This is a genomic window from Pandoraea anapnoica (assembly GCF_902459765.1).
In the GTDB taxonomy this organism is placed as follows: Bacteria; Pseudomonadota; Gammaproteobacteria; order Burkholderiales; family Burkholderiaceae; genus Pandoraea; species Pandoraea anapnoica.
Genome location: NZ_CABPSP010000017.1, coordinates 113479 through 154044, shown reverse-complemented (window position 1 = coordinate 154044; position 40566 = coordinate 113479). Strand labels below are relative to the sequence as shown.

The 40566-nt window shown below is 62.2% G+C and carries 38 protein-coding genes (1 of these 38 only partly in view); 10 read left to right on the top strand and 28 right to left on the bottom strand.

The window, feature by feature from the left end:
• Positions 1–167: 167 nt before the first annotated feature.
• The 9 genes from ftsB to PAN31117_RS23815 all read right to left on the bottom strand — a co-directional run bounded on the left by ftsB (position 168) and on the right by PAN31117_RS23815 (position 12352).
• Positions 168–593 (bottom strand): cell division protein FtsB, encoded by a 426-nt coding sequence (ftsB, locus tag PAN31117_RS23855; RefSeq protein ID WP_150664814.1) that lies wholly within the window; start codon positions 591–593, stop codon positions 168–170.
• Positions 594–666: 73 nt separating this feature from the next.
• The gene (gene eno / locus PAN31117_RS23850) at positions 667–1950 is read right to left on the bottom strand and encodes a phosphopyruvate hydratase (protein ID WP_039399287.1); all 1284 of its coding nucleotides are present in this window, start codon (positions 1948–1950) and stop codon (positions 667–669) included.
• Between the two features lie 411 nt (positions 1951–2361).
• A complete protein-coding gene (gene kdsA, locus PAN31117_RS23845; RefSeq protein WP_039399289.1) occupies positions 2362–3216 on the bottom strand; it encodes a 3-deoxy-8-phosphooctulonate synthase in 855 nt (284 codons plus the stop codon).
• Positions 3217–3248: 32 nt separating this feature from the next.
• Complete coding sequence (gene pyrG / locus PAN31117_RS23840; protein WP_039399291.1) at positions 3249–4907, bottom strand: CTP synthase; 1659 nt, start codon at positions 4905–4907, stop codon at positions 3249–3251.
• Between the two features lie 289 nt (positions 4908–5196).
• On the bottom strand, positions 5197–6027 hold the full coding sequence (locus tag PAN31117_RS23835; protein WP_150740390.1) for an alpha/beta fold hydrolase: 831 nt from the start codon (positions 6025–6027) through the stop codon (positions 5197–5199).
• A gap of 215 nt (positions 6028–6242) precedes the next feature.
• Positions 6243–9272, bottom strand: coding sequence for a DNA internalization-related competence protein ComEC/Rec2 (locus PAN31117_RS23830; RefSeq protein WP_150740389.1), 3030 nt, complete (start codon positions 9270–9272; stop codon positions 6243–6245).
• Positions 9273–9316: 44 nt separating this feature from the next.
• Positions 9317–10174, bottom strand: a complete 858-nt coding sequence (locus PAN31117_RS23825) for a TatD family hydrolase (RefSeq protein ID WP_150740388.1) — start codon at positions 10172–10174, stop codon at positions 9317–9319.
• A gap of 206 nt (positions 10175–10380) precedes the next feature.
• Complete coding sequence (gene lolD / locus PAN31117_RS23820; protein WP_150740387.1) at positions 10381–11106, bottom strand: lipoprotein-releasing ABC transporter ATP-binding protein LolD; 726 nt, start codon at positions 11104–11106, stop codon at positions 10381–10383.
• Complete coding sequence (locus tag PAN31117_RS23815; RefSeq protein ID WP_150740386.1) at positions 11099–12352, bottom strand: lipoprotein-releasing ABC transporter permease subunit; 1254 nt, start codon at positions 12350–12352, stop codon at positions 11099–11101. The genes lolD and PAN31117_RS23815 overlap by 8 nt, the downstream gene beginning before the upstream one ends.
• 182 nt (positions 12353–12534) lie before the next feature.
• On the opposite strand from PAN31117_RS23815, the gene PAN31117_RS23810 reads away from it, so the two are divergent.
• On the top strand, positions 12535–13614 hold the full coding sequence (locus PAN31117_RS23810) for a regulator (protein ID WP_150740385.1): 1080 nt from the start codon (positions 12535–12537) through the stop codon (positions 13612–13614).
• Complete coding sequence (gene recJ, locus PAN31117_RS23805; protein ID WP_150740384.1) at positions 13611–15308, top strand: single-stranded-DNA-specific exonuclease RecJ; 1698 nt, start codon at positions 13611–13613, stop codon at positions 15306–15308. The genes PAN31117_RS23810 and recJ overlap by 4 nt, the downstream gene beginning before the upstream one ends.
• Here the strand turns inward: recJ and PAN31117_RS27255 are convergent.
• From PAN31117_RS27255 to PAN31117_RS23795, 3 genes are all read right to left on the bottom strand, one after another.
• Entirely contained in the window at positions 15286–15447 is a 162-nt protein-coding gene (locus PAN31117_RS27255; protein WP_174991098.1) for a hypothetical protein, read from the bottom strand. The two genes, recJ and PAN31117_RS27255, sit on opposite strands and share 23 nt — an antisense overlap.
• Positions 15448–15452: 5 nt before the next feature.
• Positions 15453–15836: a TonB-dependent receptor gene (locus PAN31117_RS23800; RefSeq protein ID WP_150740383.1), complete on the bottom strand. Its 384-nt coding sequence runs from the start codon at positions 15834–15836 to the stop codon at positions 15453–15455.
• Between the two features lie 114 nt (positions 15837–15950).
• The gene (locus tag PAN31117_RS23795) at positions 15951–16847 is read right to left on the bottom strand and encodes a LysR family transcriptional regulator (RefSeq protein WP_174991097.1); all 897 of its coding nucleotides are present in this window, start codon (positions 16845–16847) and stop codon (positions 15951–15953) included.
• Between the two features lie 229 nt (positions 16848–17076).
• Here PAN31117_RS23795 and PAN31117_RS23790 point away from each other — a divergent pair, with 229 nt between their 5' ends.
• From PAN31117_RS23790 to lysS, 4 genes are all read left to right on the top strand, one after another.
• Positions 17077–17298, top strand: a complete 222-nt coding sequence (locus PAN31117_RS23790; protein WP_150740381.1) for a hypothetical protein — start codon at positions 17077–17079, stop codon at positions 17296–17298.
• A gap of 102 nt (positions 17299–17400) precedes the next feature.
• Positions 17401–18505, top strand: a protein-coding gene (gene prfB, locus PAN31117_RS23785) for a peptide chain release factor 2 (RefSeq protein WP_174991096.1) whose coding sequence is annotated in 2 segments (ribosomal slippage) — positions 17401–17472 and positions 17474–18505 — 1104 coding nt in all. Because the reading frame shifts where the segments join, the coding sequence is not laid out codon by codon here.
• A gap of 3 nt (positions 18506–18508) precedes the next feature.
• The gene (locus tag PAN31117_RS23780) at positions 18509–18988 is read left to right on the top strand and encodes an Ivy family c-type lysozyme inhibitor (RefSeq protein ID WP_052252973.1); all 480 of its coding nucleotides are present in this window, start codon (positions 18509–18511) and stop codon (positions 18986–18988) included.
• 16 nt (positions 18989–19004) lie between these two features.
• Positions 19005–20549, top strand: a complete 1545-nt coding sequence (gene lysS / locus PAN31117_RS23775; protein WP_150740379.1) for a lysine--tRNA ligase — start codon at positions 19005–19007, stop codon at positions 20547–20549.
• A 113-nt stretch (positions 20550–20662) separates the two neighbouring features.
• On the opposite strand, the gene PAN31117_RS23770 is transcribed toward lysS, so the two are convergent.
• From PAN31117_RS23770 to PAN31117_RS23760, 3 genes are all read right to left on the bottom strand, one after another.
• Positions 20663–21568 carry a hypothetical protein gene (locus PAN31117_RS23770; RefSeq protein ID WP_174991095.1) on the bottom strand — a complete coding sequence of 302 codons (906 nt, stop codon included), beginning with the start codon at positions 21566–21568 and terminating at the stop codon, positions 20663–20665.
• Positions 21569–21909: 341 nt separating this feature from the next.
• Positions 21910–22512, bottom strand: coding sequence for a hypothetical protein (locus PAN31117_RS23765; protein ID WP_150740377.1), 603 nt, complete (start codon positions 22510–22512; stop codon positions 21910–21912).
• A gap of 60 nt (positions 22513–22572) precedes the next feature.
• Positions 22573–23751, bottom strand: coding sequence for a glycosyltransferase family 87 protein (locus PAN31117_RS23760; protein WP_150740376.1), 1179 nt, complete (start codon positions 23749–23751; stop codon positions 22573–22575).
• Between the two features lie 384 nt (positions 23752–24135).
• Between PAN31117_RS23760 and PAN31117_RS23755 the strand changes: the two genes are divergently transcribed.
• On the top strand, positions 24136–24822 hold the full coding sequence (locus PAN31117_RS23755) for a glycine zipper 2TM domain-containing protein (protein ID WP_150740375.1): 687 nt from the start codon (positions 24136–24138) through the stop codon (positions 24820–24822).
• Positions 24823–24954: 132 nt separating this feature from the next.
• Here PAN31117_RS23755 and iscX read toward each other — a convergent pair whose 3' ends face one another.
• The 12 genes from iscX to uvrB form a co-directional block, all read right to left on the bottom strand.
• Complete coding sequence (iscX, locus tag PAN31117_RS23750) at positions 24955–25149, bottom strand: Fe-S cluster assembly protein IscX (RefSeq protein WP_039399317.1); 195 nt, start codon at positions 25147–25149, stop codon at positions 24955–24957.
• Positions 25150–25199: 50 nt separating this feature from the next.
• On the bottom strand, positions 25200–25541 hold the full coding sequence (gene fdx / locus PAN31117_RS23745) for an ISC system 2Fe-2S type ferredoxin (protein WP_150740374.1): 342 nt from the start codon (positions 25539–25541) through the stop codon (positions 25200–25202).
• A gap of 22 nt (positions 25542–25563) precedes the next feature.
• The gene (gene hscA / locus PAN31117_RS23740) at positions 25564–27441 is read right to left on the bottom strand and encodes a Fe-S protein assembly chaperone HscA (RefSeq protein WP_150740373.1); all 1878 of its coding nucleotides are present in this window, start codon (positions 27439–27441) and stop codon (positions 25564–25566) included.
• An 86-nt stretch (positions 27442–27527) separates the two neighbouring features.
• Positions 27528–28058: a Fe-S protein assembly co-chaperone HscB gene (hscB, locus tag PAN31117_RS23735; RefSeq protein WP_150740372.1), complete on the bottom strand. Its 531-nt coding sequence runs from the start codon at positions 28056–28058 to the stop codon at positions 27528–27530.
• A gap of 95 nt (positions 28059–28153) precedes the next feature.
• Entirely contained in the window at positions 28154–28384 is a 231-nt protein-coding gene (locus PAN31117_RS23730) for a DUF3565 domain-containing protein (protein ID WP_174991094.1), read from the bottom strand.
• Complete coding sequence (gene iscA, locus PAN31117_RS23725) at positions 28365–28688, bottom strand: iron-sulfur cluster assembly protein IscA (protein WP_039399326.1); 324 nt, start codon at positions 28686–28688, stop codon at positions 28365–28367. The genes PAN31117_RS23730 and iscA overlap by 20 nt, the downstream gene beginning before the upstream one ends.
• A 29-nt stretch (positions 28689–28717) precedes the next feature.
• Positions 28718–29125 (bottom strand): Fe-S cluster assembly scaffold IscU, encoded by a 408-nt coding sequence (iscU, locus tag PAN31117_RS23720; RefSeq protein ID WP_039399327.1) that lies wholly within the window; start codon positions 29123–29125, stop codon positions 28718–28720.
• 18 nt (positions 29126–29143) lie between these two features.
• Positions 29144–30367, bottom strand: coding sequence for an IscS subfamily cysteine desulfurase (locus PAN31117_RS23715; protein WP_150740371.1), 1224 nt, complete (start codon positions 30365–30367; stop codon positions 29144–29146).
• A gap of 31 nt (positions 30368–30398) precedes the next feature.
• On the bottom strand, positions 30399–30926 hold the full coding sequence (iscR, locus tag PAN31117_RS23710) for a Fe-S cluster assembly transcriptional regulator IscR (protein ID WP_039399331.1): 528 nt from the start codon (positions 30924–30926) through the stop codon (positions 30399–30401).
• A 116-nt stretch (positions 30927–31042) separates the two neighbouring features.
• Positions 31043–33151, bottom strand: a complete 2109-nt coding sequence (locus tag PAN31117_RS23705) for a site-specific recombinase (RefSeq protein WP_150740370.1) — start codon at positions 33149–33151, stop codon at positions 31043–31045.
• Between the two features lie 219 nt (positions 33152–33370).
• Positions 33371–33847, bottom strand: a complete 477-nt coding sequence (locus tag PAN31117_RS23700; RefSeq protein WP_174991093.1) for a low molecular weight protein-tyrosine-phosphatase — start codon at positions 33845–33847, stop codon at positions 33371–33373.
• Between the two features lie 56 nt (positions 33848–33903).
• Positions 33904–35991, bottom strand: coding sequence for an excinuclease ABC subunit UvrB (uvrB, locus tag PAN31117_RS23695; protein ID WP_150740369.1), 2088 nt, complete (start codon positions 35989–35991; stop codon positions 33904–33906).
• 331 nt (positions 35992–36322) lie between these two features.
• Here uvrB and PAN31117_RS23690 point away from each other — a divergent pair, with 331 nt between their 5' ends.
• Both PAN31117_RS23690 and PAN31117_RS23685 read left to right on the top strand, forming a co-directional pair.
• Complete coding sequence (locus tag PAN31117_RS23690; RefSeq protein ID WP_046291481.1) at positions 36323–37522, top strand: amino acid aminotransferase; 1200 nt, start codon at positions 36323–36325, stop codon at positions 37520–37522.
• Positions 37523–37763: 241 nt separating this feature from the next.
• A complete protein-coding gene (locus PAN31117_RS23685; RefSeq protein WP_150740368.1) occupies positions 37764–39005 on the top strand; it encodes a polyhydroxyalkanoate depolymerase in 1242 nt (413 codons plus the stop codon).
• Positions 39006–39130: 125 nt separating this feature from the next.
• On the opposite strand, the gene PAN31117_RS23680 is transcribed toward PAN31117_RS23685, so the two are convergent.
• Positions 39131–39769 (bottom strand): TetR/AcrR family transcriptional regulator, encoded by a 639-nt coding sequence (locus PAN31117_RS23680; protein WP_039399343.1) that lies wholly within the window; start codon positions 39767–39769, stop codon positions 39131–39133.
• Between the two features lie 103 nt (positions 39770–39872).
• On the opposite strand from PAN31117_RS23680, the gene rsxB reads away from it, so the two are divergent.
• On the top strand, positions 39873–40566 hold the 5' portion of the coding sequence (gene rsxB, locus PAN31117_RS23675; protein WP_150740367.1) for an electron transport complex subunit RsxB. It continues 209 nt past the right edge of the window; only the first 694 of its 903 coding nucleotides appear in the window; it begins with the start codon at positions 39873–39875; its stop codon lies off the right edge, out of view.

Genomic DNA, 40566 nt, shown 5'->3' with positions numbered 1-40566 from the left:
CGTCCGCTTGACCCCTTGCTCCATTTGCCTCTCCTTCAATGCATCGAAAAAGTGACAACCTATTTCAGGACGGGTCAAGATCAATAAAAAAGGCACTCCCGAGGGAGTGCCTTTTTGTACTACGTCTGCGCGAGACTGCTGGGGACGGCAGCAGCGGCCAGTGAGGATCAGTGATGCTGCGCCTTGTGCGCCGACTGCGTCTTGCCCTTCGTCTGCGACGGTGGGGGCGGCGGCGCGGCGGCGACCGTCTTGTGAGCCGGTTCGGTCGACGAGACGAGCGGCGCGTCGGCACCGGATGCGCCTTGCGGCGCGCCAGCCCCATCCGCACCGACGAATTGCACGAACAATTCGCCGTCCTTGACCATCCCCAACTCGAAACGAGCGCGTTCTTCGATCGCCGACGTACCGTCCTGCAGATCCTGCACTTCGCCTGCAAGGCGATCGTTACGTTCTTTCAACTGCTCGTTTTTCTGCTGTTCGGCGCTCAGCTCGTCGCGCAGTTCGTGCACGTACAACCAACCACCGTGGCCGAACCAGAGCGGATACTGGATGACAACCAACAACGCCACCAGTACCAAGGTCACCATTCGCATGCTTTCGCCTGGCAAGAATTCCGGGAAGGCGGGCCTGACGACCATCAGGCCCTAACTGCCCGGGGAAACGGAATTAGCGCAGATTGTAGAACGTTTCCTTGCCCGGGTACGAAGCGATATCGCCGAGATCTTCCTCGATGCGCAGAAGCTGGTTGTACTTGGCGATACGATCGCTGCGCGAGAGCGAGCCGGTCTTGATCTGACCTGCATTGGTGCCCACAGCGATATCGGCAATCGTCGAATCTTCGGTTTCGCCCGAACGGTGCGACACAACCGCCGTATAACCAGCGCGCTTGGCCATTTCGATGGCAGCGAACGTCTCAGTCAGCGTGCCGATCTGGTTGATCTTGATGAGGATCGAGTTGGCCACGCCTTGATCGATACCTTGCTTCAGGATCTTCGTGTTGGTCACGAACAGGTCGTCGCCGACCAGTTGCACCTTCTTGCCCAGCTTGTCCGTCAGAATCTTCCAGCCGGCCCAGTCGTCTTCCGACATGCCGTCTTCGATCGAGACGATCGGGAACTTGTCGCACAGGTTGGCGAGGTAGTCGGCGAACTCTTCCGAGGTCAGCGACAGGCCTTCACCGGCCAGTTCGTACTTGCCGTTCTTGTAGAACTCGGTCGACGCGCAATCGAGTGCGAGCAGCACGTCGTCGCCCAGGCGATAGCCGGCCTTTTCGACGGCTTCCTGAATCGTGGCGAGGCACTGTTCGTTCGACTCGAAGTTCGGTGCGAAGCCGCCTTCGTCGCCCACAGCCGTGCTCCAGCCCTTCTCGGCGATCAGCGACTTGAGTGCGTGGAAGATTTCCGTGCCGCAGCGCAGGGCTTCACGGAAGCTCGACTGACCGACCGGCATCACCATGAATTCCTGGATGTCCAGACTGTTGTTGGCGTGCGCGCCGCCGTTGACGATGTTCATCATCGGCACCGGCATTTGCATAGCGCCCGAACCGCCGAAATAGCGATACAGCGGCAGGCCGGCTTCTTCGGCAGCTGCCTTCGCCACGGCCATCGACACGGCCAGCATGGCGTTAGCACCGAGGCGCGACTTGTTGTCCGTGCCGTCGAGTTCGATCAGGGTCTTGTCCAGGAAGGCCTGCTCGGCAGCATCCAGGCCCATGATGGCTTCCGAAATCTCGGTGTTGATGTGCTCCACAGCCTTCTGCACACCCTTGCCGAGATAGCGCGACTTGTCGCCATCACGCAGTTCGATCGCTTCGCGCGAGCCGGTCGATGCACCCGACGGCACTGCCGCACGGCCCATCACCCCCGACTCCAGCAGCACGTCGCACTCGACCGTCGGATTACCGCGCGAGTCCAGCACTTCGCGCCCGATGATATCTACGATTGCACTCATGTATTCCTCGGTATCTATAAGACAAAAACGCTAAAGGGAACCAGCTTCGCGCCGCGACCCCGCCTGCCACCTGCCGCTTCCACGCCGGGCGCTGACCTCGAACCGGCAGCGCGCCGAATCCTGACGTGGGGGCCGATGCTGCGCTTGTGCGCGCACCGGTGGGCAATACGTAGACGGGGGAACAACGGCGCCTCGAAATGAGGCACGGCGGCCTGTGGGGTGACTTCGATGTCGACGGTGCACTCGGCGTGCTGCACGCGGACCTCTCCTCCGAGGACTCGCCCTCGCGACGGCCATTGACGACCGCTGCGCGACAAGCTTAACGACTCGACGCCATGCTGCCAAGGCGTCCGGCCGCTATACCCGTCCTGTGGGCGTTCTGATAGTGGCCCCAGGACGGTGTGTCTCATTTCAGTTGAAATTGTTTTCCAGGAACTCGCCCTGCTTCACCGCCGCGTCAATCGTCTTGAGCGTGGTGAGCAGTTCGCGCATGCGTCCCAGCGGCACGGCATTCGGACCATCCGAGAGTGCGCACGCCGGATCCGGGTGCGTCTCCATGAAGAGACCCGAGACGCCGACAGCCACGGCAGCACGCGAGAGCACCGGCACGAATTCGCGCTGACCGCCCGAACTAGTGCCTTGTCCGCCCGGCAACTGCACGGAGTGCGTGGCGTCGAACACCACCGGCGCACCGGTCTCGCGCATGATCGCCAGCGAGCGCATGTCCGAGACCAGGTTGTTGTAGCCGAACGAAACGCCCCGCTCGCAGGCCATGAAGACGTCATCGGGAAGACCAGCTTCGCGTGCAGCGTCGCGGGCCTTGTCGATCACGTTGATCATGTCGTGCGGCGCGAGAAACTGCCCCTTCTTGATGTTCACCGGCTTGCCCGACTGAGCGCAGGCGCGGATGAAATCGGTCTGGCGGCACAGGAATGCCGGCGTTTGCAGCACGTCGACGATCGGCGCGGCGACCGCCACATCCTCTTCGGTGTGCACGTCGGTGAGCACCGGTACGCCGAGCTGGCGGCGCACTTCTTCGAGGATCTTCAAGCCTTGCTCGCGGCCCGGGCCACGATACGACTTGCCCGAGCTGCGGTTCGCCTTGTCGAACGACGACTTGTAGATGAACGGAATGCCGAGCGCGCTCGTGATTTCCTTGAGCTGGCCTGCAACGTCGATCGTCATTTGCTCCGACTCGACGACGCAGGTACCCGCGATCAGAAAAAACGGCTTATCCAGGCCAACATCGAAACCGCACAGTTTCATGGGAACTCCTTGTTTCTCGCTCGCTGCGCGTCTCAGGCGGCCTTCTTGCGCGCTTGCTGACCGGCCAGCGCTGCTTCAACGTAAGCCTTGAAGAGCGGGTGGCCATCGCGCGGCGTCGAGGTGAACTCGGGGTGGAACTGAACGCCCACGAACCACGGGTGCACCTGTTGCGGCAGCTCCATCATTTCCGGCAGATTCTCGGTCGGCGTGCGTGCCGAGATCACCAGACCGGCGGCCTCGAGCTGCGGGACGTAATGATTGTTGACTTCGTAACGGTGGCGGTGACGCTCGTTGACCGTCTCACCATAAATGCGCGAAGCCAGCGTTTCGGCCTTGACCGGTACACGTTGCGAGCCCAGGCGCATCGTACCGCCCAGATCCGAGTCTTCGGTACGCTGCTCGACCTTGCCGTCGCGATCCTGCCACTCGGTAATGAGCGCAACGACCGGATGCGGCGTCGCCGGTTCGAATTCCGTGCTGTTGGCGTCGGCCAGATTGGCGACGTCGCGCGCGAATTCGATCACGGCCAGTTGCATACCGAGGCAGATGCCCAGATACGGCACGCGGTTTTCGCGAGCGTAACGGATCGCCTTGATCTTGCCTTCCGTACCCCGACGGCCGAAACCGCCCGGCACGAGAATCGCGTCCAGATGCTTGAGCGCATCCGTGCCATCCTTCTCGATCTGCTCGGAATCGATGTACTCGATATTCACGCGTGTTTCCGTGTGGATGGCAGCGTGACGCAGGGCTTCGATCAGCGACTTGTACGACTCGGTCAGATCGACGTACTTGCCGACCATACCGATCGTGACATCGTGCTTGGGATTCTCGACAGCATGCACCAGACGCGTCCACATGGACAGGTCAGCCGGCTTGGCTTCGATCTTCAGCTCGTCGCAGATGATCTTGTCCATGCCCTGGTCGTGCAGCATTTGCGGAATCTTGTAAATCGTGTCGACGTCCCACACCGAAATCACGGCGTCTTGCGGGATGTTCGCGAACAGCGAAATCTTGGCGCACTCGTCTTCCGGAATCTGACGGTCAGCGCGGCACAGCAGCACGTCCGGCGAGATACCGATTTCGCGCAGCTTCTGCACACTGTGTTGCGTCGGCTTGGTCTTGAGCTCGCCTGCCGTCGCAATATACGGCACGAGCGTCAGGTGCACGAAGGCCACGCTATTGCGGCCCAGGCGCAGGTTCATCTGGCGCGCGGCTTCGAGGAACGGCAGCGACTCGATGTCACCGACCGTGCCACCAATTTCGACGATGGCGACGTCGGGATGGCCGTCCCACGTCGAACGCGCACCGCGCTCGACGAAGGCCTGAATTTCATTGGTGATGTGCGGAATGACCTGAACGGTCTTGCCGAGATACTCGCCACGGCGCTCCTTACGGATCACCGACTCGTAGATCTGGCCCGTCGTGAAGTTGTTCGCACGACGCATCTTCGCGCTGATGAAGCGCTCATAGTGACCCAGATCGAGGTCGGTTTCCGCACCGTCCTCGGTCACAAACACCTCGCCGTGCTGGAACGGGCTCATCGTGCCCGGGTCGACGTTGATGTAGGGGTCAAGCTTGAGGAGGGTGACTTTGAGGCCACGCGATTCGAGAATCGCGGCCAGAGATGCGGCAGCAATTCCCTTACCAAGAGAGGAAACCACGCCGCCCGTGACAAAAACGAATTTGGTCATCGCAGTAATTGCTCGCGGGAAAGCCGGATTATACCCGAAACCCGCCTCGTCCTCGAGGGGCTGCGCGGCAAATTTTGGCCTTGACAGGCACCCGGCGCGGCGTCCCGTCATGACCAGCGCGCCCCGGCACGAATCTCTGCGATCTTAGATCCCGCTCAGCACAAACCACTGCCGGTGTCGACGGACAAGCGTATCGCCGCCCATCGGTCTGCAACTGACTGGCATCCCGGAACGCACTACCACCTGGCAGACAGGATGTAAGGTCGACAATGCCGGGAACGTTCGGCCTTCAGGCGGCCAGCGGACGGCGATGCTCTCCGCGCAATTCCGCAAGCATGTCGCTGATGGCCGCCGCCGTGTCCAACGGACGCTCCATCGGGAAAAGGTGGGTGCCGGGGACATAACGCAGATGCGTCCCAACAATCCGGCGCGTCGCTCCGATCCCGGCCTGACGCAATTCGCGAGACTCGGTCCCGGCGAGGAAACCAACCGGCACCGGCACACCTCTGAGGGCGCGCACAGCGAGCAACGGCGGCAACGTCAGATAGATCCGGTACTCGATCTCGCGCGCAAAGGCGAGACGCCGTGCTTCGCCCTCTCCCGTGGGCAACGTCCCGCAATCGATGTAATCGCGCAGCACGTCTGGGTCCCAACTGGCGAACGCCGGTTTGCTCGCAAAATGCTGCCACGCACTTTCCCAGTCCGGCCACTGATCCCGACGTTTCTTGGTCACCCCCGCGGGAGACATCCGTTCGTAAAGTCCCGTCAGCATGCCAAGACGAAGCATCTGAGTGCGCCAGCCCGGCGTCACGATCGGCGAGTCCACCATCACCACGCCACGCACGCATTGCGGGGCTTTGAGTGCCGCCATGAGACTCAGGAAGCCGCCAAGCGAATGTCCGACAAGCCAGACCGGCTCGCCCCGATACTGACGCACCAGCGTGTCGACCAGTTCGTTGCGCAGATACCGCCAACCCGGCGTCACCGGATAACGCGGGTCATGCCCGATACGATCGATGGCGCGTACGTCGTACTCGTCGGCCAGCGCACCGAGCATCTTGCGATAGACCCCGGCGGGAAAGCCGTTGCCGTGCGAAAAATGAATGATGTCTCTTGTCATGGAATTCGTTGTCTTGGCGAGCGTGCTTCATGCGCCACGGGACGGCGGCGCACGGTGTCGCACACTTGTGCATTCGGCGCGAGGATCAGGCCGCATGACATTCGCCGGACCATTCTAGCTAACCGCTGCTTGAGTACCCGTAGAGGTTTCCGTCGAATTACCGCCCTGCGTCATCCCGAAAAGTGCGCGCACACAGTACAAGCCGCCGCCGCTTTTCAGGACGAATCGGGCGACAACGCGTGCCAGTACCGCCGGAAACTCGCACGATACGCTTGCACCGCCATGCCGTCCGGCGTGCTGGAAAACCGAATCCCGCCGTGCATCACGCTCTGCCAGATCGTCGCGCCCGCTGATTGATAGCGGGCGACCACGGCCGGTTTCGGATGTCCGAAGCGGTTGCGATACCCCGCTTGAAACACCACGTGGGCTGGCGATACCGCAGTCACGAACGCCGAGGTCGACGACGTCAGGCTGCCGTGATGCGGGGCAAGCAGCACGTCCGAGCGCAGCGCCCGCCCATAGCGGGCCACCATCGTACGTTCCTGCGCGCTTTCAGCGTCGGCCGCAAGCAATGCGCTGTGCCGCCCGTTCGCAATTCGCAGCACACAGCTCACACTATTGGGTCCAGCCCTCCCACGTCGACTGTCACGCAACGCCGCCTTGTCCGGGTGCAAAAACCGGAAGGTGACGCCCTCCCACTCCCACTGCTGCCCGGCAAGACAGGTGCGGTGCGGTGCCGATGCGCGCCGAACCCGATGCCCATCGGGCAAGGACGACAGGACTTGCGCCTCCGGGAACGCTCGCAACACACTCAACGCGCCGCCAAAGTGATCGTCATGCGCGTGGCTGACAACCATCCGATCGAGCCGTGTTATCCCCATCGAATGCAAATATGGAACGATGACACGCCGTCCCGCGTCGCTGCGTCGCCCCAACGGCGGACCGCTGTCGAACAGTAACGTTCGCGTTGCGGTTTCGACCAGCACAGCGTTGCCCTGCCCGATGTCGAGCATGGTCACGCGAAACTCGCCCACCGCCGGCCGTTGCGGGGACGCCAGCGCCGCCGGCCCCATCAGCACCACCCCGGCGAGCCGTATGCCGATCACCCATCTCCTCGTCGCGGGGACCCACTGCGGCATCGGCACGAGACAAACCACCACGCCAGCGACAGCCGCCATCTGCGCCCACCCCGGTGCAACCGGCGCTCGCCAGACAGCCCAAGGCATCGCCGCAAGTGTGCCCAGCCAGTCCGCAAGCCAGACGACCACCGTATGCGCAACAACGAGCGCCCAGTGCGCAAGACCGGAAGGCAACAGCAGGCTCGCGAGTGCGAGCGGCGTCACGATCAGCGTCATCACCGGAATAGCGACGGCGTTCGCCAATGGCCCCAGCAATGGCACTGCGCCGAACCACGCGAGCGTCAATGGGATCAGACCGATGGTGACCGCATACTGTGCGCGGGCTGCAGGTGCCATTCGGCGGCATAGGGCGACTCCCAAGCGCCCCACCCACCCTACGGCTTGCCAACCTGCCGGAGTGCCGCTCGCCGCACCGATCTTCAACCCGCCCGCCTTCGGCACCTCCAAAGTCTCGCATTCCAGAGTTGCGGCAATTGTCTCCAACCGTGTGGCGATTACGCGTTTCCCCCGGATGTCGGCGTCTTCCGCGTCTTCCGCATTCTCGGCGGCCCGCGCGCCGCCAAAGCGTCCGTTCGACTTCAAGAGCGCCCTGTCGCCCCGCCTCGTGGCCAACACGAGCGCCGCCACCGCACCGAACGACAGCCACAAACCGGGCGTGACAACGGCCCACGGATCCAGCGTGACGACAACCGCCAGCGCCCACGCCAACGCATAAGACGGCGCGGCGAATCGTCCCGTGAGCAACGCCAGCACAACAATGGCGACCATGCCAACGGCTCGCCGAACAGGCACCCCCCAGCCCGCAATCGCGCCATAAGCCACCGCCGCCAGCAACCCCGCAACAGCCGCCGCCTTCGGCGCTGGCCACCACAATGGCAAGCGCAATCGCGCAAAGCCCGCTCGACGCCACAGTCCGCCAACCATCGCAGCCATCGCGCCGGCGACCAGCGAGACGTGTAACCCCGAGATCGCCAGCAAGTGACTCACGCCGGTGTCGGCAAACATTTGCCAGTCGTCATCCGCGATATCGCCGCGCTCTCCCAGCGCCAACGCCATCAGCACGCCGCCATATCTCGCAGACGGGTCGAGGGCGGCCCGAAAATCGTCTCGCAATCGCTCACGCCACGCGGCGAATCCATACCCCGGCAACGGCCCCACATGCAGGCGACGTGGGAGAACCGCGCTCGCTTGAGCACCTTTGCCAAACGACGTCTTTACATATCCTGACGCCCGAATGCCCCGAGCTAGCGCCAGCAACTCCGCATCAAAGCCATGCCAGTTTGCGAAGCCGCGCGGTGCCTTGAGACGAACCGGCATTCGCCATCGCTCACCTGCGCGAGGCAGCCGCCGCCCGGCCACCGTCACCGCGCTCTGCGGTGCCTCACCCGGGCCGACGCCAACGACGGTGCGCACCTCGCGTTTCCCGCCGAAGGGCGAGCGCATTGGCCAAACCAACTCGATTCGCTTCGGCACACGCACCTCACCACATGCCAAGTCATCGCCGCCTGTGTGTCGTCTTGGCGCAAGCGATACCCCTTCGCCATCGCCATTGGCACACCCCGACGACGCAGCACACGCGTCGCATCCGCCCAGGCCCACATCGCCCCGCCCAACGGCGTACGCACTCTCGACATCGAAGACGAACCGCACACCGTCGCCCGTGGTGGTGGGCAGCCCCGCCACCACGCCGGTCACCAGCACGTCCCGTCCCTCAAGTGCAGCAGGCAAGCCGCCCCCGAGCCGCAAGTCTGCCCGGTAGGCCGCCCAGGCGTATCCTCCAACGCCAGCAGTCAATGCGAAGACCGTCACCGCAAGCCATCGCGGCCAGCCTTGGTTCGCAGACACTCCACCACAGAGCAGAGGGTCATCGACACCGCGACCGGCCAGTGCCGCCTTACGCTCAAGACGACAACGCCCCCTCGTCGCCCTCCATGGCTGTGCATATGACCGGGTTCTCCCTGCCACCCAAATCACGCGCAGCGCACCTGCAACGAATACACACCCGGTAATGCCAACCACTACCGCAAACCCTTGCCCCGTGGGCAGCACCGCGGCCTGTTGCAGCCACCAGACGCCCGCCACCCAGGCGAGCAGCACCATTCTCATGACGTCACCAAGTCATGTGTCGACAGTCGCGCGACGCCTCGGCGTCAGCGCGATTGCCCGGAAGGGTTGGGGGAAATCAGAGAGAAGTTCGCGGCGGGACCGTCACCCGGTGCCATCGCCATGGCGCCGGACAAGCGCGGCAGCACGCGCCAGGCGTTGGCGCACGTCGCCTGAGACAACGTCTCAGGTGCGACGCCGCGTAGCTCCGCCAACACCTGTGCGATGCGCGGCAATTCCACAGGGCTATTACGCTGCTTGTAGCACCACTCTGGCGCAATGTCGGGTGCGTCCGTTTCCAGCACGATGGAGTCCAGCGGCATATCCACGGCCAGACGACGAATCTGCAAAGCGCGATCGAACGTCATCTGCCCGCCGAACCCGAGGCAAAAGCCGCGCTCGACGAACATATCCGCCTGTTGCCGACTGCCGTTGAATGCGTGCGCGATGCCGCCTCGCGGCGTGAAGATCCGTAGCTGTTTGAGCAGGGCGTCCTGAGAGCGACGGACATGAAGAATGACCGGCAGATCGAAATCGCGTGCGATCTTCAGTTGCTCGACGTAGAAGAACTGCTGGCGCTCGGGGTCGAGCGTCCTGACGAAGAAATCCAGCCCGATCTCGCCAATGCCGACGAAGCGCGGATCCCCCATGGCAAGCTCGACCGCCCGGCGCAGCGTCGCGATGTCCTCGTCGCGTGCACGCGGCGTGTAGAGCGGATGAATGCCCAACGCATACGCGCCGCCCGGGATGGCGCGGGCGGCAGCACGAGCCGCGTCGAACGTCGCACATTCGACCGCCGGCACGACAAGCCCGACCACCCTCGCAGCGACGGCGTCGGTAATCACAGTGGTGCGGTCGGCATCAAACTCGGCCGCATCGAGATGGCAATGGGTATCGATCCACATGGTCAGGTGTCCTTAGGCGTCAATTCTACGGGGCGATGACAAGGCTCGCACGTCATCGTTGTCGTGACCATCGGACAACACCGCATCATGGTCTAGGACGTTGCCGAAAAGCGCATTCGCGCGACGTCCCGAAAATGCAAAACGCCGGGGAAATCCCCGGCGCCTCTCTGTCTGCCACGCCCCGCAACAACTGTCGTTCCACGAACTTACGCGGACTCAAGAATCCCTTCGCGAAGACGCAACGCGCGGTCGCAACGACGGGCCAGGTCGATATCGTGCGTGACGATCACGAAACTGGTCCTGAGCGTCTCCGACAACTCCAGCATGAGTTCGAACACAGTCTCGGCAGTGTGCCCGTCGAGGTTACCGGTCGGCTCGTCAGCCAGCACGCATGCAGGTTGCGTGACCAACGCTCGCGCCATCGCCACGCGCTGACGCTCGCCACCCGACAGCTCCGACGGACGATGCTTCATCCGCGAACCCAGCCCGACACGTTCGAGCATCACCTGCGCTGCGGCCCGTGCCTGCTCGGTCGGCAGACGGCGGATACGCAGCGGCATGGCCACGTTATCCAGCGCGGAGAACTCGGCCAGCAGATGGTGAAACTGATAGACGAAGCCGAGCGACTGATTGCGCTGCGCCGTCTTGTCGCGCTCGCGCAGCGACGAAAACGGCTTGCCGAGCAACGACACTTCGCCGCGCGAAGGATCGTCGAGCCCGCCCAGCACATGAAGCAAAGTGCTCTTGCCGGAGCCCGACGCCCCGACGATCGCCACCTTCTCGCCCGGCGCAACGTCAAGACTCGCCCCGTTGAGCACCGTCACATTCAACTGACCTTGCTTGAACGTCTTGTGCAGATCGCGAGCCCGCAACACAGGGCCGTCGTACGCCAGATTCGGCACCGGGGCCATCGATTGATTTGCGTTACTCATAGCGCAGGGCCTCCGCCGGTTTGACGCGCGAGGCACGCCAGCTCGGATAGATCGTCGCAAGCGCCGAGAGGATGAAGGAGATCACCCCGATACGGATCACGTCGGACGATTGCAGATCCGAGGGCAATTCGGAAATGAAGTAAATGTCTTGCGGCAGGAAGTGAATCCCCAACAAACGCTCGATGAACGGCACGATCGTCCCGATATTCACCGAAATCAGACAACCGAGGCCGACACCGAGCAACGCCCCGGCAAAACCGATCGTCACGCCCTGCACGATGAAGATCTTCATGATCGAGCCGGGCTGCGCGCCAAGCGTTCGCAAAATGGCAATGTCTGCGTATTTGTCGGTCACCGTCATCACCAGCGACGACACCAGGTTGAATGCAGCAACCGCGATGATGAGCGTCAGGATGATGAACATCATGCGCTTTTCCGTCTGCACCGCCACGAACCAGTTCTTGTTCTGCTGGGTCCAGTCGCGCACCCACATGTTGCCCGAGAGCGACTTGGCCAGTTCGCGCGCCACGAGCGGCGCCTGCTCCATGTCCTGAATTTTCAGACGCACGCCCGTCGGGCCGTCGAGTCTGAATAGTGTTTCCGCGTCATGCAGGTCGATCAGCGCCAGCGAACTGTCATATTCGTAATGCCCGGCCGTGAAGATCGCGACCACGGTGAATTGCTTCACGCGCGGTAACACGCCTGCGGGCGTGATCGTCCCCTGAGGGGCCACGAGCGTGATCTTGTCGCCGATGCTCACGCCCAGCGCCCGCGCCAGCTCTCGCCCGAGCACGATGCCGAAGCTGCCCGGCGTCAGGTTATTCAGGGTGCCGTCCGTAATCTGCTTACCGAGGTCGGAGACCTTCGCTTCCTCACTCGGGACGATGCCGCGCAACACCACGCCGCGCACGTTGTCGTCGCGCGTGAGCATGGCCTGCTCACCCACATAAGGCGCAGCCGCAATGACGTTCTTGTTTTGCAACGCCTCGGCGGCCGTACGCTGCCAGTCCGGCAGATTGCCGTCGACCGCGAAGACCTCGATGTGCGCCAGCACGGAGAGCATGCGGTCCCGAACTTCCTTCTGAAAGCCGTTCATCACCGAGAGCACCACAATGAGCGCTGCCACGCCCAGCGCAATGCCGGCCATGGAGATGAAAGAGATAAAGGAAATGAAACCGTTGCCGGATGATCGCTTGCCGGTGCGCGTGTAGCGCCAGCCGATCTGCCATTCGTATGGGAATTTCAAACGGATTCCTGATTCTTGATAAGGATCGATCGGAGCGTACCGGCGCAGGTTTGCACCCGCGCGGGTCCAGTACCCAAACTCCGCCCCCGGCCCCTGCCCGGCGCGGTGAATGGTACGTTCCGTACCTGACGTCAGGGTCACCCAACTGCCAGCGCGAAGTTTGCCATACAATTCGCCTCGACATGGATACACCTGCCCTGCACTTTCTCTTGCCGTTCGCGCTCCCCGCGTCGGCCCATTTGCCCGCACTGCTGGCCGAATTGGAGTTGCCCGCGCTCGAAAAGTTGCTCGCGCGCGGCGTCCAGTCGGCGCAGGACGTGCCGGAAGACCCGTTTGTCCCCACGCTGCCGCACGAACGCTGGCTCGCCGACGCTTTCGGGCTGCCCGGCGGCCCCGCGCGCGCGCCACTCGCGCCGTTCATGCTGTTTGACGATAGCGGCGCACTCGACACCCGGTTCTGGTACTGCGCGCAACCCGCCCACATCCACATCGCCACCGACCATCTCGTGCTGACGGATCCGGCCGAACTGGAATTGAGCGCGGAGGAATCTGCTGCCCTTTTCGCGACCGCACACGCACTGTTCGCAGAAGAAGGCGGCGAGTTGATCGCACCGCGCCCCGACCGGTGGTATCTGAGTGCCCCCACGCTGGGCGACCTTCTCACGGCATCGCCTGCGCGCGCCGCCGGGCGTAACGTCGACATCTGGCTGCCTCAGGGCAAGGCCGAACTGACGTGGCGCAAGTGGCAAAACGAAGTGCAGATGGCCTGGTACGACCACCCGGCCAATCAGGCCCGCGAAGCGCGTGGCCTGCCGCCCGTGAACGCGATCTGGCTGTTCGGTGGAGGTCAGCGCATTGCCGCGCCCCGCATGAATCGTCCGTGCGTCACGGTATTGGCCGACGCCCCCGCCACGCGCGGACTGGCGAACCATATGCAGATCGCGCTACACCCCACGTCAGCGGGTATCGACGCGGCCGACGGCCGCACACTGATACAGATCGACACCCTGACATCGTATTTCCTGGTGGAAGACTGGGCGCGCTGGCGCGACGCCCTCGTCGACCTCGACCGTCGCTGGCTGGCACCGGCGTTGGAGCGCCTGCAAAAAGGGCAAGCGCGTGAAGTCGCGCTCACGCTGTGTGGCGACAGCCACTCTGTGACCCTTCGCGCCCGTAGCGGCGACCTGCGCAAGTTCTGGCGTCGCCAGGGACTCACCGCACGCATGGTGCCGCTGGCCCGGCTGGGTGAGGAAGTGGCATGACCGACATCGTCACCCGTCTCGTCGACGAGACAACCGCCGACACACTCTCGCGTGACGGCGTCCACCCCGTGCTGGCACGCCTGTTCGCCTCGCGCGGCGTGGTCGAAAGCACCGAGACCGAAACCGCCCTCGCTCGCCTGATTCCGCCCACGCGGCTCAAGGGCGCGCAAGAGGCGGCCGTCTTTCTCGCGGACGCCATCGCCGCAGGCAAGCGCATGCTCGTCGTGGCCGACTATGACTGCGATGGGGCGACGGCTTGCGCCGTAGCCGTACGCGGGCTGCGCATGTTTGGCGCGAACGTCGAGTATCTGGTGCCGAACCGCTTCGAATACGGTTACGGACTCACACCGGAAATCGTGACGCTCGCCGCACGCAGCAAACAAGGTCCGCCGGATGTTCTGATTACCGTCGACAACGGCATCGCCAGCCTCGATGGCGTGGCCGCCGCACAACTGCTTGGCATCGAAGTCGTGGTCACCGACCACCACTTGCCCGGCAGCGAACTACCCAACGCGCGGTGCATCGTCAACCCGAATCAGCCGGGCTGTGAGTTTCCCAGCAAGAATCTGGCCGGCGTCGGCGTGATGTTTTACGTACTACTGGCGTTGCGAGCCGAGTTGCGGGGACGTGGCGCTTTCGACGCTCGCGAACAACCGCGGCTGGATACGTTACTGGACCTCGTCGCGTTGGGCACCGTCGCCGACGTGGTCAAGCTCGACACCAACAACCGCATTCTGGTGGCACAGGGCCTTTCTCGCATGCGCGCCGGGCGGATGCACCCCGGCATCAATGCCCTCTTTCGCGCGGCCGCCCGCAATGCACGGCAGGCCGGGAGTTTCGATCTCGGCTTCGGTCTGGGCCCACGACTGAACGCCGCCGGACGCCTCGCAGATATGTCGCTCGGCATCGAATGTCTGCTGACGGACGACGACGCCCGCGCCTGGACGCTTGCGCAGGAACTCGACGCGATGAATCGCGAGCGTCGCGAAATCGAAGCCGGCATGCAACAGGAAGCGCTGGCCGATCTGGCGCGTTTCGATCCACGCGCTGCGACCACGCTTTGCGCGTTTAACGAAACGTGGCATCAAGGCGTGATCGGTATCGTGGCGGCCCGCCTCAAAGAGAAGTTCTACCGTCCAACCATCGTGTTCGCTCCGGGGGACGACGGCCAGATCAAAGGATCCGGACGCTCGATCCCCGGCTTCCACTTGCGCGACGCGCTCGACCTCGTCACCAAACGCGAGCCCGGTCTGATCGGCAAGTTCGGTGGCCACGCGATGGCGGCCGGTCTTACGATCGCGGCCGACGCCCTGCCGCGTTTTCAGGCTGCGTTCGAAGGCGTCGGACAGGAATGGCTCGACGAGAAGACGCTCTCCCGTGTCATAGAAACCGACGGCGACATCGGTGACGATTGCTTCGTCCCGCCCTTCGTCGCCATGCTCGACGCGCAAGTCTGGGGGCAGGGCTTTCCCCCGCCCGTGTTCTCCGGCGAGTTCGATGTGCTCTCGCAGGCTATCCTGAAAGACAAGCATCTGAAGCTGCAACTCGGACGGGGCCGCATGCGCTTCAACGCGATCTGGTTCAATCACGCCGACACATTGCCAAGCCGCGCACAATTCGCCTATCGCTTGGCTGCGGACACCTTCAATGGCGTATCTCGTGTGCAGATGATCATCGAGCACGCTCAGGGCTGAACACCCGTTTCGCCGCGACGTGCTTTGGCCCCATCACACGCTGGCCTGTCAGCACGATCGCGCGCATCGCCTGCGCCCAACCCTGCAATTGTCGCGACGACGTGCCCTCGCGCGACGTCAGCGCCAGTTCGATGCGCAATGTCCCTACCCTGCCAGTTGGTACGTCCCCCGCAGCACGGCGTTCGCGGATGTCTGACGGCACACGTTCTGCACCGCAACCTGTGTTGCTTGTGCGGGTACCTGTGCCGACGCCGTCGGCAAGCCGATTAGCCCCGCCCCCACGCCCCAGCGACGGCCGTCGAATGGCAGCTCGTAGTTCGTCCACAAGCGGAACAGGTGACGCGGTGCAAAGTCGGCGAACGACTGGCCTTGCGAAGTGGCGTCGGCGAGATATTTCGTCGTGTTGAAGGTGTAGCCCGCGAATACGTTCCATGCGTCAGTGATCTGGCCGTTCGCCTGCTGTATGCCACGCACCATCGACAACCCATCGAGATCGACGGCATGCCGCCACGGCGGAGAAGTGACCATCTGCGAAATGCCCAAATCAAATACCAATGAGACGCATTAACATTTGAGCACTCCCTTTACGCAATCGAGGTGGCCGCACTTCCCGTATCGCGAGAAGTGCGCAAGGTTACGTATTTAAGCGGGCTGCGCCTCTGCGACGTATTCACGCATCACGCGCAAAAACGCTTCGCGTGCCGGATGGACCTCGACGCCTCGATGGCGAACGAAGAAGTTCGGCACCGCCGCGAGGTCTTCCATCGCATGACCGACGATGTTCGCCTCCTGACGATAACGCAGGTAAATCCCGCGCGGCACCAGCGAATAGCCGACCCCCGCACCGACACAAGCCACGATGGTTGCGTAGCTACCATAGCTGAGGATGCGCCCCGGCGTGACCGCATTCGCGGCGAGCCATTGCTCCATCGTGCCGCGATACGGACAGCCCGACGGCCACATGAGCAATGTCGCGCCCGAGAGATCGGCCGCTTCGTGAACCCGCCCTGCGCGCGCGGGCGCGACCAGCACGATCGGTTCCCGGTAGATCTCGTCGGCCACGACCGACATCTGCGCCTGCGCCTCCAGGCACGCGGTACCCGCAATCAGTGCAGCGTCGACGCGGCCGTGCTGAATTTCGTCGAGCAGATTCAACGATGTGTCCGTCACCAGATTCAGGCGCACTTTCGGATAAGCCGCATGGAAGCGCGCGAGCACGGCTGGCAGTCGCGAGGTGGCGGACGATTCGATCGCGCCCAGTGAGAAGTCGCCGGACGGCTCGTTTGCCGGATTGAGCGCAGCGCTCGCCTCGCGCGATAACGCCAGAATCCGGTCGGCGTAACCAAGCAGCGTACGTCCGCTTGGCGTAAGTTGCAGACGGCGTCCCTGACGATGGAAGAGCTTCACGCCCACGGCGTGTTCCAGCGAGCGGATGCGGGCCGTCACGTTCGACTGAACGCAGTGCAACGCTTCGGCGGCCCCCAGCACGCTGCCTTCGTCGACGATGGCCTTGAAGGTCTGAAGTTGCAGAAAGTCCATGAGGAAGCTCCGGGTGCAAGAAGCAGCTAGGAAGCGGGTAGGCATTCACACGATGCCGAATGTTAAGCGAGTCGCAACGTCACTTCAATAATAGTGAACAAAATCAGCTAAACAATTCACTTTTTTAGCGCATGAGAAAGGAATAAGCTTCGGGTTATCCCTAATGCGACGTCTGCCATGACATCCCGTCTCCGGCCAGCACACCGCGCCCCGTGAAGGAAATCACATCATGTACCGCCCTCTGTCCGCCGCTGCCAATCTGAACGCCACCGCACCGGTCGTTGCTGCGCCGGTCACGCCGCTCGGCCTGTTCTTCCGCGCCGTCGACCAATGGCGTCTGCACTACGAGCAGAAACTCCAGGTCGAAGCGCTCGCCGCTTTCGACGATACGTCGCTCGCGGATGTCGGTTACGCCCGCGATGCGTTCGGTCTGCGTCAGACGTCGCGCTAGGCCGCTGTCCGAAAGTCGTTAAAAGCCCCCGAAAAATGGGGGAAACGGGGGCTTCGCTGCGTTATAATTCCGGTTTTCCCGAATTTGCAAACGCCCTAGCTCATGGAAGCCGAACGCCTCAACGCCCTCGAATCCCTGCTCGCCGACCTGCGCACCCGCGTTGGCGAGCTCAGGGGGTATCTTTGACTTCGATGTCAAGCAAGCTCGCCTGACGGAAGTCAACAAGGAACTCGAAGATCCCAACATCTGGAACGATTCCAAGCGCGCCCAGGCACTGGGCAAGGAAAAGAAGGCGCTCGACAGCGTGGTCACCAACCTGACCGAGCTCGACACCGGCCTTTCCGACACGCAGGAATTGTTCGAAATGGCCCGCGACGAGGGCGATGAAGACTCGCTCCTGGCGCTCGAAAGCGACACGCAGGGTCTCGCCGCACGCGTGGGTGACATGGAGTTCCGTCGGATGTTCAACAACCCGGCCGACCCGAACAACTGCTTCATCGACATCCAGGCCGGCGCTGGCGGCACCGAAGCCAACGACTGGGCCGGCATGCTGCTGCGCCAATACCTCCGCTATTGCGAACGCAAGGGCTTCAAGGCCGAAGTGCTCGAAGTGTCGGACGGTGACGTCGCTGGCATCAAAAGCGCCTCGCTCAAGGTCACGGGCGACTACGCCTACGGCTATCTGCGTACCGAGACCGGCGTCCACCGTCTGGTGCGCAAATCGCCGTTCGACTCGTCGGGTGGCCGTCACACCTCGTTTGCCAGCCTGTTCGTCTATCCGGAAGTGGATGACTCGATCGAAATCGACATCAATCCGGCCGACGTGCGTACCGACACGTATCGTGCTTCGGGCGCGGGTGGTCAGCACATCAACAAGACCGACTCCGCCGTGCGTCTGACTCACATTCCGACGGGCATCGTCGTCGCTTGCCAGAACGACCGTTCGCAGCACCGCAACCGCGCCGAAGCGTGGGACATGCTCCGCTCGCGTCTGTTCGAACACGAAATGCGTAAGCGCCGTGCCGAGCAGGACAAGCTCGAATCGAGCAAGACCGATGTGGGTTGGGGTCACCAGATTCGCTCGTACGTGCTCGACCAGTCGCGCGTGAAGGATTTGCGTACCAGCGTGGAAACCGGCAACACCGGCAAGGTGCTCGACGGCGACCTGGACGACTTCATCTCGGCGAGCCTCAAGCAGGGAGTGTAAGGAATGGCGTTTGTCCGCACGCTAGCCGTGTGGGTGGTGAGTGCGCTGTGTCTTCAGCGCGCCGCCGTGGCTGCCCCGGCGAGTACGCCGGGTGCACCGGGTGCGAGTCCCGAGACAGGACCGTATCTGCATGAACTGCTCAAGCGCCCGGATTTCTCGGGCGCTTATGCACGCATCGTTGCACCGCGCAATGTGCCCGCGTGGGTGCGTCAGGGGGGAACCTCGACGCCGTCGCAACGGGTGAGCGTCGCCGGCAAGCCTTGGTTGCTGGTGCAGAGCTGCAAGCCGCACGACTGCCCTAGCGAGTACGTCCACATTTTGTATGAGCCGCGCTCGCAGTCGATCGCGGCGCTGTTTGTGCGGGACCCGAGTGCCGCGGCCAATGCCAGCCCGCATCAGGATCGCACCGAACTGATCTGGCTGGGCGCGCCCGATGGCTCGCTCAAGAATGCGCTGCTCCACACGCTGCGTTTTACCGAATAACTTCATCGTTCGCATCATGACCGATCAAAACACTCCGGCCGACTCGGCCAATCAGGCCAACGACCTGCCGCAGGACGACAACAAGCTCATCGCGGAACGTCGCGAGAAGCTGACGGCGATCCGCGCGGGCGGCGTCGCGTTCCCGAACGACTTCCGTCCCGAACAGCACGCTGGCGATCTGCAAGCCCGCTATCAGGGCGTGGAGAACGAAGCGCTCGAATCCGAGCCCGTCGCGGTGTCGGTAGCCGGTCGCATGATGCTCAAGCGCGTGATGGGCAAGGCCGCTTTCGCTACCGTGCAGGATGGCAGCGGTCAGATCCAGTTCTTTATCGGTCGCGACGACGTCGGTGCCGATTCGATGACCGCCTTCAAGGGCTGGGACATCGGTGACATCATCGCGGCAACCGGTACGCTGTTCCGCACTCGCACCGGCGAACTTTCGGTCAAGGTAAAGGAACTGCGACTGCTCGCCAAGGCGCTGCGCCCCCTGCCGGACAAGTTCCACGGTCTGGCCGATCAGGAAACGAAGTACCGTCAACGCTACGTCGATCTGATCACGTCGCCGGAAACGCGCAACACCTTCCGCGCCCGCGCGAAGGCCATCGCATCGATTCGTCAGTACATGACGAGCGCCGACTTCATGGAAGTCGAAACGCCGATGCTGCACCCGATCCCGGGTGGTGCGGCGGCCAAGCCCTTCATCACGCACCACAACGCGCTCGACATGCAGATGTATCTGCGTATCGCGCCTGAGCTGTATTTGAAGCGCCTGATCGTCGGCGGCTTCGAGCGCGTGTTCGAAATCAACCGTAACTTCCGTAATGAAGGCGTGTCGCCGCGTCACAATCCGGAATTCACGATGATGGAGTTCTACGCGGCCTATACGGATTACCGTTGGCTGATGGACTTCACCGAAGCGCTGATCCGTCGTGCCGCGATCGACGCACTCGGCACCGCGACCATCGAATATCAGGGCCGCGAACTCGACCTGTCCAAGCCGTTCCATCGCCTGACGATCGTCGAAGCGATCCGCAAGTACGCACCGGAGTACACCGACGCGCAACTCGCCGATATCGATTTCGTGCGCGGCGCGCTGGGCAAGTACGGCGTGAAGGTGGATGCCCCGCAATTCAAGAATGCAGGCCTCGGGGCGCTGCAACTGGCGCTGTTCGAAGAGACCGCCGAGAGTCAGCTGTGGGAACCGACGTTCATCGTCGATTACCCAGTGGAAGTTTCGCCGCTCGCGCGCGCCTCGGACACGCTGCCGGGCATCACCGAGCGCTTCGAACTGTTCATCACGGGCCGTGAAATCGCCAACGGTTTCTCGGAGTTGAACGATCCGGAAGATCAGGCTGCACGCTTCCGTGCTCAGGTCGAGCAGAAGGACGCTGGCGACGAAGAAGCCATGTACTACGATGCCGACTATATTCGCGCACTTGAGTACGGCATGCCCCCGACGGGCGGCTGCGGCATCGGCATCGATCGTCTGATCATGCTGCTCACCGACAGCCCGAACATTCGCGACGTGCTGCTGTTCCCGCACCTGCGCCGCGAAGACTGATCGGGACGGACAGTCGGCGCAGGATCTCGCGCCAACCGTCTGCTCAGGCCGTACCGTAGCGAAAAAGCCGCAACCGTTTCGGGGTTGCGGCTTTTTTCATTGCCATGCGTAATTCAAGCGTTGCGAAATCCATGATCGATCGTTGGTTTTGGGTGTCGCGAGCCATCGGATTCGCTCGTGGTCGTATTCACATCCGCAGGTAGCTCTGTCGTGGACGTGTTCGTCGCCGCTTCCATACAGGCCGCGCGACGACGCGTCAGTGCATCCTCCCCTTCCCGGCCAATCAACGACTTCCGCCAGTCGATCCCCGCACACTCGACGAGAAAGTCGTTGATCTCGATGGCCGCCACCGAGACAGCCTCTCCTTCCTTTCCGGTGCGCTCAACCGATCGGGTGACGTTAGCAAGGCAATCGACAAGCCCGCCTGCGTGCATGTGAAACGCCACGATGCGCGCGCAAATGGTGTCCGCAACATGCCCCGCCTCGCGGGTGGCAAGATGCGGCAAAACTGCGCGACCCACCGCACAGAATAGCTCTGTGTTCGGGTCTGAGGCCCACACGGATTCGTCGACTATCGGCATGATCTCGCGCCACGACGGGGCCAACGCACGCCACCCCAGGTCGTACTCGAGCGCCGCCATCGTTCCCGGTGCAAACCCCGGCTCCCGGATGTACACCGACGGTAGCGATAACGCCTCGACGGTTGCAAATTCACTGGCGTCCGCGCTTGGACTCGAGGCCCGAGGCAGGTCCGAGACCACTCCGAACGTGGCCTCCAAGGGCGAATGAACGTCGGTGCGTCTCCGCTCCCCCGAGCCAACGCCCAGGCACGCCATGCGTGCCAAAATATCCGATGGCACATCGTCCGCGCGAACGTCCGCCGGACATCCATCCGCAGCACGCGCCGCGTCGAGCATTTCCATCCAGAGCGTGCCGACCCGGTTCTCGTTCAGAAACGCCACGCGATCCGGCTCGGAATGCAAATGAAGGATGGTGCGACCATTGAGCTGCACCTCCACTGGGGACGCTTGCGGTAGGAGCGTCCGACACGGCGCCCGCAGCGCAGGCGCCACGACGGCACGCTGAATGCGAGCGCCATCGAAATCGGTCGCCAGGGCGGAATGCGAAAGACGCTCGGAAGCAATCGGCGAAACGGCGGGAACCCCACCTCCGATTGAATCGAGCGTCGGAGCAGCATAGGTGCCTGGGGCATGGCCAGGTACCGATAACAAGGCTGGCATACGTAGTCTCCGGTGACGGCAGCGAAATGTGCCGTCAATGAGTCTATGTAGCCGTCGATGTCACGTTTTGGAGTCAAGAACCGTGGCTATGTGAAACGAGTCAATAGAAAAATCCCGTTTCAGAAAGCCGGACTTCCGCGATAAGCGGACGGCCAGTCGCCATCGAGACGCAGCCAGCTGCGTGAGATAGGGAGCACCGCACCGTTCGACGCCCCCTCGATCAATTGACGCAGCGCCAGCGACGAGAGCGTCTTCGTGTCGGTAGGAAACGCCACGACGAACGTTCGGTTCACGGCGATGGCCGCGAATTCCGTCGTCTCAAAGTGCTCCACCATCGACTGGTAGAGATTGCCCAGCACGAGCGCACCGGCGGGCGCCATCCAGTTGCCGCGCGAGCCGCCGACCATCGTGCCGTCGTCCAGGCGCGCAATACCGAATTCGAAGTGACGCGCCGTCCATGCCCGCGAGAGATTGGACGCCGCCTGCGCGAATGCCGCTTCAAAGGTCAGGTCGGCCGCCTGCAGATCGTTGCCGTGCAGACGTCGAAGTCCCGTCGGACTGTCGAGAACGAGCGTGACGAAGACGTCGTCGGAAAATGGCTCGGTGACATCCCCGTCAGGATCGTGCACGTCAACCCACGCACGTTGCACGACGTACGGATAGATATGCGGGTGGCTAGCCGCATCGAGCGGCGTTTCAAGAGCAGGTAGCGTATCGATCATGGCGGTGGGACAGGTCGATGGGAATGACGTTCACAGACAATGCGTGCCATTATGCGCGCGTCACGTCGGACGCAGATGCGCCCATCGACGTGCGCGCATCACGATCAGTAGCATTAACGCAGGCAGTATCCACACGCCCCACTGCCCCATGGGTGTCCACAGCACAGCGAGGTAGGCTTCTAGCGGCAGCACCCAGGCGACGGCCAGCAGCAAGTCATCCAGCCTTTTCCACGGCCCGCGCGACGCGTTGGCATGACGCGAAGCAGACGGGTTCGGATCTATCGGCACGGCAAGGCATAGCAACGGCACAATCAACCACGCCAGCTCGTAATAGAGCAAGTAAGGCTGGACGAGTAACGTGGCGATCATGGCGGCTGCCACGCGTAGCGGCAACGGTGCCTGTCTCGCCCACAACCATGCCGTGAAGAGCACGGATGGCACCGCCACGAATCCGTACATCACGTACGCCGCAGGCAGCGTCGCGCCCTGCAATCGCGCCATCGCGAACACCGTGGGCATCGCGTGCCAGATGTCTCCCGCGCCCTGCTGAACGATTTCTGCGTTGAACGTTGCCACCGCCGTAAAAAACGCCTCCCACAATGCCCACCCGCCCCACAGCAGCGTTAGGACGCAACAAACGCCCCCAGTAAGCACCATCGTGCCTAGCGCTCGCCACTGTTTGCCGCATAGCCACCACAACGGCAACAGCACTGCGAATTGCGGCTTGATGACGAGCAAGCCAGCGCACACCCCCGCTAACAACGGACGCACACTCGACTGAGTCAGTGCGACGGTCATCAGCAACAACGTCATGACGGAGTTCTGACCAGCCAGCAAGGCAACCCAAAGGCCGGGAAATGCCATCACCACGAGCCACGGCCAACCGGCCCTTCGTCGCCATTGCATCACCGCAAACGCAAACAACGCGATGCTCACGACGACGTACATCGCGTACGTCCACGGATAAGGCAACCACGAGAGTGGCTGGATCAACCATTGGAATGTCGGTGGATAAAGCCAGTGCCCGAGTTCGGTGTACGCAGGAAAGAACTGGAGTTGTGCGGCGTCGAGCGTGTCCGGATGAAATGCCGCCATCGCACCGAGATGCGTCGTCATCCAGGACACCGTCCAGTAGACACGCAGATCGTGTCCGAGCGGCGGCATGCTGTTCTCACCACTGCCGTCGCCCGTCAACCAACTGACGGCCCACGCACCCAGTGCAAGCCATTGAACCAGCATAACGACGACCGCTGAGATGACGACCCCGCGTGACAACGTGGTAGCCCCTGAAGGCGCGCTTGCCTGCCGAAGCGTCCCACTTGACGTCACCGTCGGTCGATTCACGTCTCGCCTCCCCCACGACTTGTTTCTTTTGTTAAGTCCGCCCCGTCAGACTTGCGGGACGCGCGCTGTCACCGGCACAAAATATTCATATCTTTCATTAACTTAGGACAACTTCCAGGGTCCACCGATACACTTCACAGCGATGCACATCTTACATCGCGTTACAAAATGAAACGGATGCCGCGCTTGCCGTGACGGAAACTTTTCTCATGCGAAATCGCCCGTGCACGCCAGCACGCAGAAGGGGATTCGCACTTACCGCACGATGGAGAAAACAACATGGATAACGATCTGCAACCGCGCCGCATGCATCCTTTGGCCGCTGCCGCTGCCGGCAGTATCGTCGTAGTCAGTCTGCTGGGTGTTGCCGCCATTACCGGCGTGCTGCCCGTGGCCAAGAGTACGGACGGCCCCGCGTCCTCGGGCAACAGTTCGCAATATGCGCTGACGTCGCCGCAACCGCCCTCGCTCTCGGCACCATCGCAATCACAACCGTCCACGACGGCCGCGCAGCAGCAAGCGCAGTACGCGACGCAGCAGCAAGCCGCTGAGCGCGCTCCGGCTCCGCAGCCCTCGTATGCGCAACAAACGGCAGCACCGGCACAACCGACACAACAACAAGCCGCGGCTTGCTCTACGTGCGGTACGGTGCAATCGGTGCAGCCGATTCGTACGGAAGGCCACGCCTCGGGCTTGGGTGCAGTGGGCGGTGCCGTGGCCGGCGGTCTGCTCGGCAATCAATTCGGCGCAGGTAACGGCCGTACGGCAATGACGGTGGTCGGCGCGCTCGGCGGGGGTCTCGCCGGTAACGAAGTGGAAAAGCGTGTGCGCTCCGACACGGTGTATCGCGTCTACGTCCGCATGGATACCGGCAAGACGCGCTATTGGACCTATCAGTCCGCACCGGGTGTACAACCGGGTGACCGCGTGCGTCTGGAAAACAACGGACTCGTGCGCGCCAGCTGAGGCTTCGGTGGCATGTCGCCGCCCGCAGGTGAATTCGTCTCGCAGAAACGCAAAAGCCGCTCTCCCGAGCGGCTTTTGTTTTGGGATGCGATGACTTGCAGCACATCCTTTCATCTCTCACGACATCCCGACTCAGTCGGCTTCGTCGATCCATGCCAGTTGAATGGCTTCCAGGATCTTCTCGCCGGAACGATCCGGTGCGTCGTCGAAGCCATCGAGCGCGACCACCCACTTGTGCAGGTCGGTGAACCGCACATATTGCGGGTCGACATCGGGATGCGCTTCAGTCAGCGCAATCGCGATTTCCAGGCTGTCGGTCCATTTCATGGGAAAGCTCCTTTGTTATCTCGTCACTGCGCGAGGCCAGACGGCGTCGATCAGTGATTTTCCTTGGCGTGATTGATCGTGTATTTCGGAATCTCGACGACCAGATCGGTGTCGTCGGGCATCAGCGTCTGGCACGACAGGCGCGACGTCGGCTCCAGGCCCCACGCCTTGTCGAGCAGATCTTCCTCTTCGTCTTCCGCGGCTTCCAGCGATTCGAAACCTTCGCGCACGATCACGTGGCACGTCGTACAGGCGCACGACAGCTCGCAGGCATGCTCGATCTCGATATGGTTATCGAGCAGCGCACGGCACACGGACGTGCCCGGTGCAACCTCCAGCACAGCGCCCTCCGGGCACAACTCTTCGTGAGGCAATACAACGATTTGCGGCATGGCTTTGAATTCCGTGTGTGTCTTACAGTTTGTCGATATCCGCAACGCGTCGACCGGCCAGCGCGGCACGGATACTCTTGTCCATGCGGCGTGCGGCGAACTCGTCGGTGGCGTGCGAAAGCGTTTCGGTGGCCGTCTTGATGGCGACCTGATCGTCACCGCTGGCCTTCTGGCGTAAATCGGCCAGCAGCCCGTCGATCTGCGCACGCTCGTTGGCATCGAGCAATTCCGGATCGGCTTGCAGCGCGCTGTCGATGGCGACCAGCAGACGTTCGGCTTCCACCTGTTGCTCACGCAGCGCGCGGGCACGCATGTCCTGCTCGGCCGAGCCGAAGCTGTCCTGCAACATGCGCGAGATGTCCTCGTCGGCCAGTCCGTAGGACGGCTTGACCTCGATGGACGCCGCCACGCCGGAGTGCATTTCCTGCGCGAAGACAGACAGCAACCCGTCGGCGTCGACCTGATACGTCACGCGAATGCGCGCCGCACCGGCCGTCATCGGCGGAATCCCGCGCAACTCGAAGCGCGCCAGCGAACGGCAGTCAGACACCAACTCACGCTCGCCTTGCAGCACGTGAATGGCCATGGCCGTCTGGCCGTCCTTGAATGTCGTGAATTCTTGTGCACGCGCCACCGGAATCGTGGCGTTACGCGGAATGATCTTCTCGACCAGGCCGCCCATCGTCTCGACACCGAGCGAGAGCGGAATCACGTCGAGCAGCAGCCAGTCGTCGCCTTCGGCTTGATTGCCGACCAGCAGATTCGCCTGCACAGCCGCACCCAATGCAACGACCTGATCCGGGTCGAGGTCGACCAGCGGTTCACGACCGAAGAAGCTTGCCACCGCCGCCCGCACTTGCGGCATGCGCGTCGCGCCGCCTACAAGTACAACGCCCTTGACGTCTTCCGGCCCCATCCCCGCGTCACGCAGCGCCTTGCGCATCGGGCCAATCGTGCGTTGCACGAGCGGTGCGCCCAGAGCCGTGAACTGTTCACGCGAGAGTTCCAGCGACAGGTTGCGGCCCCCGGACAACGTCACGCTGAGGGTCGCTTGCTCGGCATCCGTGAGTGCTTCCTTCACGATACGTGCGTGGTCCAGCAAACTGCGTACGTCTTCGGGCGTCAGCGACGCCGTTTCGATACCGGCGCTCTGCACTGCCCAGCGGTAGATGGCCAGGTCGAAGTCATCGCCACCCAGCGCCGAATCGCCGCCGGCCGCGAGTACTTCGAACACGCCCTTGGTCAGACGAAGGACCGAGATGTCGAACGTACCGCCACCGAGGTCGTAGACCGCGTAGAGCCCTTCCGCTGCGTTGTCCAGACCGTACGCAATCGCAGCCGCCGTCGGTTCATTGAGCAGGCGCAAGACATTCAGCCCCGCCAGACGCGCGGCGTCCTTGGTCGCTTGCCGTTGCGCATCGTCAAAATACGCAGGAACCGTGATCACAGCGCCGACGAGATCGTCGCCAAGGGTATCCTCGGCACGCTGACGCAGCGTCGCGAGAATCTCGGCGGATACTTCCACCGGGCTCTTCACGCCACCTGCGGTGTTCATCTGTACCATGCCCGGCGCGTCGACGAAGTCGTATGGAGCGTTGTCTGCGTGGGCGACGTCCGCGAGACCACGGCCCATGAATCGCTTGACGGAGACAATGGTGTTGCGCGGATCAGTGGCGGCAGCCGTCTTGGCGTCATACCCGATCTGCGTGCGGTGACCGCCCAGATAACGGACGACGGACGGCAAAAGCACGCGGCCCTGATCGTCGGGGAGGACTTCGGCCACACCGCTGCGCACGGAGGCCACGAGCGAATGCGTCGTGCCCAGGTCAATGCCCACGGCGAGTCGCCGCTGGTGCGGCGCGGGGGACATGCCGGGTTCGGAAATTTGCAGAAGGGCCATGACTTTGCAATGCGGGCGACGCGTGAGCGCGTCCACCCTGTTCTCAAGCAGTTCTCAATGACATGTGACGGCGCCGCACCGGGCCGTCACGCGTTTTCCAGCATTTCGATGCGCTGCGCGATATCTTCCTCGGCGCGCGCAATGAACATCAGTTGTCGCACGGCTTCAGCCGCAGGCTGCCAGGCTGCGCTGCCGAGCCAGTCGCCCAGCTTCGTCAGCCGCACGCGACGGTCGTCGCGCAAGGACTTGGCAAGCGTGTCGAGCGCGCCAATATTGCGAGCCGCGACGGCGTCGTCGATCGCTTCGCGCCACTCCATCTGCTGCATCAGGAAATCGGGGGCCATCGCGGTATTGTTCTCCGCGCCCACATCGATGCCCTGCAACGTCAACAAATAGGTCGCGCGCTGCAACGGATCACGCAGCGTACGGTACGCAGCATTCGCCTGCGCGGCCCATTGCATGGCCACGCGACGCTCTGCATCGCTCGCACTTGCAAACCGGTCCGGATGCACTCGCGATTGCACCGCACGATAGGCTGCCTCCAGCGCCTCGGCATCGAGCGCGAAACCCTGCGGCAGATCGAACAGCGTGAAATAGTTGTCAGTCAATGCACTCATCGCGCTCTGGGCTCACATTCGGCCCGTAAAAAAAGCGGCTCGCGCCGCCTTGTTGCCTACGCTACTACGCCCAGCTCGCCAGACCGACCCCTGCTTCATTCGTCGACCGGCTCGCCGCGCTCGCATTTGCGGCACGGCAACTCGCTGCCCAGCATCGCTTCGCGGCCTTCCGGGCTTTGCGTCCATGTCCGGATCTGCCACGGAGGGAGATGCCGGACATGTTGCCCATGCCCGCATGCCAGTCGCGCGACCCACTGGCCTTCGTCGTCTTGCCGAAAACCGATGATCTCGCGCAGCGGTGCAGCGTCAGACGCGGAACGACTCACCGCAGCCGCACTCGTCCTTGACGTTCGGATTGTTGAAGCGGAATCCTTCGTTCAGGCCTTCGCGCGCGAAGTCCAGCTCGGTGCCGTCGATGTACGGCAGACTCTTCGGATCGACGATCACCTTCACGCCGTGGCTTTCGAAGACCGTGTCCTCGCCCGCCACGTCGTCGGCGTACTCCAGCTTGTAGGCCAGGCCCGAGCAGCCGGTCGTCTTCACGCCCAGCCGCAGGCCCACGCCCTTGCCGCGCCGCGTCAGATAACGCGTAACGTGCTGCGCGGCCTTCTCGGTCAATGTAACGGCCATCTTGCCTGATTCCTTATTCGTCGCGCCGCTTACGCAGCCTGGGCCGCATCGGCCGACTGGCCGTGCTTCTGCTTGTAGTCGGCCACGGCCGCCTTAATGGCGTCTTCCGCCAGAATCGAGCAGTGAATCTTCACCGGCGGCAGGGCCAGTTCTTGCGCGATTTCGGTGTTCTTGATTTCGAGCGCCTGATCCAGCGTCTTGCCCTTGACCCACTCTGTCACCAGCGACGACGACGCAATCGCCGATCCGCAGCCGTAGGTCTTGAACTTGGCGTCTTCGATCACGCCGGCTTCGTTCACGCGGATCTGCAGCTTCATCACGTCGCCGCAGGCCGGTGCGCCGACCATGCCCGTACCAACGGCGTCGTCGCCCTTCTCGAACGAACCGACGTTACGCGGGTTTTCGTAGTGATCCAGAACTTCCTTGCTGTACGACATGGCTAACTCCTTGAATACTCAGTGTGCGGCCCATTGGATCGAATTGAGATCGACCCCGTCCTTGTACATTTCCCACAGCGGCGACAGATCGCGCAGCTTGCCGATCTTGCTCTTGAGCAGTTCGACCACATAGTCGACTTCCTGCTCGGTCGTGAAACGACCCACCGTGAAGCGAATCGAGCTGTGCGCCAGTTCGTCGTTGCGGCCCAGAGCGCGCAGTACGTACGAAGGCTCGAGCGAGGCCGACGTGCACGCCGAACCCGACGACACCGCCACATCCTTGATCGCCATGATCAGCGACTCGCCTTCGACAAAATTGAAGCTGATGTTCAGGTTGTGCGGGACACGTTGTTCCATGTCGCCGTTCACATACACTTCTTCCATCTCCGTCAAGCCCTTCAGCAGACGGTCGCGCAGCATGCGCACGCGCTCGTTCTCGACGGCCATCTCTTCACGGGCCAGACGGAACGCCTCGCCCATGCCGACGATCTGGTGCGTAGCGAGCGTACCCGAACGCATACCGCGTTCATGACCGCCACCGTGAATCTGTGCTTCGATACGCACGCGGGGCTTGCGACGCACGTACAACGCACCGATACCCTTCGGGCCGTACGTCTTGTGCGCCGAGAACGACATCAGGTCGACCTTCAGTGCCGCGAGATCGATCGGCATCTTGCCGGTTGCCTGCGCAGCGTCAACGTGGAAAATGATGCCCTTCTCACGGCAGATCTCGCCGAGCGTAGCGATGTCCTGAATCACACCGATCTCGTTGTTCACGGCCATGATCGACACGAGAATCGTGTCCGGACGCAGCGCTGCCTTGAAGACTTCCAGATCCAGCAGGCCATCGTCCTTGACGTCGAGATACGTCACTTCGAAGCCTTCGCGCTCCAGCTCACGCATCGTATCGAGCACGGCCTTGTGCTCGGTCTTCACGGTGATGAGGTGCTTGCCCTTGCCTTGATAGAAGTGCGCCGCGCCCTTGATGGCGAGGTTATTCGACTCGGTCGCGCCTGACGTCCACACGATTTCGCGCGGATCGGCATTCACCAGCTTGGCGACTTCCTCACGTGCCTCTTCCACCGCCTGCTCCGCGGCCCAGCCGAACGAGTGGCTGCGCGATGCCGGGTTGCCGAACTGCTCGCGCAGAAAAGGCAACATCTTGTCCACGACACGCGGGTCAATCGGCGTCGTGGCGCTGTAATCCATGTAGATGGGGAGGTTGAGGGTGTCGTTTTTCATGGGGTGCTCCAGGATCGTGCCGTGGCGCCTGTTATGAACGGGCCATATCAAAGACCGAATTGGGGATACGCGTCGTCATCGTCTGGTTGTTGTTGCCAGACTCGCGCGTGTCGCGCAGCACAGCCTGTTGGGCCTGCTTGCTGCGCTGCTGCTCGACGAGGTCACGCAGGGAAACGGAATCGAGATACTCAACCATCTTCTGGTTGAGCGTCGCCCACAGCTCGTGCGTCATGCAGTGGCCGCGATGGCCGTCCTGGCCCTTCTCGCAATTGCCTTTGCTGCCGCACTGTGTGGCGTCGAGCGGTTCGTCGACCGCAATGATGATGTCGGCGACCGTCACCTCTTCTGCGCGTCGCGCAAGACTGTAACCGCCGCCCGGACCGCGCACGCTCTCCACGATTTCGTGGCGGCGAAGCTTTCCGAACAGTTGCTCCAGATAGGAGAGCGAAATTCGCTGACGCTGACTAATGCCCGCAAGCGTCACGGGACCCGCGTCCTGGCGCATGGCCAGGTCGATCATCGCCGTGACGGCGAAACGGCCTTTCGTGGTAAGTCTCATGATGATGCAGGGGATTAATCTCGACTATTTTCGTCAAGTATAAATTCCCTACGAATTTAGTCAAGTACTTCTGGCCCATTTTTTGCGGAAGTTCCCTCGTCCACTTGTGAAATTTCTTATTTTTCGGGACGAGCTTCCGGCCGGGGCAAGCCCAGAGGAAACAGCAGCACCAAGGGATTGCGCAGCACGGCGCGCCAGATGGCGCGGTGAATTTGCCGACGGTCGCCAAATCGCAGTGGACGCGATCGAAGCGCCATGTGAAATGCTAACGCAAAACTGACACCGACGTTGAGCAGCCCCATGGCAGCCACACCGGCGAACGCCAGCCACAGCGCCGGATCGTGGAGCACAGAACCACCCAACACGCCGATCGAAGTCGCGATCGCCCCGGTCGACAGGGTCACGTGGCGGACCTCGAACGGCAAAGCAAATGCCGTCAGCACGGCCGGCACGAGTCCCAGCATGAAGCCGAGCATGAGATTGCCCAGCACCGGCGCGATGTGGCGTCGACACCAGTCGGCGAGCCGCGCAGCGCCCTGACGTCCAAAAACGAAACGCAGACGGCGGTTGTATGCAAGGACGTCGCCAATGCCATGCAAGGCGAACCAGTTGTCCGCCCAGCCGGAAATCAGGCTGGAGCACCACAGCAACACGCCGGTCAGCGCCGCAAAGAACGGCGTTACACCGAGAATCGAAAACGAATTCAGCGTCGCGTGCGCTTTTTCCGGTGAGATGGTGTTTGCACCAAGCGCCGCCGACACCGCCCACTGCACCAACAGGCAGAACGGGAAAACCATCGTCAGATTGCCGAAGATCGCTGCCGCCTGGGTACGCACCAGAGCGATCACCTCACCGACGAAAGCATCCATCCCCGCTGGCGTATCGACATCATCGAGCTTGCTTGCGATGGCCGGTGCCGTCATAGCCGGTTGCTTGGTAGCCAGCGTGAAGTGGCAGAAGTGCATGAACAGGAAACACAACGCATAGTTGGCCCCGGCAAAGAACCCCTCCACCACCGTCGGAAAGTGGGCCCCGGCAATCATGAACTTGATATAGACGGTCACGACCGTCACCAATCCGCCGCCACAGGCCATCTTCAGCATCGAGAAATACTCGCTGCGATTGCGCGCGATGTAATGCTCGCCGGTCTCCGCACTGCGTTCGACGACCTTGCGCGCCAGCAAGCCAAACGACGTTCGCGCCAGTTCGCCCACGCTCTGGCTCGCACGATTGGCCCTCACCAGGTCGGCGAGCAACCGCACGCGCGCTGTAGCCCTATCGCCGCGATCCCCGTAGGTCAGCCACGCCTCCAGCAAACGTTCGAGACGACGAATCCGTGCCTTCGCACGCTCGACCTGAAACACGATATCGACGCTGACACCGTTTTCGTCGAGGTGCGCATATACGTCACGCACTGCACGGCCACAATCGTCCAGCAGTGCGCGAAATACGTTGATCTGCTGCACGAACAATTGCGACGGCGGCGCGCCGTGCGCGAATTCCTGACCGGCATCCTCAAGCGCCTGCATCGCGCGCCCGAGCCGATAAAACGGCGAATCGGTGACGCGGGAATACGTAAGACGCGAGCGGACGGCCTGTGAGAGTCCCGTCGACGCGATCTGGTCGACAAGGTGATGCATCGCGGCAAGCAGATCCTCGGCGAACGGATTCCAGTCCACGTCGGCGTCGTCCGCCTCGCCGTGATGAAGCAGCGCAATCAGATCGCCCAGCAACTCGGCGGGCATGGCAGCGATCCAGTCGGCAGCGTCCCCATCGGGAAACATCAGAGAACACAACGCCGAGAGGTCCCGTCGCGTAGGCGGCGGCGGAATCAGCGCCTTTTCGATGCGCTCGGCCAGCGCGCCCCAAAAGCCGGGCCGCACCGGCATGCCGGTGTCGCAGAGTAGCGAAATGGCATCGCTTTCGTTGATGACGCTACGCAGCGTGCGCGCGACCGACAGCCGCCACTGCGGATTACGCTCCAGCATTTGCAGCAAATAGCGTAGGCGCGTATGCGGCCGGTATCGAGCGGCCTCCCCCTCCCCGCGCACTTCGTTGACAATCGCGCCGCGCTTTTGCACCCAATGCGCCAACTCGATCAACCATTGATTGCGTACGGCCAGCGGCGCTGCGGGATCCGCGTGCGCGAGCAGTTCGTCGAGTTGATGACCTGCATGGCGCGAGGCGCGCCACTTGCGCCAGTACAAAGTGAGCGAATTGAACATGGATCGGAAAGTGCGTAGTCAGCTACAGATTCAGCGACAGAAACAGAAGGGACACGGGAGTCACCGGCACTTCTGGCGTACGACAAATCGCACTGCCCGGCCTCATCCCGTCAAAGAGGGCCGAATGATAGCCTTGTTGGGACAACTCGCGAAGCGATCTCGTCACCGATCGCAACACATACGCCGTCTCCCCACGAGGATGCGCGCGCCGACAACCGATCAGTCGGCCTGTCTCAAACGCACGAGCAGGCCATCCAGACCGTCTTCAATATAGTCGAGCACCGTCTCGAACCCTTGTGCGCCGCCGTAATAGGGATCGGGCACTTCGGTCGCGTCATGACGCGTCGCAAAATCCATCAACCGGACGATCTTGTGACGAAACGCTGCGGGGCTGCGTGCCGTGAGCTCCGAGACGTTTGCGTCGTCCATGGCCACGATCCATTCGAATCGCTCGAAATCGCTCGCTTCGACGCGACGCGCCCGCAGTGCGCTCAGATCGTAGCCGCGCCGCTCGGCTGCCGCCTGCGTACGCTCATCCGGGGCGTGACCGATGTGATAACTGTGCGTGCCCGCCGAATCGACCTCGACGAGATCGGACAATCCCGCTTTGGCGAGTCGGTCGCGAAAGATGCCGTCGGCACTCGGGGAACGGCAGATGTTACCCATGCAGATAAACAAAACTGATGTTTTCTTCATTTGGATTCAGTCCATCGGAGGCGGCGAGGCATTGATGTGCCTCGCCGCCATCAGCCTCAGGCCTTCGGCCCCAATTCCGCTTCGCTGGCGCCATCGGTACCGAACACCAGCGCCTTGACGTGCAGCAACTGGTCCCGCACCTTGGCCGCCTTCTCGAACTCCAGATTGCGTGCATGCTCCTGCATCTGCTTTTCGAGCTTCTTGATCTCGCGAGCCAGTTGCTTCTCGGACATGTCCTGATAGTGCGCCTGCTCTTTGGCCTCTGCCATTTCCGCCTTAGCGCCTTCCGGATCGTAGACACCGTCGATGATGTCCTTGATGCGCTTCTTCACGCCTTGCGGCACGATCCCGTGCGCTTCGTTGTGCGCCATCTGCTTGGCGCGACGACGCTCCGTCTCGCTGATCGCCCGCTTCATCGATTCGGTCATCTTGTCTGCGTACAAGATGGCGGTACCGTTCACGTTGCGCGCGGCCCGCCCGATTGTCTGAATCAACGAACGCTCGGCGCGAAGGAAGCCTTCCTTGTCCGCGTCCAGAATCGCGACCAGTGACACTTCCGGAATATCCAGCCCCTCGCGCAGCAAGTTGATACCGACGAGTACGTCGAACGCGCCCAAACGCAGGTCTCGGATGATTTCTACGCGTTCAACGGTGTCGATATCGCTGTGCAGATAACGGACCTTCACGCCGTTATCGGACAAGTACTCAGTCAATTGCTCGGCCATTCGCTTCGTGAGCGTCGTCACGAGGACACGCTCACCCACCGCCACGCGTTTGTTGATTTCCGAGAGCACGTCATCCACCTGCGTACGGGCCGGACGCACATCGATCGTCGGATCGATAAGCCCAGTCGGACGCACCACCTGCTCCACAATCTGCCCGGTACGCTTGGCCTCGTAATCTGCGGGCGTCGCAGAGACGAAGATCGCCTGACGCATCTTGCGTTCGTACTCGGCAAACTTCAGCGGACGGTTATCCAGCGCCGACGGCAGACGGAAGCCGTAATTGACCAAATTTTCCTTACGCGCCCGGTCGCCGTTGTACATGCCGTTGAACTGGCCGATGAGCACGTGGGACTCGTCGAGGAACATCAAGGCGTCTGGAGGCAAATAGTCGACGAGCGTGGGCGGCGGTTCGCCGGGCGCCGCGCCCGACAGATGTCGGGAGTAGTTTTCGATGCCCTTGCAGAACCCCAGCTCCTGCAACATCTCCAGATCGAAGCGAGTACGCTGTTCGAGGCGTTGCGCTTCGACCAGCTTGCCTTCCTTATAGAAGAAGTCGAGCCGCTCGCGAAGTTCGTCCTTAATCGTCTCGATCGCTCGGAGCACCGTCTCTCGCGGGGTCACGTAATGTGAGGACGGATACACCGTGAATCGCGGCACCTTCTGGCGCACACGCCCCGTGAGCGGGTCGAAGAGTTGCAGCGAGTCGACTTCGTCGTCGAATAGCTCCACGCGCAACGCCAGCTCGGCGTGTTCCGCCGGGAAGATATCGATGGTGTCGCCGCGCACGCGGAACGTGCCGCGCCCGAAGTCCGTCTCGTTACGCGTGTACTGCATCGCGATCAGTCTTGCGATGATCTCTCGCTGCCCCAGCTTGTCGCCCTGACGCACGGTCAGGATCATCTGGTGGTACTCGCTCGGATTCCCGATACCGTAGATGGCGGACACCGTGGCGACGATCACTACATCGCGGCGTTCCAGCAGGCTTTTCGTCGCCGACAGCCGCATCTGCTCAATGTGCTCATTGACCGACGAGTCCTTCTCAATGAACAGATCGCGCTGCGGCACATATGCTTCCGGCTGGTAATAGTCGTAGTACGAGACGAAGTACTCCACCGCATTTCGCGGGAAGAATTCGCGAAACTCGGAATACAGCTGTGCCGCCAGGGTTTTGTTCGGTGCGAACACAATGGCCGGACGTCCCATGCGAGCAATCACGTTCGCCATGGTGAACGTCTTGCCCGAGCCGGTCACGCCCAGCAGCGTCTGAAACGCGAGGCCGTCGTCGATCCCCTCGGTCAACTGGGTGATGGCAGTGGGTTGATCGCCTGCCGCAGGAAACGGGCAATAGAGCTGATAAGGCGAGTCGGGGAACGTCAGGAACTTGCTTTCGTCGAGATCGGTGTCAGCCGCAGGGGTCATGGCGGGGGCGCGAGCATGAGGGACGTAATCCGGCATTTTAGCGCGTCGGACGATTCCCTGAGTCCGATGGGTGACAGCCATCCCATCGGGCCACCGCAAGCAACGCAGACGCAGCCCGCGGGAGGCGCGCGCGAGTCACGTACCCGGCGATTTCGTCAAATTCTGGCAATGCGTGGCAGTTTTCGTGCCGAAAAGGCACGAATTCGTGCACAGCGGGCCGGTGTTTACCACAAGCGCGGGTAATCTTCGCTAAAATACCTCGCTGGGCCGAACCTGCGTAAGTTGCGGCCGACCCGCTGCATTTTCCTACTACCTGCCTCGAGCCGTCGAAATGACCCTCTTTTCCGCTGTCGAACTCGCCCCGCGCGACCCCATTCTTGGTCTGAACGAAGCCTACAACGCCGATCACCGCACCGATAAGGTGAACCTGGGTGTTGGCGTGTATTTCAATGCAGAAGGCAAACTGCCCCTGCTCAAGGCCGTGAAGGCAGCGGAAGAACAACGCGTGGCAGCGGGCCTGCCGCGTGGCTATCTGCCGATCGAAGGCATTGCTGCGTACGACAAGGCCGTCCAGGAAATGCTGTTCGGCAAGGAATCGCCAGTCCTGGCCGAAGGCCGCGTGATCACCGCTCAGGCACTGGGCGGTACGGGGGCGCTGAAGATCGGCGCCGATTTCCTGAAGCAACTGAACCCGAACGCCACGGTCGCCATCAGCGATCCGAGCTGGGAAAACCACCGTGCCCTGTTCACGACGGCTGGCTTTAACGTCGTGTCGTACCCGTACTACGACGCCGAATCGCACGGCGTGAACATCGCCGGCATGCTGGACATGCTCGGCAAGGAACCGGAAGGCACGATCGTCGTGCTGCACGCTTGCTGCCACAACCCGACCGGCGTCGATCTGACGATGGATCAGTGGGCGCAAGTTGTGGAAGTCGTGAAGGCCCGTAAGCTGGTGCCGTTCCTCGATATCGCCTATCAGGGCTTCGGTGACGGCATCGACGCCGACGCCGCCGTGGTGCGCCTGTTCGCCTCCACCGGCTTGAACTTCTTCGTCTCGAGCTCGTTCTCCAAGTCGTTCTCGCTGTACGGCGAACGCGTTGGTGCCCTGTCGATCGTGACGGGCAGCAAGGACGAGTCCACCCGCGTGCTCTCGCAGCTCAAGCGCGTGATCCGCACCAACTATTCGAACCCGCCGACGCACGGCGGCTCGGTCGTCGCCGCTGTGCTGGGCAACGCCGAACTGCGCGCCCTGTGGGAAGAAGAGCTCGCCGAGATGCGTGAACGTATCCGCGCGATGCGTCTGGCACTGGTCGAAAAGCTGCGTGCCCACGGTGTCGAACGTGACTTCTCGTTCGTGATCAAGCAACGCGGCATGTTCTCGTACTCCGGCCTGACGGCCGATCAGGTCGAGCGTCTGCGCGAAGAGTTCGGTATCTATGCCGTGAGCACCGGCCGTATCTGCGTGGCCGCGCTCAACGACAAGAACATCGACACCGTGGCGTCCGCCATCGCGCAAGTGCTGCGTTGATTGACGGCTTGCCGCGGTCGGTGATCGCGGCTGCCGACGCGACAGAAAGGCCCGCCCACCAGCGGGCTTTTTTTGCATCTCGAATTGTTGCATCGCAGCAACGATAGTTAATAACAATGACCTGAATAAGCTAAGACTATCGACCTGATGCAGAAATGCCATATATCAGGGTTATGCTGCGTTGCACACCCGCGATAAACGGTTGCATAATTCCCCCATCATCCGCCTCAGGGCACACAACATGCTGTATCAGATTCATGAGTACAACCGTGCGTGGCTGAATCCCCTCACCACGTGGGCAAAGGCGGCGGCGACGACTTTCGTCAACCCGGGCAGCCTGCTTGCCATGATGCCGGGCGCGCCCCGCATCGCCGCCGGATACGAATTGCTCTACCGGCTTGGCAAGGACTACGAAAAGCCCGAATTCAACATCAAGGCAGTCGAAGTGGACGGTCACAACATCCCGGTCGTGGAAATGACCGCGATGGAGAAGCCGTTCTGCCGCCTGTTGCGTTTCAAGCGATATGCGGACGACGCGAGCGCCGTGGGGCAACTCAAGGACGACCCGGTCGTGCTGGTCGTGGCCCCGCTCTCGGGTCACCATGCCACTTTGCTGCGCGACACCGTCTCTACGTTGCTTAAGGATCACAAGGTGTACATCACCGACTGGGTCGACGCGCGTATGGTGCCGCTCGATGCGGGGTCGTTCCATCTGGATGACTACGTTGCGTACATCCAGGAATTCATCCGCCACATCGGCGCTGAAAACCTGCACGTCATTTCGGTCTGCCAGCCGACGGTGCCTGTGCTCGGCGCGATCTCACTGATGGCGTCGAACGGCGAGAAGACGCCCAAGACCATGACGATGATGGGTGGCCCGATCGACGCTCGCAAGAGCCCAACGTCGGTCAACTCCCTCGCGACGAACAAGCCGTACGAATGGTTCGAGAACCACGTGATTCATGCGGTGCCTTCGAACTACCCCGGCGCCGGACGCCTCGTGTATCCGGGCTTCCTGCAGCACGCTGGCTTCGTTGCCATGAATCCGGATCGTCACCTGAAGTCGCACTGGGACTTCTATCTGGATCTGATGCGCGGCGACAGCGACGACGCCGACTCGCACCGCCGCTTTTACGACGAGTACAACGCAGTGCTCGACATGGCGGCCGAGTACTATCTCGACACCATCAAGACCGTGTTCCAGGATTTCAGCCTCGCGAGTGGTACGTGGGATGTGGCCGGTCAGCGTGTGCGTCCGCAGGACATCAAGACCACGGCGCTCTTCACTATCGAAGGCGAGCTGGACGACATCTCCGGTAGCGGGCAAACGCAAGCTGCGCACGAGCTTTGCACCGGTATCCCGGCGAAACGCCGCGCGCATTTCACCGCGCCACAGTGCGGACACTACGGGATTTTCTCCGGCAGTCGCTGGCGTAACGTGATCTATCCGCAGATTCGCGACTTCATCGCGAAGAACGCCTGACCGTCATTCGGCAATCCCGACGGACATACGAAAACCGCCGCGAGGGCATGGGCTCTCGCGGCGGTTTCCTTTTGCGGCCTTCGTATCGGTGCTAGCACCGGACGCCGCAGATCGCGGCCGTCCGCTTATCGCGTGCGCAGCGAATCCAGCAGCATCTGCGTATTGAAGGACGAGTACGTCTTTCGCGACTCGTCGCTCATGACATCGCGCCCCATCACGATGGAAAGCGTATGTCGATTCGACATCACGTAATAACCCATCGCCGAAATCGTCACGTACAGATCGACCGGATCGACGCCCTGACGAATTTCGCCACTGGCCTGACCGCGCTTGAGGGTCTGCGCGAGCAGTTCAACGATCGGCGAGACCTGCTGACGAATTTCCGTCGACTGACGCATCGACTTGGCTTCGTGCAGATTTTCGTTATTGATGAGCTGAATCAGCTCCGGGTGATCCGCGTAGTAATCCCACACGAAGTGGGCGAGTTCGGCTACGGCGTCGAGCGGCGCAAGCAAATCGAGCTTGAGCGCGTGTTCCGCGCGATTGAATTCGCCATAGACTTCTTCGAGCACGGCCAGATAAAGCTGGTCCTTGTTGCCGAAGTAGTAATAGAGCATGCGCTCATTGATGTCGGCTCGGCGTGCGATGCTGTCCACGCGAGCACCACTGGAACCACGTTCCGCAAATTCCTCGATCGCAGCGGCAAGAATGCGCTGGCGGGTGCGTTCCGGGTCACGTTTGATCTTGGTTTCTGATGTTGTCATGATCGGCCGGTCGTTCTCATCGGGCGGAATTATGGCACAACGGTTCAGTGTTTCTGCAAAATGCAGGATAATTCTAGTTTCCGCCGAATCCCCCACAAAAGACGTGTCCGAAGTCAGCGCGCTCGCTCAGCGCATCGATGCCTTATTGCCCCAGACGCAATGCACCAAATGCGGTTACGCAGGTTGCCGTCCGTACGCCGACGCTATCGCGAGCGGGCAAGCCAGCTATAACCAATGCCCGCCGGGCGGGGCCGAAGGTGTCGAGCGCCTTGCGAAGCTGCTCGGCCGTCCCATCATTGCACTCAATCCGGAGAACGGCGTCGAACGCCCGCGCCCCCGGGCCCTGATTGACGAATCGCTCTGCATCGGCTGCACCTTGTGCATTCAGGCCTGCCCGGTCGACGCCATTGTCGGCGCGGCAAAATTGATGCATACGGTCATCGAAGACCGCTGCACGGGCTGCGATCTCTGCGTACCGCCCTGCCCCGTCGACTGCATCGACATGGTGCCGGTGACCGGCGAGCGCACCGGATGGGACGCTTGGTCGCAAACGCAAGCCGACGAGGCTCGCACACACTTTGAGGCCCATCAGGCGCGTCTGCAAAAGGACAAGGCGCAGCGTGAAGCCCGTCTCGCGGCACGCGCTGCGCGCGTTGCACCGGGACCGCAAAGTACGCCCGTCGCCGATAACGTCCAGCCGCAGGTCGCGACACCGCGCACGGAGGCATCGTCGGTTTCGAATGATGGAACCGCAGGCGCAGCGGCCGCCGCCGACGAAGCGGCAACGGCAGCGGCGC

Coding starts and splice junctions, on each gene's coding strand:
- PAN31117_RS23755 (WP_150740375.1), top strand. CDS start 24,136: ATGGATAACGATCTGCAACCGCGCCGCATGCATCCTTTGGCCGCTGCC.
- lysS (WP_150740379.1), top strand. CDS start 19,005: ATGACCGATCAAAACACTCCGGCCGACTCGGCCAATCAGGCCAACGAC.
- PAN31117_RS23830 (WP_150740389.1), bottom strand. CDS start 9,272: ATGAGAATGGTGCTGCTCGCCTGGGTGGCGGGCGTCTGGTGGCTGCAA.
- PAN31117_RS23795 (WP_174991097.1), bottom strand. CDS start 16,847: ATGGACTTTCTGCAACTTCAGACCTTCAAGGCCATCGTCGACGAAGGC.
- PAN31117_RS23835 (WP_150740390.1), bottom strand. CDS start 6,027: ATGACAAGAGACATCATTCATTTTTCGCACGGCAACGGCTTTCCCGCC.
- fdx (WP_150740374.1), bottom strand. CDS start 25,541: ATGCCGCAAATCGTTGTATTGCCTCACGAAGAGTTGTGCCCGGAGGGC.
- PAN31117_RS23760 (WP_150740376.1), bottom strand. CDS start 23,751: ATGCTGGTTCAATGGCTTGCACTGGGTGCGTGGGCCGTCAGTTGGTTG.
- PAN31117_RS23690 (WP_046291481.1), top strand. CDS start 36,323: ATGACCCTCTTTTCCGCTGTCGAACTCGCCCCGCGCGACCCCATTCTT.
- PAN31117_RS23800 (WP_150740383.1), bottom strand. CDS start 15,836: ATGGTCACTTCTCCGCCGTGGCGGCATGCCGTCGATCTCGATGGGTTG.
- hscB (WP_150740372.1), bottom strand. CDS start 28,058: ATGAGTGCATTGACTGACAACTATTTCACGCTGTTCGATCTGCCGCAG.
- PAN31117_RS23765 (WP_150740377.1), bottom strand. CDS start 22,512: ATGATCGATACGCTACCTGCTCTTGAAACGCCGCTCGATGCGGCTAGC.
- PAN31117_RS23810 (WP_150740385.1), top strand. CDS start 12,535: ATGGATACACCTGCCCTGCACTTTCTCTTGCCGTTCGCGCTCCCCGCG.
- PAN31117_RS23825 (WP_150740388.1), bottom strand. CDS start 10,174: ATGTGGATCGATACCCATTGCCATCTCGATGCGGCCGAGTTTGATGCC.
- ftsB (WP_150664814.1), bottom strand. CDS start 593: ATGCGAATGGTGACCTTGGTACTGGTGGCGTTGTTGGTTGTCATCCAG.
- PAN31117_RS23685 (WP_150740368.1), top strand. CDS start 37,764: ATGCTGTATCAGATTCATGAGTACAACCGTGCGTGGCTGAATCCCCTC.
- PAN31117_RS23700 (WP_174991093.1), bottom strand. CDS start 33,847: ATGAAGAAAACATCAGTTTTGTTTATCTGCATGGGTAACATCTGCCGT.
- PAN31117_RS23790 (WP_150740381.1), top strand. CDS start 17,077: ATGTACCGCCCTCTGTCCGCCGCTGCCAATCTGAACGCCACCGCACCG.
- iscU (WP_039399327.1), bottom strand. CDS start 29,125: ATGTCGTACAGCAAGGAAGTTCTGGATCACTACGAAAACCCGCGTAAC.
- PAN31117_RS23780 (WP_052252973.1), top strand. CDS start 18,509: ATGGCGTTTGTCCGCACGCTAGCCGTGTGGGTGGTGAGTGCGCTGTGT.
- eno (WP_039399287.1), bottom strand. CDS start 1,950: ATGAGTGCAATCGTAGATATCATCGGGCGCGAAGTGCTGGACTCGCGC.
- iscR (WP_039399331.1), bottom strand. CDS start 30,926: ATGAGACTTACCACGAAAGGCCGTTTCGCCGTCACGGCGATGATCGAC.
- iscX (WP_039399317.1), bottom strand. CDS start 25,149: ATGAAATGGACCGACAGCCTGGAAATCGCGATTGCGCTGACTGAAGCG.
- lolD (WP_150740387.1), bottom strand. CDS start 11,106: ATGAGTAACGCAAATCAATCGATGGCCCCGGTGCCGAATCTGGCGTAC.
- PAN31117_RS23680 (WP_039399343.1), bottom strand. CDS start 39,769: ATGACAACATCAGAAACCAAGATCAAACGTGACCCGGAACGCACCCGC.
- kdsA (WP_039399289.1), bottom strand. CDS start 3,216: ATGAAACTGTGCGGTTTCGATGTTGGCCTGGATAAGCCGTTTTTTCTG.
- pyrG (WP_039399291.1), bottom strand. CDS start 4,907: ATGACCAAATTCGTTTTTGTCACGGGCGGCGTGGTTTCCTCTCTTGGT.
- PAN31117_RS23705 (WP_150740370.1), bottom strand. CDS start 33,151: ATGTTCAATTCGCTCACTTTGTACTGGCGCAAGTGGCGCGCCTCGCGC.
- uvrB (WP_150740369.1), bottom strand. CDS start 35,991: ATGACCCCTGCGGCTGACACCGATCTCGACGAAAGCAAGTTCCTGACG.
- PAN31117_RS23715 (WP_150740371.1), bottom strand. CDS start 30,367: ATGAAAAACGACACCCTCAACCTCCCCATCTACATGGATTACAGCGCC.
- hscA (WP_150740373.1), bottom strand. CDS start 27,441: ATGGCCCTTCTGCAAATTTCCGAACCCGGCATGTCCCCCGCGCCGCAC.
- recJ (WP_150740384.1), top strand. CDS start 13,611: ATGACCGACATCGTCACCCGTCTCGTCGACGAGACAACCGCCGACACA.
- iscA (WP_039399326.1), bottom strand. CDS start 28,688: ATGGCCGTTACATTGACCGAGAAGGCCGCGCAGCACGTTACGCGTTAT.